Source organism: Pseudarthrobacter sp. MDT3-1 (assembly GCF_054510755.1).
The window spans coordinates 1-57,671 of the sequence record NZ_JBTNDX010000022.1; the positions used below are offsets into that span (position 1 = coordinate 1).

General features: G+C 65.3%; 49 protein-coding genes. 10 read left to right on the forward strand and 39 right to left on the reverse strand.

Features of this window, described 5'->3' with window-relative positions:
- Window positions 1–243 precede the first annotated feature (243 nt).
- Complete coding sequence (locus ACX80X_RS15870) at window positions 244–666, forward strand: YybH family protein (RefSeq protein ID WP_252598876.1); 423 nt, start codon at window positions 244–246, stop codon at window positions 664–666.
- Between the two features lie 16 nt (window positions 667–682).
- On the opposite strand, the gene ACX80X_RS15875 is transcribed toward ACX80X_RS15870, so the two are convergent.
- Complete coding sequence (locus ACX80X_RS15875) at window positions 683–1,696, reverse strand: DegV family protein (protein WP_252598877.1); 1,014 nt, start codon at window positions 1,694–1,696, stop codon at window positions 683–685.
- Window positions 1,697–1,752: 56 nt separating this feature from the next.
- Window positions 1,753–4,278 carry a leucine--tRNA ligase gene (gene leuS / locus ACX80X_RS15880; protein ID WP_252607993.1) on the reverse strand — a complete coding sequence of 842 codons (2,526 nt, stop codon included), beginning with the start codon at window positions 4,276–4,278 and terminating at the stop codon, window positions 1,753–1,755.
- Between the two features lie 572 nt (window positions 4,279–4,850).
- On the opposite strand from leuS, the gene ACX80X_RS15885 reads away from it, so the two are divergent.
- Genes ACX80X_RS15885 through ACX80X_RS15900 form a run of 4 tightly spaced genes read left to right on the forward strand, consistent with a single transcriptional unit; the run spans window position 4,851 to window position 12,528 of the window.
- Window positions 4,851–7,997 (forward strand): efflux RND transporter permease subunit, encoded by a 3,147-nt coding sequence (locus ACX80X_RS15885; RefSeq protein ID WP_459312595.1) that lies wholly within the window; start codon window positions 4,851–4,853, stop codon window positions 7,995–7,997.
- The gene (locus ACX80X_RS15890) at window positions 7,994–8,449 is read left to right on the forward strand and encodes a hypothetical protein (RefSeq protein ID WP_459312597.1); all 456 of its coding nucleotides are present in this window, start codon (window positions 7,994–7,996) and stop codon (window positions 8,447–8,449) included. The genes ACX80X_RS15885 and ACX80X_RS15890 overlap by 4 nt, the downstream gene beginning before the upstream one ends.
- A gap of 1 nt (window position 8,450) precedes the next feature.
- Window positions 8,451–11,594, forward strand: coding sequence for an efflux RND transporter permease subunit (locus ACX80X_RS15895; RefSeq protein ID WP_459312599.1), 3,144 nt, complete (start codon window positions 8,451–8,453; stop codon window positions 11,592–11,594).
- 31 nt (window positions 11,595–11,625) lie between these two features.
- Complete coding sequence (locus ACX80X_RS15900) at window positions 11,626–12,528, forward strand: hypothetical protein (protein WP_104060712.1); 903 nt, start codon at window positions 11,626–11,628, stop codon at window positions 12,526–12,528.
- Between the two features lie 116 nt (window positions 12,529–12,644).
- On the opposite strand, the gene glpK is transcribed toward ACX80X_RS15900, so the two are convergent.
- The 3 genes from glpK to ACX80X_RS15915 form a co-directional block, all read right to left on the reverse strand.
- Window positions 12,645–14,159 carry a glycerol kinase GlpK gene (gene glpK, locus ACX80X_RS15905; RefSeq protein ID WP_459312601.1) on the reverse strand — a complete coding sequence of 505 codons (1,515 nt, stop codon included), beginning with the start codon at window positions 14,157–14,159 and terminating at the stop codon, window positions 12,645–12,647.
- A gap of 45 nt (window positions 14,160–14,204) precedes the next feature.
- Entirely contained in the window at window positions 14,205–14,957 is a 753-nt protein-coding gene (locus ACX80X_RS15910; RefSeq protein WP_252598929.1) for an MIP/aquaporin family protein, read from the reverse strand.
- A 94-nt stretch (window positions 14,958–15,051) separates the two neighbouring features.
- The gene (locus tag ACX80X_RS15915) at window positions 15,052–16,863 is read right to left on the reverse strand and encodes a glycerol-3-phosphate dehydrogenase/oxidase (protein WP_374209939.1); all 1,812 of its coding nucleotides are present in this window, start codon (window positions 16,861–16,863) and stop codon (window positions 15,052–15,054) included.
- A gap of 124 nt (window positions 16,864–16,987) precedes the next feature.
- Between ACX80X_RS15915 and ACX80X_RS15920 the strand changes: the two genes are divergently transcribed.
- Genes ACX80X_RS15920 through ACX80X_RS15935 form a run of 4 tightly spaced genes read left to right on the forward strand, consistent with a single transcriptional unit; the run spans window position 16,988 to window position 20,856 of the window.
- Entirely contained in the window at window positions 16,988–17,962 is a 975-nt protein-coding gene (locus ACX80X_RS15920; protein ID WP_252598883.1) for a sugar-binding transcriptional regulator, read from the forward strand.
- A gap of 10 nt (window positions 17,963–17,972) precedes the next feature.
- A complete protein-coding gene (locus tag ACX80X_RS15925) occupies window positions 17,973–18,842 on the forward strand; it encodes an aldo/keto reductase (RefSeq protein WP_252607994.1) in 870 nt (289 codons plus the stop codon).
- A gap of 11 nt (window positions 18,843–18,853) precedes the next feature.
- Window positions 18,854–19,783: an alpha/beta fold hydrolase gene (locus tag ACX80X_RS15930; protein ID WP_252607995.1), complete on the forward strand. Its 930-nt coding sequence runs from the start codon at window positions 18,854–18,856 to the stop codon at window positions 19,781–19,783.
- Window positions 19,780–20,856, forward strand: a complete 1,077-nt coding sequence (locus tag ACX80X_RS15935; protein ID WP_459312604.1) for a glycosyltransferase family 4 protein — start codon at window positions 19,780–19,782, stop codon at window positions 20,854–20,856. Before ACX80X_RS15930 ends, ACX80X_RS15935 begins: the two co-directional genes overlap by 4 nt.
- A 22-nt stretch (window positions 20,857–20,878) precedes the next feature.
- Here ACX80X_RS15935 and ACX80X_RS15940 read toward each other — a convergent pair whose 3' ends face one another.
- From ACX80X_RS15940 to pyrR, 13 genes are all read right to left on the reverse strand, one after another.
- The gene (locus ACX80X_RS15940; protein ID WP_459312606.1) at window positions 20,879–23,041 is read right to left on the reverse strand and encodes a primosomal protein N'; all 2,163 of its coding nucleotides are present in this window, start codon (window positions 23,039–23,041) and stop codon (window positions 20,879–20,881) included.
- Window positions 23,042–23,052: 11 nt separating this feature from the next.
- Window positions 23,053–24,288, reverse strand: coding sequence for a methionine adenosyltransferase (gene metK / locus ACX80X_RS15945; RefSeq protein WP_252598888.1), 1,236 nt, complete (start codon window positions 24,286–24,288; stop codon window positions 23,053–23,055).
- A gap of 78 nt (window positions 24,289–24,366) precedes the next feature.
- Window positions 24,367–25,617 carry a bifunctional phosphopantothenoylcysteine decarboxylase/phosphopantothenate--cysteine ligase CoaBC gene (gene coaBC, locus ACX80X_RS15950; RefSeq protein ID WP_252598889.1) on the reverse strand — a complete coding sequence of 417 codons (1,251 nt, stop codon included), beginning with the start codon at window positions 25,615–25,617 and terminating at the stop codon, window positions 24,367–24,369.
- Window positions 25,618–25,646: 29 nt separating this feature from the next.
- Window positions 25,647–25,907 (reverse strand): DNA-directed RNA polymerase subunit omega, encoded by a 261-nt coding sequence (gene rpoZ / locus ACX80X_RS15955; RefSeq protein ID WP_056340218.1) that lies wholly within the window; start codon window positions 25,905–25,907, stop codon window positions 25,647–25,649.
- Between the two features lie 39 nt (window positions 25,908–25,946).
- On the reverse strand, window positions 25,947–26,519 hold the full coding sequence (gene gmk / locus ACX80X_RS15960; protein WP_252614589.1) for a guanylate kinase: 573 nt from the start codon (window positions 26,517–26,519) through the stop codon (window positions 25,947–25,949).
- A 48-nt stretch (window positions 26,520–26,567) separates the two neighbouring features.
- Entirely contained in the window at window positions 26,568–26,885 is a 318-nt protein-coding gene (gene mihF / locus ACX80X_RS15965) for an integration host factor, actinobacterial type (RefSeq protein WP_168223552.1), read from the reverse strand.
- A 111-nt stretch (window positions 26,886–26,996) separates the two neighbouring features.
- Window positions 26,997–27,869, reverse strand: coding sequence for an orotidine-5'-phosphate decarboxylase (pyrF, locus tag ACX80X_RS15970; RefSeq protein WP_252598891.1), 873 nt, complete (start codon window positions 27,867–27,869; stop codon window positions 26,997–26,999).
- Window positions 27,862–31,206, reverse strand: coding sequence for a carbamoyl-phosphate synthase large subunit (gene carB, locus ACX80X_RS15975; RefSeq protein WP_252607997.1), 3,345 nt, complete (start codon window positions 31,204–31,206; stop codon window positions 27,862–27,864). The genes pyrF and carB overlap by 8 nt, the downstream gene beginning before the upstream one ends.
- A complete protein-coding gene (gene carA, locus ACX80X_RS15980) occupies window positions 31,206–32,480 on the reverse strand; it encodes a glutamine-hydrolyzing carbamoyl-phosphate synthase small subunit (protein ID WP_459312638.1) in 1,275 nt (424 codons plus the stop codon). Before carA ends, carB begins: the two co-directional genes overlap by 1 nt.
- Window positions 32,461–32,982 carry a PH-like domain-containing protein gene (locus ACX80X_RS15985; protein ID WP_252598893.1) on the reverse strand — a complete coding sequence of 174 codons (522 nt, stop codon included), beginning with the start codon at window positions 32,980–32,982 and terminating at the stop codon, window positions 32,461–32,463. Before ACX80X_RS15985 ends, carA begins: the two co-directional genes overlap by 20 nt.
- On the reverse strand, window positions 32,982–34,328 hold the full coding sequence (locus tag ACX80X_RS15990) for a dihydroorotase (RefSeq protein WP_252598894.1): 1,347 nt from the start codon (window positions 34,326–34,328) through the stop codon (window positions 32,982–32,984). The genes ACX80X_RS15985 and ACX80X_RS15990 overlap by 1 nt, the downstream gene beginning before the upstream one ends.
- The gene (locus ACX80X_RS15995; RefSeq protein ID WP_252598895.1) at window positions 34,328–35,347 is read right to left on the reverse strand and encodes an aspartate carbamoyltransferase catalytic subunit; all 1,020 of its coding nucleotides are present in this window, start codon (window positions 35,345–35,347) and stop codon (window positions 34,328–34,330) included. Before ACX80X_RS15995 ends, ACX80X_RS15990 begins: the two co-directional genes overlap by 1 nt.
- Window positions 35,344–35,931, reverse strand: a complete 588-nt coding sequence (pyrR, locus tag ACX80X_RS16000; protein WP_252598896.1) for a bifunctional pyr operon transcriptional regulator/uracil phosphoribosyltransferase PyrR — start codon at window positions 35,929–35,931, stop codon at window positions 35,344–35,346. Before pyrR ends, ACX80X_RS15995 begins: the two co-directional genes overlap by 4 nt.
- A gap of 100 nt (window positions 35,932–36,031) precedes the next feature.
- Between pyrR and ACX80X_RS16005 the strand changes: the two genes are divergently transcribed.
- Window positions 36,032–37,294 (forward strand): PrsW family intramembrane metalloprotease, encoded by a 1,263-nt coding sequence (locus tag ACX80X_RS16005; protein ID WP_459312610.1) that lies wholly within the window; start codon window positions 36,032–36,034, stop codon window positions 37,292–37,294.
- A 39-nt stretch (window positions 37,295–37,333) separates the two neighbouring features.
- Here ACX80X_RS16005 and ACX80X_RS16010 read toward each other — a convergent pair whose 3' ends face one another.
- The 21 genes from ACX80X_RS16010 to rpsD all read right to left on the reverse strand — a co-directional run bounded on the left by ACX80X_RS16010 (window position 37,334) and on the right by rpsD (window position 57,544).
- Complete coding sequence (locus tag ACX80X_RS16010) at window positions 37,334–38,179, reverse strand: triose-phosphate isomerase family protein (RefSeq protein WP_459312612.1); 846 nt, start codon at window positions 38,177–38,179, stop codon at window positions 37,334–37,336.
- Between the two features lie 9 nt (window positions 38,180–38,188).
- Window positions 38,189–39,547 carry an MFS transporter gene (locus ACX80X_RS16015; RefSeq protein ID WP_252598899.1) on the reverse strand — a complete coding sequence of 453 codons (1,359 nt, stop codon included), beginning with the start codon at window positions 39,545–39,547 and terminating at the stop codon, window positions 38,189–38,191.
- 156 nt (window positions 39,548–39,703) lie between these two features.
- A complete protein-coding gene (locus ACX80X_RS16020; RefSeq protein WP_252608002.1) occupies window positions 39,704–40,471 on the reverse strand; it encodes an SDR family NAD(P)-dependent oxidoreductase in 768 nt (255 codons plus the stop codon).
- A gap of 11 nt (window positions 40,472–40,482) precedes the next feature.
- Window positions 40,483–41,451 (reverse strand): 3-hydroxyacyl-CoA dehydrogenase family protein, encoded by a 969-nt coding sequence (locus tag ACX80X_RS16025; protein ID WP_252598901.1) that lies wholly within the window; start codon window positions 41,449–41,451, stop codon window positions 40,483–40,485.
- A 2-nt stretch (window positions 41,452–41,453) separates the two neighbouring features.
- Window positions 41,454–41,936 (reverse strand): ribose-5-phosphate isomerase, encoded by a 483-nt coding sequence (locus tag ACX80X_RS16030; RefSeq protein ID WP_252598902.1) that lies wholly within the window; start codon window positions 41,934–41,936, stop codon window positions 41,454–41,456.
- Window positions 41,933–43,723, reverse strand: a complete 1,791-nt coding sequence (locus tag ACX80X_RS16035) for a dihydroxyacetone kinase family protein (protein ID WP_459312615.1) — start codon at window positions 43,721–43,723, stop codon at window positions 41,933–41,935. Before ACX80X_RS16035 ends, ACX80X_RS16030 begins: the two co-directional genes overlap by 4 nt.
- 9 nt (window positions 43,724–43,732) lie before the next feature.
- A complete protein-coding gene (locus ACX80X_RS16040) occupies window positions 43,733–44,734 on the reverse strand; it encodes a sugar phosphate isomerase/epimerase family protein (protein ID WP_459312617.1) in 1,002 nt (333 codons plus the stop codon).
- A 97-nt stretch (window positions 44,735–44,831) separates the two neighbouring features.
- Window positions 44,832–45,566 carry a GntR family transcriptional regulator gene (locus ACX80X_RS16045; RefSeq protein WP_252598905.1) on the reverse strand — a complete coding sequence of 245 codons (735 nt, stop codon included), beginning with the start codon at window positions 45,564–45,566 and terminating at the stop codon, window positions 44,832–44,834.
- 127 nt (window positions 45,567–45,693) lie between these two features.
- On the reverse strand, window positions 45,694–46,104 hold the full coding sequence (gene nusB / locus ACX80X_RS16050) for a transcription antitermination factor NusB (protein WP_056340263.1): 411 nt from the start codon (window positions 46,102–46,104) through the stop codon (window positions 45,694–45,696).
- Window positions 46,104–46,667 (reverse strand): elongation factor P, encoded by a 564-nt coding sequence (efp, locus tag ACX80X_RS16055; RefSeq protein WP_056340266.1) that lies wholly within the window; start codon window positions 46,665–46,667, stop codon window positions 46,104–46,106. Before efp ends, nusB begins: the two co-directional genes overlap by 1 nt.
- 177 nt (window positions 46,668–46,844) lie before the next feature.
- A complete protein-coding gene (locus ACX80X_RS16060) occupies window positions 46,845–47,363 on the reverse strand; it encodes a tetratricopeptide repeat protein (RefSeq protein ID WP_252598906.1) in 519 nt (172 codons plus the stop codon).
- Window positions 47,363–48,454, reverse strand: coding sequence for a 3-dehydroquinate synthase (gene aroB / locus ACX80X_RS16065; RefSeq protein WP_252598907.1), 1,092 nt, complete (start codon window positions 48,452–48,454; stop codon window positions 47,363–47,365). Before aroB ends, ACX80X_RS16060 begins: the two co-directional genes overlap by 1 nt.
- Complete coding sequence (locus ACX80X_RS16070) at window positions 48,451–49,020, reverse strand: shikimate kinase (protein WP_459312620.1); 570 nt, start codon at window positions 49,018–49,020, stop codon at window positions 48,451–48,453. The genes aroB and ACX80X_RS16070 overlap by 4 nt, the downstream gene beginning before the upstream one ends.
- Window positions 49,020–50,219: a chorismate synthase gene (gene aroC, locus ACX80X_RS16075; RefSeq protein WP_058932358.1), complete on the reverse strand. Its 1,200-nt coding sequence runs from the start codon at window positions 50,217–50,219 to the stop codon at window positions 49,020–49,022. The genes ACX80X_RS16070 and aroC overlap by 1 nt, the downstream gene beginning before the upstream one ends.
- 26 nt (window positions 50,220–50,245) lie before the next feature.
- On the reverse strand, window positions 50,246–51,106 hold the full coding sequence (locus ACX80X_RS16080; protein WP_252598908.1) for a shikimate dehydrogenase: 861 nt from the start codon (window positions 51,104–51,106) through the stop codon (window positions 50,246–50,248).
- On the reverse strand, window positions 51,103–52,689 hold the full coding sequence (mltG, locus tag ACX80X_RS16085) for an endolytic transglycosylase MltG (protein WP_459312640.1): 1,587 nt from the start codon (window positions 52,687–52,689) through the stop codon (window positions 51,103–51,105). Before mltG ends, ACX80X_RS16080 begins: the two co-directional genes overlap by 4 nt.
- Before the next feature lie 43 nt (window positions 52,690–52,732).
- The gene (gene ruvX, locus ACX80X_RS16090; protein WP_252598910.1) at window positions 52,733–53,344 is read right to left on the reverse strand and encodes a Holliday junction resolvase RuvX; all 612 of its coding nucleotides are present in this window, start codon (window positions 53,342–53,344) and stop codon (window positions 52,733–52,735) included.
- Window positions 53,345–53,351: 7 nt separating this feature from the next.
- Window positions 53,352–56,030, reverse strand: a complete 2,679-nt coding sequence (gene alaS / locus ACX80X_RS16095) for an alanine--tRNA ligase (protein WP_459312624.1) — start codon at window positions 56,028–56,030, stop codon at window positions 53,352–53,354.
- Between the two features lie 119 nt (window positions 56,031–56,149).
- Window positions 56,150–56,380 carry a DUF6167 family protein gene (locus tag ACX80X_RS16100; protein WP_252608006.1) on the reverse strand — a complete coding sequence of 77 codons (231 nt, stop codon included), beginning with the start codon at window positions 56,378–56,380 and terminating at the stop codon, window positions 56,150–56,152.
- A 17-nt stretch (window positions 56,381–56,397) separates the two neighbouring features.
- Entirely contained in the window at window positions 56,398–56,772 is a 375-nt protein-coding gene (locus tag ACX80X_RS16105; protein WP_252598913.1) for a DUF948 domain-containing protein, read from the reverse strand.
- 145 nt (window positions 56,773–56,917) lie between these two features.
- Window positions 56,918–57,544, reverse strand: a complete 627-nt coding sequence (gene rpsD, locus ACX80X_RS16110; RefSeq protein ID WP_058932352.1) for a 30S ribosomal protein S4 — start codon at window positions 57,542–57,544, stop codon at window positions 56,918–56,920.
- Window positions 57,545–57,671: the final 127 nt, after the last annotated feature.

Genomic DNA, 57,671 nt, shown 5'->3' on the forward strand with positions numbered 1-57,671 from the left:
GAGAACTACAACCAGGACGCCAAACCATTCACCTGGACCAAATCAGCGGACTATCTCCTGGGCAAGATGAAACGCAAACAAACCATTAACACGGAACACTAGGTGTATAACCGCCGGGAAGGTCCAGCTTCGGGACTCGAGCCGCCGCCCCGCTGGAAGATTCAGGAGGCCAGTGACCGGCGGGGCATGAAGCCGCTAAGATTCGCTTACCGTAGAAGCCCTATGAGTTAGTTGGTGGGACCAATGCAGCTTGACGAGGTCATCGACCAGTTTCATCAGGCGCTAAATCAGTTTGCTAAAGGCAACCCGGAACCCGTCAAGGCCATTTTCTCCCACCGCAGAGATGTCTCCCTTGCTAATCCCTGGGGCCCTCCGGTGGTCGGCTGGGAGCGAGTATCAGGGGCCCTCGATTCGGCGGCGGCACGATTCAAATCTGGACGCGTCATGGCTTTTGATGCCCTCACCAAGCACGTCACAACCGATCTCGCCTGCTTCCTGGACATAGAACACTGGCAGGCCAAGGTGGGAGGAGCCGACAAAATATCAGCATTTGAGCTACGGGTTACGAGCATCTATCGCCTCGAAGGCGACACCTGGGCACTCGTGCACCGGCATGCAGACCCGATCACCACACCGCAGCCCCCGGACGCCGTCTTGAGAAAATGACAGCCGGGAAACGCACCTATAGCGAAACTGCGGGGAGTTCCGGCTCCGGGGCTGCCGGGCCGTCCTCGCCCACGATCACCGCGAGCACGCCGAGCCCGGCGTGGGCTGCCAGGACGGCGGGCAGGGAGCTGATCTGGGCCGGCGGACAGCTTGGCAAGGCGGCAGACAGCCTGGCTGCCAGCGCTTCTGCCTCGACCGGATTCCCGAAGTGGTGGACGGCGAGGCGGGCCTGGCCGTGGGGGCGCGATGCGGCGTCCGCGGCGGCCAGTTCCTCGAGGCGGGCAACAGCTTTGGCTGCTGATCTGACCTTTTCCAGCGGCACGATCTTGCCGTCGTCGACGGCCAGGATGGGTTTGATGGCGAACATGGTCCCCAGCAGCGAGGCGGCCGCGCCGATCCGCCCGCCCCGGCGGAGCTGTTCCAGGCTGGGCACGTAGAAATAGACCTTGGTCCGCGCGAACTGCGCCGCCGCCGCGGCGGCTACGGCTGCGGTGTCGCTGCCTGCCGCGGCTGCTGCCACCGCGGCCTGCACGCCCATGCCCAGTGCCATGCCCACGGTGCAAGAGTCGAGGACTTCCACGGGGATGGTCACCCGGGTGGCCGCGAGCCGCGCCGCGTCCGCCGTTCCGGACAAGCCGCCGGAAATGTGGATGGAGACCACGCCCTCGTAGCCCAGCCGTTCGGCGGCCAGGAAGGCTTGTTCAAACTGTCCCGGTGACGGGCGGGACGTCTTGACCGACGTGCCGCTGGCGAGTGCCAGCGCAATGGTTTCGGTGATGTCGTCTTCGCCCTCACCGTAAATTTCCGCGCCAACCATAACGGGCATCGCGATGACAGTCAGGCGCCCGTCCCCTGCACAGGCATGCACCCAGTCGGCCGGCAGTGCAGCGGCAGAATCCGTCACCACCGCGGTACGGACGACGACGGCGGGCGGGGTGGAGGGTACTGGCACACCGGCGCGCGGTGCGGGACGGAGGGCAGCCAGACGCTCCCGGAGCCAGAGCCACGCGGCGGCGTCACGGTCGGGCAAGAGCGCCTCCTGGTTTAGGGCCGGCCGCCGGTTGGCCCGGCGGCCGGTGTCCCGGACTAGGCCGGGACGATGTTGACCAGTTTAGGCGCTCGCACGATCACGGTGCGGATGCCGCGGCCGTCGAGCGCGCGCTGGACGTTTTCGCTGGCCAGCGCCAGTTCCCGCAGTTCGTCCTGGCCGATCCCGGGCGAGACTTCAAGGCGGTCACGGACCTTGCCCTGGACCTGGACCACCGCGGTGACGGTCTCCTGGACCAGCAGCGCTTCGTCGTACATCGGCCAGCCGGCGTTCGCCACGGACGCGGGGTGACCCAGGACGTTCCACATGTCTTCCGCGGTGTACGGCGCGAAGAGGCTCAGGATGACGGCAACGGCTTCCGCTGCCTCGCGGACGGCGGGATCGGCCCCGCCGGCGCCGGCATCTATAGCCTTGCGGGTCGCATTGACCAGCTCCATCAGCTTGGCCACCACCACGTTGAACTTGTTGGTGTCCAACAGCGCGGCGGCGTCGGCGATGGTGCGGTGCGTGACGGAACGCAACGCGCGGCCACCGGCGGTAACGTCGGCACCGGGCTCGCTGGTGACGTCCTGCGCCAGGCGCCAGGCACGGGCCAGGAACTTTGCGGAGCCCGACGGCGAAACGTCCGCCCAGTCGACGTCGTCCTCCGGCGGGGAGGCGAAGATCATGGTCAGGCGCACGGCGTCCACGCCGAACTTGTCCAGCTGCTCGCTGAGGTCAACGCCGTTGCCCAGCGACTTGCTCATGGCCTTGCCCCCGTTGAGGACCTGGCCCTGGTTCAGGAGCGCGCTGAAGGGCTCGTCGGCGTCGATCATGCCGAGGTCGTGGATGACCTTGGTGAAGAAGCGGGCGTACAGCAGGTGCAGGATGGCGTGCTCCACGCCGCCCACGTACTGGCCGACCGGCATCCACTCGTTGATCTTTGCCGGGTCGAATGGCCCCTCGGTGTACTGCGGGGAAACAAACCGCAGGAAGTACCAGGACGAATCCACGAAGGTGTCCATGGTGTCAGTATCGCGCTTTGCCGGCCCGTGGCAGTTGGGGCAGTCAACGTTGACCCAGGCCTCGGCGGCGGCCAGGGGGGACGTACCCTTCGGGGACAGGTCCTCGCCGCGCAGGTCCGCCGGCAGCCTGACAGGCAGCTGCTCGTCGGGAACCGGAACCTCGCCGCAGGCAGGGCAGTGGATGATTGGGATGGGCGTGCCCCAGAAACGCTGGCGGCTCAGCAGCCAGTCGCGCAGGCGGAAGTTGACGAATTTCTCCCCGGTGCCCTGCTGTTCCAGGATGTCGATGGCAGCCGGGATGGCTTCGGCCTTCGGCAGCCCATCGAGGACGCCCGAGTTGATCAGGGTGCCCTCGCCCGAAGTGGCCTTGCCGGACACAGTGGGATCCTCTTCACCGGTATCCAGCACGGCGCGGACAGGCAGGTCGAACGTCTTGGCGAAGTCGAGGTCGCGCTGGTCGTGTGCCGGGACGGCCATGATGGCGCCGGTGCCGTAGTCGGCCAGGACGTAGTCAGCGGCCCAGACCGGAAGTTTTTCGCCGTTCAGCGGGTTGACGGCGTAGCGGCCGGTGAAGACACCGGTCTTTTCGCGTTCGGTGGACTGGCGTTCGATCTCGGTGAGTGCCTTGACCTGTTCGCGGTAGGCGTCCAAGGCGGCGGCGTGCTCCTCGGTGACGAGTTCGACGGCGATCGGCGCGTCGGCTGCGACAACAAAGAACGTGGCGCCGTACAGCGTGTCCGGGCGGGTGGTGAAGACGGTGACGTCCTTGGCGGGCTTGCCGCCGACGGCCTCGATCACAAAGTTGACGTGGGCACCTTCGGAGCGGCCGATCCAGTTCTTCTGCATCGCCAGAACCCGCTCGGGCCAGTGGCCGCGCAGCTCGTCCATGTCATCGAGCAGCCGGTCAGCGTACTCGGTGATCTTGAAGTACCACTGGTTCAGGGACTTCTTGGTGACGGGGGTGCCGCAGCGTTCGCAGGCACCGTTGACCACCTGTTCGTTGGCCAGGACGGTCTGGTCCTTGGGGCACCAGTTGACCGGGGAGTCCTTGCGGTACGCCAGGCCCTTCTCGTAGAAGCGCTTGAACAGCCACTGGGTCCAGCGGTAGTACTCGGGGTCCGAGGTGTGGACCCGACGGGACCAGTCCGCGGAGATCGCGTAACGCTTGAAGGACGCCGCCTGGGTGTCGATGTTGGCGTAGGTCCACTCGCTCGGGTGGGCGTTGCGCTTGATGGCGGCGTTTTCCGCCGGCAGCCCGAAGGAGTCCCAGCCGATCGGGTGCAGGACGTCGAAGCCCTTTTGCCGCAGGTAGCGGGCCACAACATCACCCATGGCAAAGGCCTCGGCGTGGCCCATGTGCAGGTCACCCGAGGGGTACGGGAACATGTCCAGCACGTAGCGGCGTTCGCGGGAACCATCATCCACAGGCGTGAAAACCTTAAGGTCTTCCCACACCTGCGGCCATTTGGCCTCCATCGCCGCGAAGCTGTAGGCACCCTCTTCGGGTGTTTCCGCCGCCACTGCTGCTGTTCCGGTCTCTGTCTCCGGCTGAACGCTCACTGCTGCCCTCTTCTGTTCTGTTGTGGCATCGGTGCTGCCACAACGGTCTGATCCCCTCTGCTGCCGGCCCGGAAACATGCCCGGACACACAAAAGCCCCTCTCCATGGAGGGGCAGCCGCACGGCAATCCGGTTGTTTCCGGACACCGGGCGGCTAGCTAAGCAGAAGGATCGCACGCATAGGACTACTTTAGCCTACCCACTGCAGGTGGGCAGGCCTAGGTTAAGGGAAAGCCAGTCCGGGCCGGGCGCAGGGGCGCGTGGCCAGTGCCGGCACCGTCGAAGTGGACAGTGCCGCCGGGCCCTTTGGGTAACCCATATCTCTTCGCCAAAGAGAACCCTGTAGCGGGGTGGCTCAAGGGGGTAGGTTCTACCCTTGCCAACCCAGCGCAATCGGTCCACAGTATTGTCAAGTCTGTGGGGAAACTAGACGGTCTCAGGTCGAGGAGCCTGACATGTATTCTTGGCGTTTATGTCCCGCACAACGTTGTGATGGACTGAAAATTCCGTCCATCACCTCTGCGAAGAAGTAGCGAGGGGCTAGTCGTGTTTGGCTGGGTTACCCGGTTCAGCATGCAGTTCCGAATCTTGGTTCTCGCCCTCGCGGCGGGCCTTATTACTTTTGGCATCGTAAACGTTCCACATATGGCCGTGGACACCATGCCGGAGTTCGCCCCAGCACAGGTAGAGATCCAGACTGAGGCCCTAGGGCTCTCCGCGGTTGAAGTTGAGCAGCTTATTACCGCACCGATGGAAGCAGACCTCCTCAACGGCGTGGCCTGGCTGGACGAGATCCGCTCGAAATCCGTCCCGGGGCTGTCGTCCATCGAACTGGTCTTCGAGCCCGGCACGGACCTCCTGCGCGCACGCCAGTTGGTCGCGGAACGGATGACGCAGGCGCACGCGCTGCCTAACGTCTCATCGCCGCCGCTGATCATGCAGCCCATGTCCTCCACCAGCCGCGTGGTGATGGTCAGGATGAACTCCAAGGAGCTCTCCGGCATTGAGATGTCGGTCCTGGCCAGATGGAAAATCAAGCCGCGGCTGATCGGTATCCCGGGCGTGGCGAACGTGTCCATCTGGGGCCAGCGCGAACAGCAGCTGCAGGTTGAGGTCACTCCGACGCAGCTGCGCGACAAAGGCATTACCCTTGAGCAGCTAATTAAGACCACAGGCAACGCGGTCTGGGTTTCGCCGTTGAGCTTCCTGGAGGCTTCGACGCCCGGGACCGGCGGTTTCGTGGAGTCGCCCAACCAGCGCCTTGGCATCCAGCACGTCCTTCCCATCCGCACGCCGGCCGACCTGGCCAAGGTCAGCGTGGAGGACACGGACCCGCAGTTGCTTCTGGGCGACATTGCCCAGGTCAAGGAAGACCACCAGCCGCTGATCGGTGACGCCGTTGGGGCGGACGCCGGCCTGATGCTGGTGATCGAGAAGTTCCCCGGCGTCAGCGCCCTGGAGGTCACCCGTCGTGTTGAGGCGGCCCTCAAGGACATGGAGCCGGGCCTCACGGGCGTCCAGATCGATACTTCTGTCTTCAGGCCTGCGACCGGTGTTCAGGACTCCGTCAACAGCCTCGGCCTGGCGCTCCTGATCAGCCTGCTGATTGCGGTAGCACTGTTTTGGCTGCTGTTCCGGTCCTGGCGGGTCGCCGTGATCGCACTCGTGGCCATCGCCACTACCGTCACGACGGCGGCGGTGGTGCTGTTCGCCCAAAACGCAACACTTAACATCACCGTCCTGATAGGAGTTCTGCTCGGCACGTCCGTGATCGTGGGCGACATCGTGGAAGACGTTCAGGCCCACCGACGACAGCGCGCCGTCCGCGAGGCGACGGACGCCGAGGCTACCCCGAGGTCGCGCAGCAGCTACATCGTCCGCGGGGTCCGCACGCCGCTGTTCCACGCATCGCTGATGATGGTGGTCGTCCTCGTTCCGACCCTCTTCGTGACTGGAGTAGGCGGCTCGTTTCTTTCGCCGCTTTTCTGGTCGTTGGCGCTGACGCTGGCCGCCGCCCTGATCGTAGGCTTGTCCGTCACACCGGTACTGGCGTATTTCCTCCTCCCGTCCAAGACCGCGACCGACCGGGAACTTCCCGCCGTCGGACGGGGAAAGGCGTACTACGACCGCGCACTGGGCGGGGTCAACTCCCGGAAGCCCCTGGCGATTGTGGCCATCGTGGTCGTGGGGATCCTTGGCGTCGCTGCCGGCTCGCAACTGGCAGGAAACCGGCCGCTCGTTCCCACCATGCCCGACCGGACCCTGTTGGTGCAGTGGGACACCATGGCCGGGACGTCCAATGACGAAGTCCGGCGGATCGCTGCCCTGGCCTCCGATGAACTCAGGGCCCTCCCGGGGGTTTCGGGCGTCGGCGGTCACGTGGGACGCGCCATCTCTGCGGATCAGGTGGTTGGCAACAGCTCTGCTGAGCTGTGGGTGTCGATCGCACGGGACGCCAACTTCGGCGAAACGGAGCGGGCGGTACGGGACGTGGTCCAGGGCTACCCGGGCATCGCGCACAACGTGCTGAACTACTCCCAACAGACCGTCGGCGACATGCGCTCCAGCCTGGAGCCGGGATTCGCGGTCCGCGTCTACGGAACGGAAATGCCGGTGCTCCGTGAAAAGGCAGAAGAGGTCCGCCAGGCCCTCCAGAAGATTGACGGTGTGAACAACCCGACCATCGACGCTGCCGCCATGACCGCGATCGTAGAGGTCCAGGTCAATCTCGAGGCTGCCCAAAAGTTCGGCATCAAGCCCGGTGACGCGAGGCGCGCCGCTGCGACACTGATGCAGGGCATCGTCGTCGGGAACCTCTTTGAGGAGCAGAAGGTGTTCGAAGTGGTTGTTCGCGGCGCGGTTGGCGTCCGGGATGACCTGACCAGCATCCGTGAGCTGCTCCTTGACGCTCCTAATGGCGGCCACGTCCAACTGGGCCAGGTCGCCGACGTTCGCATGGTCCCCAGCGAAGTTGTTATCCAGCACGATGCCACCTCGCGGCGGATCGACGTCGTGGCTGACGTCAGCGGACGCCCGCTGGCAGATATCCAGCGGGACATCGAGGCGGCCATCCAACAAATCCAGTTCCCGCTCGAACACCACGCCGAGATCCCCACGAAATACAGCCAGCTGCAGGCCGCAGACACCCTGGTTCATGGACTCGGAATCGCGGCCATCCTGGCTGTGCTGCTTCTGCTTCAGACTGCACTGCGGAGCTGGAAGCTTGCCCTCGCCGTCTTCCTGACGCTTCCCGCCGCGATGGCGGGAGCAGCGGTCGCCGCATGGATCGGGGCGGAGTCCCTGTCCTGGCTGTCGCTGACGGCGTTTGCGGCCGTGGTGGCCATCGCTGCACGTAATGCGGCGCTCCTGTCCGCGCGTGTTGACGAACTCTGGCGGGAGTCCGAACAGATGTCACGCACTGACCTGGTCATGACGGCGGCCCGGGACCGGATATCGCCGATCCTGAAATCCGCCCTCATTACGTTCCTCGTGCTGATACCGCCCGCCATCCTCGGCGGCGCGGTAGGCCAGACCCTGATCGTGCCCATGCTGCTGATCCTAGCCGGCGGGCTCGTGACCACAACGCTCGTGGGGATCTTTGTGCTCCCGCTGCTCACACTCTGGTTCGGTCCCCGCACCGAGCCGGAAGAGTGGTCAGAGGTCTACGAATCGGAAGTTCCAGTCACCCCTGTTATGCCGGAAAAGGTGGAAGTATCATGACCAGCAAATGGACCCTGCGGCGCCTGCCAGTGGCGGCCGCTGCCTGCGCAGCACTGCTGTTTTCACTGCCCGCCTGTGCTCAACCCTCAGCCATGGCAGAAACCGCATCTGAAGCGGCTGCCAAGGTGGAAAAGAATGCCACCACCGGCATAGCACGCATCACCCTGAGCGAGCGGGCCATTGAACGGCTGGAGCTGCTCACCGACACGGTCAAGCCGGGTCCGGGGGGCGCAGGCGTCCTGTTCCCATACGCAGCGCTGCTGTACGACGCGGAGGGGAAGACCTGGGTCTACATCAACCCCGAGCCACGGGTGTACGAGCGCCAGCCCGTCACGGTGACCAAAATCGAAGCGGGCGCGGTCACAGCCAGTGTCGGCCCAGCTGTTGGAACGCCTGTGGTAACAGTAGCCGCGGCTGAGTTGTTCGGCGCAGAGTTCGTTACGGGCAAATGACATGCGCCGGATAGTCGCGGCAAGCCTAAGGTTCAGATCGATCATCATCGCGATGGCGGCGGCGCTGCTGATGGTAGGCGGCGCCCAGCTCAGCAGTGCCTCGGTGGACGTGTTCCCTGAATTCGCGCCGCCGAAAGTGGAGGTCCAGACAGCCTGCCTGGGACTTACCGCCGCTGAGGTGGAAGAACTCGTTTCGGTTCCCATGGAAGAAGCCTTCAACGGCATCGACGGCCTCCACCACATGCGGTCCAAGTCGGTACCGCAGCTGTCCTCGATTGTGATGGAATTCGAGAACGGCACGGATCTGCTCACTGCCCGACAGTTGGTGTCCGAGCGGATGGCGACGGTCATTCCGACGCTGCCCACCTGGGCGGCGCCGCCGATCATGCTGCAGCCCCTGTCCTCCACCAGCCGGGTCATGAAGATCGGGCTGTCCTCGGACACCCGGTCCCTGATCGAGATGTCAATGATTTCCTACTGGAACATCAGGGCCCATCTGCTCCGCGTTCCCGGCGTGGCAAACGTGGCAATCTGGGGCGAACGTCTCCAGATGCTTCAGGTCCAGGCTGACCCGGCCAAGCTGGCCGCAAACAAGGTCAGCCTGGAAACCGTCATGAGCACCACCGCCAATGCCCTCGACGCCGGCCTGCTCCAGTATTCCACCGGTGCCGTGATCGGCACCGGAGGTTCCCTGGACACACCCAGCCAGACAATTGGGGTCAGGCACGTCCAACCCATCACCACACCTGCGGACCTCGCGAAGGTGGCACTGGAGGATCGTGAGGGGCAGCCCCCGCTCCAGCTGGGCGACGTGGCCAATGTGGTGGAGGACCACCAGCAGCTGATCGGTGACGCCGTCATTAACGGCGGACCGGGTCTGATGCTGATCGTGGAAAAACTGCCTTGGGGCAACACCCTCGAAGTGACAAAGGGGGTGGAAGAGGCCATGAAACAACTCGAGCCCGGCCTGACCGGAATCGCTGTGGACACGGCCATCTTCCGGCCTGCAACCTTCATTGAGGAATCCCTCGACAACCTGGGCGTAGCCCTGCTGCTCGGATGCCTGCTGGTCATCCTGGTATTGAGTGTCTTCCTCTTCCAGTGGCGGACGGCATTGGTCAGCGTCCTGGCCATCCCGTTGTCACTGGTGGCGGCGGCCCTCGTGTTGTATTGGACCGGCGGCACGATCAATACCATGGTGCTTGCGGGGTTGGTGATTGCCGTCGGAGTGGTGGTGGACGATGCCATCATCGACGTCGAGAACATCGTCAGACGGCTCCGGCACCACCGGGCCAGTGGCGCCACCGGAAGCACCGCTAGGGTGGTGGTCAACGCCTCGCTTGAGGTCCGCGGACCGATTGTGTACGCCACGCTGATCATCGTCGCCGCCACGGTTCCGATCTTCTTCCTGGACGGGCTGACAGGGGCGTTTTTCCGGCCGCTGGCCACCTCCTACACGCTCGCGGTGATCGCGTCCATGGTCGTGGCGCTGACCGTCACGCCGGCAATGGCGTACATCGTCCTGCGAAATGCCAAACTGGAGGACCGGGATCCGCCCGTGGTCAGGGTCCTGAAGCGCTGGTACGCCAACGCGCTCCGGCCCATTGTCCGCCGTCCTGTCCCCGGCTACCTGACACTGGCCGCCGTCGGGATGGTCGGCATTGTGGCGGCGCCGCTGCTGGGCCAATCGTTGCTCCCGGAATTCAAGGAGCGTGATTTCCTGATGCACTGGCTCACGCAGCCGGGCACGTCAAACGCCGAGGAAGTCCGCGTCAGTGAGCTGGCCTGCAGGGAACTCATGACGATCCCCGGCGTGAACAACTGTGGGGCCCACACCGGACAGGCATTCAATGCCGATGAGGTGGTGGGCGTCTACTTCGGTGAGAACTGGATCAGCGTCGACCCCGGGGTGGATTATGACCAAACCCTGGCAGCAGTGGCGGCGGTCGTGGACGGCTATCCCGGAATCCAACGGGACGTGCAGACGTACCTCAAGGAACGCATTCGCGAGGTACTCACCGGAACCGGTTACGCCGTCGTCGTCCGTGTGTACGGGGACGACCTTGCGACGCTGCGCCAGGAGGCTGACAAGATCAAAACCATTCTGGGCGGCATTGACGGAGCCATCGGCGCGAAGGTTGCCCTCCAGGCCAACATTCCGCAGATCGATGTGGAAGTGAACCTGGAAGTGGCGAACCGCTACGGGCTGAAGCCGGGCGATGTGCGGCGTGCCGCGGCGACCTTCGTTGCCGGTGAAGAGGTAGGCGACATTTACCGGGACGGGAAGGCCTACGACGTCCAGGTGTGGAGCCCGCCGGAGGCCCGGACGAGTGTCACGAACATTGAGAACCTTCCCCTCGATACGCCGAGCGGGGTCAAGATCCGGATGGCTGATGTCGCCACGATTTCGGTCAAGCCCACGCCCAACGTCATTGAGCGTTCGGAGGGATCCAGGCGCATCGACGTCAGTGCCAACGTCAAGGAAGGTGATCTGGCGAAGGTCGTGGAGAAGCTCAATTCCGATATGGAATCTGTTCAGTTCCCGGTGGGCTACAGCGCGGTTGTCCTCGGCGAATACGCCGAACGCCAGGCCGCATCCCAACGTCTGCTGCTCTACTCCATTGGCGCGGTCATCGTCGTCTTCCTTCTACTGCAGGCTGCTTTCAAGAGTTGGCGGCTGGCCACCCTGGCCATCCTGACCCTGCCGGTGGCTCTCGTGGGCGGAGTGATCGCCGCACACCTCAGCGGCGGAATCCTGTCCCTCGGTTCGCTGGTTGGCTTCCTGACGCTCATGGGGCTCGCGGCACGCAATGGCATCCTGCTCATCAACCACTGCCAGCATCTGGAGCAGTTCGAGGGCATGGCCTTCGGACCCGCGCTGGTGCTTCGGGGGGCTGCAGAGCGGTTGTCGCCGATCCTTATGACCACGCTGGCCACTGCCCTGGCCTTGGTTCCGCTCGTGGTAATGGGTAACATCCCGGGCCACGAGATCGAACATCCCATGGCGGTGGTGATCCTAGGCGGGCTGGTCACGTCGACGACGGTCAACCTGTTCATCGTCCCGTCGCTGTACCTGCGTTTCGCCAAAGGCGTCCGCGGCCGCCGGCACGGGGCACACGAGCTGGAACCCGCGCCTGCGGTCTAGCAGATCCCCACGAGTATGAAAGGCACGTGAGATGGCTTTTCGAGCACATCGGTTCACGGCATACGGGTCCGCATTGCTGCTGGCCTTCGGATCGCTGACAGTGGTGTCGGCACCCACAGCGGGTGCCGCGCCGCCGGCCCCGGAACTCTGCGGGCCCGGCTCCGCGATCAACTTTGACCGTTCGGATTTCCAGGCTTCCCCGCGGATCGATAACAAATGGTTCCCGCTCAAGCCTGGCATGCAGTACACGACGACGGGGACCGTGACCTCTGCCGAAGGGACCAGCACACGCACTGTCGTCCATACAGTCACCGGGCTGACCAAGGTAATTGACGGCGTCAAGACCCGTGTCCTGTGGGACCGCGACTACTCGGACGGCGAACTGGTGGAATCCGAACTGGCCTTCTTTGCGCAGACTGGAAAGGGAACGGTCTGGCTATTCGGCGAATATCCGGAGGAATACGAAAACGGCGAGTTCGTTGGTGCGCCCAGCACTTTCATCAGCGGGCTTGCCAAGGCCCAGGCCGGCATCGCCATGCAGGCCAGGCCCCGGACCGGCACGCCGGACTATGTCCAGGCCTATGCACCCAAGGTTGACTTCCTTGACTGCGGGACAGTTTTCAAGAAGCACCAGCGCGTCTGCGTCCCGACTGGCTGCTACGACGATGTACTGGTGATCGATGAATACAACCCGCTGGAACCGCCTGAGGCAGGCCACCAGCGGAAGTTCTACTCAGCCGGAACAGGGCTAGTGAAAGTCACCGCCGTCGGCGGTCCCGACCAGGAATTCATGGACCTCGTGAAAGTGAAGAAGCTGGGCGCCGCGCAGTTCGCGGCCGTCAACACCCAAGCGCTGGAACTGGATGAGCGGGCATACTCAGTCAGCAGAAGCGTCTATGCGAAGACACCGCCGGCTGAACTCGACGGACCCTGACCACCGTGCTGGCGAGGGTTGGTGACCGGGGGTCCTGACCCGCACAAGACCAGGGAGGGCGGCACTCCTCGGGCCGCCCTCCCTGTTCGTTGCTGTCCGGAGACGGTTCGGAGTGCCTAGCGGACGTCCTCGTCGACCCAATCCATGGACTTCGTCACGGCCTTCCTCCACAGGCGCAACTGCCGGTCCTGCTCGGCCTGGTCCAGTTTCGGTTCCCACCTCTTGTCCTCGGACCAGTTGGACGAGAGTTCGCCGAGGTCCTTCCAGAAGCCGACGGCGAGGCCGGCTGCGTAGGCGGCGCCCAGTGCGGTGGTTTCCACTACCTTCGGCCGGATCACCGGAACGCCCAGGATGTCCGCCTGGAACTGCATCAGCGCGTCGTTGGAGACCATGCCGCCGTCGACCTTCAGTTCAGTGAGCGGAACGCCGGAATCCGCGTTGACCGCGTCCAGCACCTCGCGGGTCTGGAAGGCTGTGGCCTCCAGCGCCGCCCGGGCGATGTGGTTCTTGTTGACGAACCGGGTCAGGCCCACGATGGCGCCGCGGGCATCCGAACGCCAGTACGGGGCGAAGAGCCCCGAGAAGGCCGGAACGATGTAGACGCCGCCGTTGTCCTCAACGGCCGCCGCCAGCGTTTCCACCTCCGGCGCGCTGCTGATCATGCCCAAATTGTCCCGGAGCCACTGAATCAGGGAACCGGTGACCGCGATGGAGCCTTCCAGCGCATAGTGCGTTGGGGCATCGCCGAGCTTGTACCCGACCGTGGTGAGCAGACCGTTCTTCGAGTGAACAATCTCCTCGCCGGTATTGAAGATCAGGAAGCAGCCGGTGCCGTACGTGTTCTTGGCTTCACCAGCCTCGAACGCCGCCTGCCCGAACGTGGCGGCCTGCTGGTCACCCAGGATGCCTGAAACCGGAACTTCGCGCAGCAGCTGAGAGGTGTGCACGGTGCCGTAGACCTCCGAGGAGGACTTGATGGCCGGCATCATGCTCAGCGGCACTCCGAAGATGCCCAGGATCTCCTCGTCCCAGGTCAGGGTCTCCAGGTCCATGAACAACGTGCGGGAGGCGTTGGTGACGTCCGTGACGTGCACGCCGCCGTCCACCCCGCCCGTCAGGTTCCAGAGGACCCAGGCGTCGGTGTTGCCGAAGACGAGGTCGCCGGCTTCCGCTTTGGCCCGGGCGCCGTCAACGTTGTCCAGGATCCACTTGATCTTTGTCCCTGAGAAATACGTGGCCAGCGGCAGCCCCACCTTCTGCTTGAACCGCTCCGGGCCGCCGTCCTTGGCCAGCTCATCCACGATGTCCTGGGTCCGTGTGTCCTGCCAGACAATCGCGTTATAGACGGCCTCGCCGGTGGTCTTGTCCCAGACAACCGCTGTCTCGCGCTGGTTGGTAATTCCGACGGCGGCAATATCGTGCCGGGTCAGGTTCGCCTTGGAGAGGGCGGACGCGATCACTTCGCGGGTGTTGTTCCAGATCTCAGCAGGGTTGTGCTCCACCCAGCCCGCCTGCGGGAAGATCTGCTCGTGCTCCATCTGGCCCGAGGAAACGATGTTGCCGCTGTGGTCAAAGATGATGGCGCGGGAGCTGGTGGTGCCCTGGTCAATGGCGATGACGTATTGGTTCATGGTGACGTCCTTGTCTGTATTTTTGTGTGTGTTTGAAAATGGTTACTAGCCGGCGACGGCAGGCATGATCGCGGGAACCCAGAACGCCACCAGGCCGGCAAGGCTACCGCCGACCAATGGCCCTACGACGGGGATCCAGGAGTAGGCCCAGTCACTGGAACCCTTGCCCTTGATGGGCAGGATGGCGTGGGCGATGCGGGGCCCGAGGTCGCGGGCCGGATTAATGGCATAACCCGTGGGTCCACCCAGGGATACGCCGATGCCCACCACGAGCAGTGCCACCGCCAGCGGCCCCAGGCCCGAGGGCGTCCCGCCGAACGTCAGGATAACGAATACAAGGACAAACGTGCCGATGATCTCCGTGATCAGGTTCCAGGGCGTGGAGCGGATGGCCGGACCGGTGGAAAACGTCGCCAGCTTGTTGGCTTCCACGGGTTCGGCATCGAAGTGCTGCTTGTATGCGACCCAGCAAAGGACAGCACCCAGGAAGGCGCCGAGCAGTTCGCCACCGAAGTAGGTGAACGTGGACGCGACATCCACCGGGACGTCCGGAGCATACTCCTTGCCGCCCTTAACCAGTAGGCCCAGCGTGACGGCCGGATTGAGGTGGGCGCCGGATTTGGCGGCAACGAAAACACCCGCGAAGACGGCGATCCCCCACCCCCAGGTCACCATCAGGAACCCGCCGCTGTTGCCTTTTGTGCCCTTCAGGGCAACGTTGGCAACGACGCCGCAACCCAGCAGGGTGAGCATCGCCGTTCCGAAGACTTCGGAAAGAAAAACAATTCCAAGAGACATCATTGACTCCTCTATTTTCTATTGTGCGGTCCTTCGCGGGTTGAAGGACCGTTGAACCGGAGCGCTTTGACGCCCCGGCTGCAGCCTGGTCTGCCTAGGCGACCAGGCTGTGGATCTGTACGCGGTGGAATCGCTCCAGTACTTCCCGCGCATGCTTGATCTCGTCGGTCTTGGCTGTGGCATCCCAGCCCAGCGGGGCGGACAGGACGTCCGCAACCTCGACAAGAAGTTCTCCGGTGACAAGTCCACGGAAGGCGAGCGACGTACGCCTGATCAGGACATCGATGAGGTGCCCGATCTGCTCGTTCCGGGCCATAAACTCCAGCTCACGGACGCTGAGTTCACGGGTGGAACGGAGCAACCTGTCCGGGCCGGCATCAAGGTAGCGGATCACGTCGTCAGCCCTCGTGCCGTAGCGGGTCAGCAGGACGGCGGAGCGGTCCGCGTCCCGGCCGGCACCCATATGAGCCTTGATCCATTTCTGGACTCCGGCGTCATCCTCGGGGAAGCCGGCGCCGCCTCCGATGGCGAGTTTCGCCGTCGAGACCTTCCGTTCCATCCTCAGCTCGGCAAGCACATCATTTGCCATGTGCTCGGCCAGAGCCCGGAAAGTGGTCCACTTACCGCCCACCAGGCTGAGTACGACGGCGGTTCCTGCGCCGGGTGCCCCGGCAGCCGGGGTGCGCCGTTCAATCCGGTAGTCGCGCGAGACAAACCCCGGCTGGGTGGCGTCGTGGCGTGGCAGCGGGCGGACACCGGAGAACGTGTAGACGATCTGGTCACGCTGCACGGTGATGTCCGGGAAGACGTGGCCGATCAGGTTGAAGAAGTACTCGATCTCCTCATCCGTGCACACTGCGTCCTGCGTCATGTCGGCAAGGACGTCAGTGGTTCCCACCAGGACCCGGTCGCCCATGGGATAGATGAGGACGATCCGGCCGTCCGTGTGCTCAAAGAAGATCTCCCGGCCTTTGCAGGCCTCGAGCAGGACCGGGTGGTCCAGCACAATGTGCGATCCCTTCGTGCCGCCCATAAAGGCCGACGCCGCCCCCATGGCTTCGTTGGTCAGGTCCACCCAGGCGCCGGTGGTGTTGACGATGACGTCCGCGGTGAAATCAAACAGCTCGCCAGTCAGTTCGTCGCGGAGCTGGACCGTGGTGCCGGACTGTGCGGCAGCCCCGCCGAGCGAATGGAGTGCGAGGTAGTTGCTCGCCCGTGCTGTTGAGCTTTCCGGTCCGCCGCTGCCTTGCCCCGCTTTTTCGCCGTCCTGGAGCACATCGAGCGTAAGGCGCTCGGGGTTGTGGACCGAGGCGTCGAAATAGGTGGCTGCGTATTTGATGCCGGGATGCAGCTGCGGCAGCTCGGCGAGGGCACGCTTGCGTCCGCGGAACTGGTGGCGCTGCACGGAGCCGCCGTCCCGGGAGAACGAGTCGTACATACTCAGGCCCAGTTTGATCAGGAAGGCGCCGCGCTCTTTGGGCTTGCCCTGCTGCTTGTGCGTGAGGAACCGCAACGGTGCGGACAGGACGCCGGAAAAAGTGCTGAAGATCGGGATGGTGGTCTGGAGGGGCTTCACATAATGCGGCGCGATCCGCAGGAGGCGGTTGCGTTCCACCACGGATTCGCGGACGAGGCGGAATTCCCCGTTTTCCAGGTAACGGATGCCGCCGTGAATCATATGGGAGGACGCGCCGCTGGCACCCTGGCAGTAATCGCCACGCTCCACCAGGGCCACGTCCACTCCCTGCAGGGCGAGGTCCCGGAAGGTTCCCACGCCGTTGATGCCACCGCCGATGATCAACACCTTGGCGTGCGGACGATTCCGCAGACCCTGCACCGATACGCGCGGCACGGTGCTGTGGGCGGGCGTGGCTCCGCTGTGGCCGAATGTATGTTTGAGTCCCAACACTGCTCCTTGGGTTTATTGGCGTGCGGGCATCCGCCGGATGCACCGTCGTTCTTCAACTATTGTTTGGAGTAATGGAAAATGGAGTCAAGCACTATGCACAAACGTGCAGAATGGAGTCCGAATGACGCTCTCCCGGCACTCAGATGCGCTTCGGGCTGCACAGATGTATTACCTCCAGGACCTGACGATGGACGCGATCGCCCGGGAATTGCGGACATCCCGGTCCACTGTTTCGAGGCTTCTGTCGGCGGCCAGGGACACTGGACTGGTCCAGATCCAGATCCGCAACCCCCTTGATACGGGCCCCGAACTCGAAAGCATGATCCGGCGCGAGTACAACGTGGACGTGCACGTTGTTCCGGTGCTGGAGTCCTTGAACGAGGCGGAAACACTGGACCGCGTGGCCATGCAGGCTGCACGCACCATCGGCCCGCTGGTGGATTCCAATGCGATCATTGGCATCGCGTGGGGTTCCACGCTCAGCGCGGTCAGCAGGCACCTCACCCGCAAGATCACCCATGACACCGTTGTGGTGCAGCTGAACGGCGCCGGAAACATGCACACCACCGGTATCACCTACGCCAGTGACATCATGCGCCGCTTCGGAAGCGCCTACGGAGCCCGGGTGGAACAGTTCCCCGTTCCGGCGTTCTTTGACCACGCCGCCACCAAGACCGCCATGTGGAATGAGCGCAGCGTGCAGCGGATCCTGAACCTGCAGGCCAGGATGAGCATCGCAGTCTTCGGCGTCGGATCCGTGGACGCGGACTACCCCAGCCACGTCTACGCGGGTGGGTACCTGGACGAAAGCGACCTCAAGGTGCTGGCCCATTCAGATGTGGTGGGTGACGTCGCCACGGTGTTTTTCCGGCGTGACGGATCCTCTGACGGCATCGTCCTGAACGAACGCTCCACCGGTCCGGCGCTCTCCCAGCTGCGCCAGGTCCGGCGTCGAATCTGCGTGGTCTCCGGGGCATCGAAGATCAACGGTCTGCGCGGTGCCCTCTCCGCCGGCCTCGCCACCGACCTGATCTTGGATGAAGCCACCGCCCGCCGCCTGGTGGGCTTTGGCGGTGCCGCCCGGCCCAATGGGTAAAGTCAATGCTATGAAAACCTCACCCCGCCTCAGCCTCAACAACGGCGTGCTGATCGACCAGTTGGGATTCGGGCTGTACAAAGTTCCGGCAGCGGAAACATCCGGCCTGGTGGCCACGGCCCTCGGCACCGGATACCGCCACTTTGACACGGCAGCGATGTACGGCAACGAAACCGGCGTGGCGCGGGGGCTCGGCCCCGCCATGGATTCCGAAGGCAGAAGCGGCGGCTCCGGGGAATCCTCGCCCGGCCTGCGGCGCGAGGACGTATTCATCACCACGAAGGTCTGGAACGATGACCAGGGGTACGACTCAACCCTCCGTGCCTTCGATACCTCCATGGTCAACCTCGGCCTGGACTACGTGGACATGTACCTGATCCACTGGCCCTGCGCCAAGCGGGATCTGTTCACCGACACATACCGCGCCCTCGAAACGTTGTACCGCGAAGGCAAAGTCCGGGCCATCGGCGTCTGCAACTTCCAGCCCACGCACCTGGACCGGCTGCTCGAGAGCGCCGAAGTGGTGCCCGCCGTGAACCAGATTGAACTGCACCCGTGGCTCCAGCAGGCGGAGCTGAGGGACAAGCACCACGCCCTGGGCATCCGGACGCAAGCCTGGAGCCCCCTGGGGCGCGGGCACGTGCTGGCGGATCCCGTGGTGCTTGCCCTGGCCGCCGAACATGGCCGGACTCCTGCCCAGATCATCCTCCGGTGGCATGTCCAGCTGGGAAACATCGCCATCCCCAAGGCAAGCTCCGAGGCCCGGATCCGGGAAAACCTGGACGTCTTCGGCTTTGACCTGTCAGACCGCGACATGGCAGCCCTTGCCGAGCTTGACCGCGGTCAGCGCACCGGGTCCCACCCCGACAACGTCAACTAGGACCGAGGGTCATGAAAACCGCCGATCATCAGCCATCCCCTGTGCCCTCCTTCTTCAGCGCCGGGTTGGCCGCCCGCACCCAGGCCGCCGACATCGTGATTAACGGCAGCACCGTGGCGTACTGGACTTACGAACCGATCCAGGCCACACCGGACACCCGCACCATCCTGGTCATCCATGGTTTCCGCGGCGATCACCACGGCCTGCTCCGGGTTGCAGACCAGTTGCCGGAAATGCGCATCATCATGCCGGACCTGCCGGGGTTCGGCAGCTCCGCCGCGTTCGTGTCCGGGAAACATTCGGTGGAGCAGTACGGCACCTTTGTCACCGACTTTATGGCGGCGCTCGGCCTCGGCCCGGACACCGTGCTGTTGGGGCACTCCTTCGGCTCGATCGTCGCCGCCCATTTTGTCGCCACCCACCCGGGTACCGTCACACCGCTGATCCTGATCAACCCCATCGCCATGCCTGCCCTGGAAGGCCCCAAGGGCATCATGACCAAGCTGGCCGTCCTCTATTACCGGCTGGCGGCCCGTCTCCCCCGCCCGCTGGGACTGGCACTGCTGCGCAGTCCGCTGATCGTCAGGGTCATGAGCGAGGCCATGGCCAAGACCGGCAACAAGGACCTGCGCCGTTTCATCCACGGCCAGCACCACGCCTACTTCAGTGCGTTCGCCGACCGGGAAAGCCTCCTCGAATCGTTCACGGCGTCCGTGAGCGGCCACGTGGCAGAGGTTGCCGGGAAACTGACATTGCCGGTGCTCCTGGTCGCCGGCGAAAAGGACGAGATCGCCACCCTGCCGGACCAGCACCGCCTCGCCGCGCTCCTTCCGGACGGCGTCCTCAAAGTCATTCCCGGCGTCGGCCACCTCATCCACTACGAAACGCCCGGACCGGCCGCCGGCTTCATCCGCAGCTTCCTTAAGGACCACCCCGCGTGAAGATTGTTATCGATGCACGATTCACCCGGACCGACCACCACGACGGCATCAGCCGTTACGGGGCCAGCCTCATCGCCGCCACGGCGAAGGTGGCCGAGGTTTCCATGCTTATCAGCGACACGCGCCAACTGGCGCTGCTCCCGGATGTTCCGTACACGTTGATAAACAGTCCGCTGTCCCCGCTGGAGCTGTTCGTGGCCCGCAGGATCAACCCGCTGGGGGCAGACGTTGTGGTGTGCCCCATGCAGACCATGGGCAGTTGGGGGCGCAAGTACGGCCTGGTCCTGACCCTGCACGACCTCATCTACTACGAGCACCCCGCTCCCCCGGGATTCCTGCCGGCACCCGTCCGCGTGCTCTGGCGGCTCTACCACAAAGCGTTCTGGCCGCAGCGCGTCCTCCTCAACCGGGCGGACACTGTGGCCACCATCAGCCGGACCACGGAAGCGCTGATGGCCAAGTACCGGCTCACCAAAAGGCCGGTGCGGATCATCAGCAACGCCCCGCAGCCCGCGCAGGAACCGCGCGACCCTGCCACCGGGGCGGACCATTCGCTGGTGTACATGGGCTCGTTTATGCCCTACAAAAATGTTGAAACAATGGTGGCCGGCATGTCCGAGCTGCCTGATTTCACCCTGCACCTGCTGAGCAGGATCACCGCCGAGCGCCAGGCCGAGCTGGAGATCATGGTGCCGCCGGGTGCCACGGTGGTCTTCCACAACGGGGTCACCGATGACGAATATGCCGTCCTGCTCAAGCGCGCCACCGCACTGGTGAGCCTCTCCCGCGCCGAAGGCTACGGTCTTCCCCTGGTGGAGGCCATGGCCCTCGGCACGCCGGTCATCGCCAGCGACATCCCGATTTTCCGCGAGGTGGGCGGCGACGCGGCAACCTACGTTGATCCCGCATCCCCGGCAGAGTTCGCCGCGGCCGTGCAGAAACTGCGGGACGACGCCCTCTGGCAACAGGTGTCCCGGCGTTCCGTGGCACGTGCGCAAGGGTTCAGCTGGGACGAATCCGCGCAGCAGCTGGTGGACGTGGCCCACGACATCATGGCGCGGCGCAGCCGCTGACTGATGCCGGCAGAGGAAGCCGCTAGAGGACGTCCACGCCGTCCAGCCTGACCTGGACCGGTTCCGTGGTCCTCTTGGCGGCGGCCGCAGCCTTTGTTGCACGTAACACCCGGGTGACAGTGGCTGCCTGCCCGTATGCGAAGAACAGCAGGGTCCGGGCGTCCTCCCCGGCCCCCGCGGCACCTCCGGCACTCCCTGCTCCCCCGATGGCCGCTGGACCGGTGAGGACCAGCGGCGCCGGTCCCGCGGTCCGCAGCGTCACGCCGGCGGCGGCCAGCTCCTTCTCCACGGTCCCGGAAAAATGTACGACGGCGGCCCGGGGGCCGGTGACCGAGGCAATCCTGACCGCCGGCGGCAGCTGGAGTTCCATCCGGAGTTCCAGCTCGCGCCGGGCGTACCCGGCCGGGTCCCACCGCAGCAACGCGCCAACAGCAACACTTTCCGTCGCGGTGATTACCACCAATCCGCCGTCGGACGCCGGGCGCACCAAAGCCGCGGCGTTGAACCAGCGGCGGACCGTGTCTTCCCCGGCGCGGAGGTTCTCCCGGCGGAGCAGGGAGTCGCCGTCGAGGAGCAGCGCCGCTGCGTAACCGCCTTCCGCCACGGGCTCGGCCCCGACGGTGGCCACCACCAAGGCCTTGGCGCTGCCAACGCCGGCCTTGATGTTGCCGCCCGAGGACGTAATGACGGTTTTTCCGGGAAATGCCCTGCCCAGCTCTTCGGCTGTGCGCAGGACGCCCGTGGCGCCCTTACGGAGCTTGTGCCCCGCGCAATGGGCACACTGCCACTCCGGCGCCGGCGTGGAACACCAGCGGCATTGCGGGACCGCAGAACTGCCGGTGGCTCCGGCCAGGGCAAGGGGACCCTGGCAGGCCTGGCAGCGGGCGGGTGCGCGGCACGTCTCACAGACGAGCGACGGCGCGTAGCCGGCGCGGGCCACCTGCACAAGGACGGGCCCACGTTCCAGCCCGTCCTTGGCAGCCCGCCACGCGGCACCGGGAAGCCGCGCAACCAGGGCCAGGGGGTCGCGTTCCTGTTCGAAGCTGTCCGCCGTGTTCAGCACCCGGGGCACGGTCCGCCGTGCGAACGCCCGATCGGCCTCAACGGGCATGGCCCAGCCGGCCTCCACCAGCCGCTGGAGTTCCGTGCTCCTGGAATGACCGGCCATGAGGCAGGCTGTGCCTTCCAGGTCCGCGCGCAGCAGCAGCACGTCGCGGGCATGGGCGTACGGGGCGCGCTGTTCGATGTGGAGGTCATCGCCGTCGTCCCAGCAGGCAACAAGGCCCAGATCCCGGACCGGGGCAAACGCTGCTGAGCGCGTGCCGATGGCTACGCGCGCGGACCCGGCAAGGAGGCGCAGGAAGTTCCGGTAGCGGGGGGTGGGCCCGTCGTCGGATGTCAGGCGGGCGATATCGTCGGCGGGCAGCACCGCCAGGAGCGCCTTTTCCAGCTGGTCCAGGTCCCGGTAGTCCGGCACCACCACCACGGCGCCGCGGCCGGAGGCACGGACTGCTGCCACGGCCGTTGCAATCAGTTGCGGCCAAGCTGCCGGGCCGAATCCCTGAAGCGGGTTGAAGACCGCCCGTGGGGATCCGCCGTCCCTCAGGTGGCGGACAAATGCCGGGCCGTTGCGGTAACCGGCCCAGTCTGCTTCTATCCCGGCAGGGACGTCCTGGCCGGTCAAAGCCCCGGCATCGGTCGGCAGGTCCGGTGACGCCGGCTCTGCTGACGGCAACGAGAGGAAGTCCTTCTCGAGCCTCGCCATGCGCGGAGGCACCGCGACGCGAAGGACGTCACTGACCGTGCCCGCATACCGGGCCGCGACGGCGGACACCAGATCCCGGACAGCCGGCGTCAGGACGACGACGGGAGAGACCACCTTCTGCAGGGGCACCAGGGTGTGGCCGGCGTCGGATTCTTCAGTCCGTTCAATGATGAACCCGGACAGGTCCTGGCCGTTGAAGCTGACCTTTACCCGGACGCCGGCCTGTGCGGCCCCGTCCAGTTCGGCCGGCACGCTGTAGTCGAAAGGCCGGTCCAGATGCGGCAGCGGCGTCTCCACGAGGACCCTGGCCACCGGAAGGTGCGCGGCCAGCGGGGGCCCGGACGGCCTGGCCTTCGCCGGGAAGCCCTGCAGCAGCGACAACTGGACGGCGCCGGGAGGGACAGACTCATCAGAGGCCATGGCGGACTGGCCTACGCGTTGAAGAAGGCCTTCAGGTCCTCCACCCGGTCCAGGCGCTCCCAGGTGAAGTCGGGATCGTCACGGCCGAAGTGTCCGTGCGCGGCGGTCTTCGCGTAGATGGGACGCTTGAGGTCCAGGGCATCGATGATGGCACGCGGGCGGAGGTCGAATATCTCCGCGATGGCGGCGCTGATCCTGGCCGGGTCCACCGTCTCGGTGCCGAAGGTCTCGACGTACGTGCCCACGGGGCGGGCCTGGCCGATGGCGTAGGCAATCTGGATCTCGGCGCGCTTTGCCAGTCCGGCCGCCACGACGTTCTTGGCAACCCAGCGCATGGCGTAGGCAGCGGAACGGTCCACCTTGGAGGGGTCCTTGCCCGAGAAGGCGCCGCCGCCGTGGCGGGCCATGCCGCCGTAGGTGTCCACAATGATCTTGCGTCCGGTCAGGCCGGCGTCACCGACGGGCCCGCCGATGACAAACTCACCGGCCGGGTTCAGGATGTTGGCAGCCCGGGAAATGTCCAGGTTGGCTGCAGCCAAGACGGGCTCAATGACAAAGGCGGCGAGGTCCGCGCGCAGCCGGTCCAGGCTGGTGCCTGCGGCGTGCTGGCTGGAGATGACGACGGTTTCGACGGAGACCGGGACGTCCTTGTCGTAGCCGATGGTGACCTGGGTCTTGCCGTCGGGGCGGAGATAGGACAGTTCGCCGGACTTGCGTACCTCGGTGAGGCGTTCGGACAGGCGGTGCGCGATCCAGATCGGCACCGGCATGTAGGACGGGGTTTCGTCGCTCGCGTACCCGAACATCAGGCCCTGGTCGCCGGCGCCCTGGAGGTCGTAGTCGTCCTCCTGGCGGCCTTCGCGGGCTTCGAGGGAGTTGAAGACACCCCCGGCGATGTCGTTGGACTGCTGTCCGATGGAGACGGACACGCCGCAGCGGGCACCGTCAAAGCCGTTGGCCGAGGAATCGTAGCCGATGCCCAGGATGGTTTCCCGGACGATCTGCGGGATTTCGACGTAGGCGTCGGTAGTGACCTCACCGGCAACGTGAACCAGGCCGGTGGTGGCCATGGTCTCCACGGCGACGCGGGACTCGGGGTCCGCGGCGAGCAGTGCATCCAGGATGGCGTCACTGATCTGGTCGCAGATCTTGTCCGGGTGGCCTTCAGTGACCGACTCGGACGTGAAGAGCCGGAGGGCGGAGGGCGTGGCCCCGTGGGTGTGGGGAATGTGCAGCGGTAAAGTCACTCAACTACCTTACTGGTTGGGAATCGGACGTCCGGCGGCGTGTGTCCCCGTGCTAAGGAAACGGTGCGTGGCTTTCGGTCAGGCGCGTGGCGAAACGTGGTTCAGCTCATAGCCGACCCGCGTGATGACGGCGGCCGAGACCTCTGTTTTGGTTCCGGCGGCCAGTTGTGGTTCGGCGCCGGAGCGGGCAAGGATGACTACCGAGTTGCTGTCCTGGCCAAAAACCTTGTCCGATCCCACATGATTGACCACCAGGAGATCGCAGCCCTTGCGCTTGAGCTTTGCCTCCGCGTAGGTCAGGACGTCGCCCTGGCCGTCACCGGTCTCTGCCGCGAAGCCCACAATCAGCTGGCTCCGGCGGCTGGCATGGTTTTCGGGAGCGTGGTCCCGGACCTCGACCAGTTCCTGGAGGATGTCCGGGTTCCTGACCAGGGAAATGACGGGGTCCGCGGTGTCATCACGTTTCTTGATCTTGGTGCCGGAGATCTCCGCGGGGCGGAAGTCCGCCACGGCCGCAGCCATGATCACGACGTCGGAATCCGCCGCGGCTGCCAGCATGGCCTCGCGCAACTCCAGCGCGGTCTCAACGGTCACGACGTCGACCCCTGCTGGCGCCGGAACCTCCATATGGGCGGCAACCAGGCGGACCGTGGCACCCGCGTTGCGGGCGGCGACGGCCAGCGCCACGCCCTGCTTACCGGAGGACCGGTTGCCTAGGAAACGGACGGGGTCCAGCGGTTCCCGCGTTCCGCCTGCACAGACTGTGACGGTCCGCCCGGCCAGCGGAAGCTGGTAATCGGACTGGCCCTGGGCGAGTGCCATGGCGGCGTCGAAGATGGCTTCGGGCTCAGGCAGGCGGCCCGGACCGGAGTCGGTGCCGGTGAGCCGGCCGCTGGCCGGTTCCAGGACGGCCACTCCCCTGCTCCGCAGCGTTTCAACGTTGGCGCGGGTGGCGGCGTGCTGCCACATCTCCGTGTGCATGGCGGGGGCAAAGAGTACCGGGCCGCTGGCCATGAGCAGCGTGTTGGTGAGGAGGTCATTGGCTTGTCCGGTGGCCGCGCGAGCCAAAAGATCGGCCGTCGCGGGCGCCACCACAATGAGGTCGGCCTCATGGCCGAGCCTGACGTGGTTGACCTGGTGCACGTCGTCGAAGACGCTGTTGCTGACCGGGTTCCCGGACAGGGCCTCCCACGTGGCGACACCCACAAAGCGGGTGGCTGCCTCGGTGGGAATCACCGTGACATTGTGGCCGGCTTCAGTAAAAAGCCGGAGGAGCGATGCGACCTTGTAGGCCGCAATCCCTCCCCCGACTCCGAGGACTATGCGCACGTGACCTCCGTCAACAGGGCAGTCTGAACTTACTCTGCGGCTTCGATCGGCGTGGAAACGAGCTTGCCTTCGTTGATTTCGCGCAGGGCGATGGACAGCGACTTCTCGTTCAGCTTGGTGTCGACCAGGGGGCCGACGTACTCGAACAGGCCCTCGTGCAGCTGGGCGTAGTAAGCGTTGATCTGACGTGCACGCTTGGCACCGAAGATCACCAGGCCGTACTTGGAATCAGCTGCCTTAAGCAGTGAGTCGATCGGCGGGTTGATGATGCCTTCAAGGTTCGTGGACACGAATTCTCCAAATTCTAACGGGCTGGCTGCTACCGGCTACTAGTGCGGGTGCGGGGTCAGCCCCATGAGTGAAACAAGCTCGTCCGCTGCCCGGCGAACGTCATCATTGATGACGGTGTGGTTAAACTCCGGTTCAGCGGCAAGTTCCAGTTTAGCCGTTTCCAGCCGCTGCTGCTGCTCCTGCTCAGTTTCCGTGCCGCGACCCACCAGTCGGCGGACCATTTCGTCCCAGCTGGGCGGCGCCAGGAACACAAACTGGGCGTCAGGAACGGCCTGCTTGACCTGGCGTGCACCCTGCAGATCGATCTCCAGCAGGACGGACCTGCCGGCCGCGATGGCCTCGTCCACGGAACTCCGCAGCGTGCCGTAGGTGTTCTGGCCGTGGACTACGGCCCATTCCAGGAACTCGCCGGCCGCAACGAGCGACTCGAACTCTTCCATGGACTTGAAGAAGTAGTGGACGCCATCCTGCTCACCGGGCCGCGGAGCGCGGGTGGTGGCCGATACGGAAAGCCAGACTTCGGGGTAGTTATCCCGGATGTAGGTGGACACGGTGCCTTTGCCAACAGCCGTCGGACCAGCGAGGACTGTCAGTCCCGGTTTCTTGCTCACGTATTCCTTTGCGGCGGAGTTTGGGTTCGGGCGCCTCTAGGAAACGCCCTATTTCTCGTCTATAAAATCTACCAGCGCCTGGCGCTGGTGAATGCCCAGCCCGCGGAGACGGCGGGATGCCGCTATGCCCAACTGCTCCATAATGGCTGCAGCCCTGACTTTTCCGATGCCCGGCAGGGCCTCCAACAGCTCCACCACCCGCATCCGGGCCAGGGCGTCATCCGCGGCGGCGGCACCGATAAGGTCCGCTGCCGACGTCTTGCCGTTTTTGAGGCGCTCTTTGGCGGCCGCCCTGGCGGCCCGCGCGGCGGCCGCCTTGTTCAGGGCCGCCGCGCGTTCCGAAGGAGATAAGGGTCGCAGGCTCATGGAGGACACCCCCGGATTCATCGGCTGAGTCCAAGGCGACCGCCGTTGGACTTGTCCTGAAACCTACCCCTTGGTGGGCGGTGAATCAATGGATGCCAGCATTGAGGGCGCCTATTTGCCGATGAGCCCCTCAAGAGTGCGCAACGCAGCATCACGGAGACCCTGGGTCCCTGGACCGGCAGCCAGGATATCCCGGCTGGACGTCCCCAGGACCTGCGGGTACGCCGCCCCGAAGGTTCGGCGCAGGTCTGCCGGTGTGGCACCCTGGGCGCCCAGTCCCGGGGCCAGGATGGGTCCACGGACCGCCGGGAGGTCCAGGTGCAGGTCAGTCAACGCTGACCCCACAGTGGCGCCGACGACGAGTCCAACGGACCCCAGGCCGCCGGCATAACGGCTGTTCTCTGCCGCTGCCGCCTCGACGATCCGCCGGGCCACGGAGTCGGCTCCGCCCACATGCTGCACGGAAGCCCCCTCCGGGTTGGAGGTCAACGCCAGGACAAATACGCCCCGGCCGTAGTCCGCTGCCAGGTCAAGCGCCGGGCGGAGCGACTCAAACCCCAGGTACGGGCTAAGGGTCACGGAGTCGGCAGCCAGGGACGAGCCGTCCCGCAGCCAGGCGTCTGCGTAGGCAGCCATCGTGGAGCCGATATCGCCCCGCTTGGCGTCAGCAATGGTGAGGACCTGCGCCTGCGTTGCCGCGGCCAGGACCTCTTCCAGGACTGCCATCCCGGCCGAACCGTGGCGCTCGTAGAGCGCCACCTGCGGCTTCACCGCGGCAGCGAGCGAACCGATGGCTTCCAAGACCGTCAGCGAAAACCGCCTCAGCCCTGCGGCGTCGTCGGCGAGTCCCCAGTCCTTCAGGAGTGCCGGGTGCGGGTCAATGCCCACGCACAGCGGGCCGCGGGCCGCCATGGCCGCCCCGAGCCGGGAGCCAAAGGACTCCCGGCCGGCGGGGCTTGATGCGGCGGAACCGGCCTCAGGCATTCTGCGAAACCGCAGACTCGGCCGCCGCGTTCTCCGCAGCTGCCTTCTGGGACGCCACCAGGGCGGCGGCGTGCTCCTGCAGGCTGGTCACTGACCACTCGTAGGTACGCATCGCCTCGATGGCCTGCACCGCCGCGTTGAACTCGGCCACCGTGGTGATGCAGGGGATGCCGATGGAGGTCGCGGCGGCACGCAGGGCGTAGCCGTCGCTGCGGGCCTCGCCGCCGGAGGGGGTGTTGAAGACCATGTCGATCTCGCCGGCGATTACGAGGTCTGCGATGGTGCCCTCACCTTCGGCACTGCTGCCCTCGGCGACCTTGCGGACCGTGCTGGCCTGGATGCCGTTGCGGCGCAGGACGTCGGCGGTGCCGCCGGTGGAGACAATCTCAAAGCCGAGGTCCGAGAGGCGCTTGACGGCCATGATGACCGCCCGCTTGTCCCGGTTTGCCACGGAGACGAAGATCTTGCCTTCAGTGGGCAGGGCGTTGTTGGCTGCTGCCTGGCTCTTGGCGAAGGCGGTGTCGAAGTGCTTGTCGATGCCCATGACTTCGCCGGTGGACCGCATCTCCGGGCCGAGCAGCGAGTCCACTACCTTGCCTTCCGGAGTACGGAAGCGGCTGAACGGAAGCACTGCTTCCTTGACCGAGACCGGCGCGTCGAGCGGCAGCGTGGAGCCGTCGCCGGTTTCCGGAAGCATCTTGTAGGCGGTCCGGAGCTGGTGGATGGTGACGCCCGTGCCGATCAGCGCGGCGGCCTTGGCCATCTGGACGCCCGTCGCTTTGGAGACGAACGGCACGGTGCGGGAGGCACGCGGGTTCGCTTCGAGCACGTAGAGAACGTCTGAGGCCAGCGCGAACTGGATGTTGATGAGGCCGCGCACGCCCACGCCCTCGGCGATGGCGCGGGTTGCCGTGCGGACACGCTCGATCACGTTGTTGCCCAGGGTGATGGGAGGGAGGACACACGCGGAGTCGCCGGAGTGGATGCCGGCTTCCTCGATGTGCTCCATGATGCCGCCCAGGTACATGTCGGTGCCGTCAAAGAGGGCGTCGACGTCGATTTCGACGGCGTCCTCCAGGAAGCGGTCGATCAGCACCGGGTGGTCCGGGGTGATTTCGGTGGCGTTGGCGATGTACCGGGAGAGGTTCGGCTCGTCGTAGACGATTTCCATGCCGCGGCCGCCGAGCACGTAGGACGGGCGGACCAGGACAGGGTAGCCAATCTCGTCGGCGATCTTCTTGGCGTCGTCGAAGGAAACAGCGGTGCCATTCTTCGGGGCGATCAGCCCGGCATTGTCGAGTACGCGGGAGAACTCGCCGCGGTGCTCGGCGAGGTCGATCGCTTCCGGGGACGTGCCCAGGATGGGGACGCCGGCGTCGGCCAGCTGCTGTGCCAGCTTCAGCGGCGTCTGGCCACCGAGCTGCACAAAGACGCCCATTACGCCGCCTGTGCGTTCCTCGGCGGCGATGACCTCGAGGACGTCCTCAAGGGTCAGCGGCTCGAAGTACAAGCGGGTGGAGACGTCGTAGTCGGTGGAGACGGTCTCCGGGTTGCAGTTGACCATAACGGTCTCATAGCCGGCCTTACGCAGCGCCATGGAGGCGTGGACGCAGGAGTAATCGAATTCGATGCCCTGGCCGATGCGGTTGGGGCCGGAACCGAGGATCAGGATGGACGGCTTGGAGTGCAGCGCAATCTCGTCCTCCTCGTCGTATGACGAGTAGTGGTACGGGGTGTAGGCGGCGAACTCGGCGGCGCAGGTATCCACCGTCTTGTAGACCGGACGGATCCCGAGGGCCTGCCGGACACCGCGGACCACGGCTTCGGGGTTGTGCGTGAGGGCGCCGATCTGCTCGTCCGAGAAGCCGTGGCGCTTGGCGCGCTTGAGCATCTCCACGGTCAGGGATCCGGCCTTCCGGATCTCGTGGGAGATCTCGTTGAGCAACTGGAGCTGGTCCAGGTACCAGGGGTCGATCTTGGTGGCTTCGAACAGCTGTTCCACGGTGGCGCCGCCGAGCAGGGCACGCTGGACCTGGTGCAGGCGTTCCGTGGTGGGCCGCTTGGCCTTCTCGATCAGCTCCGGGACTTCCCATTCGGGGACGGAGGTGAAGTCCAGCTGCGAGCCCTTCTGTTCCAGGGAGCGGAGCGCCTTCTGCAGCGCTTCGGTGAAGTTGCGGCCCATGGCCATGGCTTCGCCCACGGACTTCATGGTGGTGGTGAGGGTGTCATCTGCGGCCGGGAACTTCTCGAAAGCGAAGCGCGGAACCTTGACCACCACGTAGTCCAGGGTGGGTTCGAAGGACGCCGGGGTCTTCTGCGTGATGTCGTTCGGGATCTCGTCCAGTGTGTAGCCGAGGGACAGTTTGGTGGCGATCTTGGCGATGGCGAAGCCCGTGGCCTTGGACGCCAGGGCGGAGGACCGGGACACGCGCGGGTTCATCTCGATGACCACTACCCGGCCGGTGTCCGGCTCGATGGCGAACTGGATGTTGCAGCCGCCGGTGTCCACGCCCACCTCACGGATGACGGCGATGGAGATATCGCGCAGCCGCTGGTATTCACGGTCCGTCAGCGTCAGTGCAGGTGCCACGGTGATGGAGTCGCCGGTGTGCACGCCCACGGGGTCGAAGTTCTCGATGGAGCAGACCACCACGACGTTGTCGTTTTTGTCGCGCATCATCTCAAGCTCGTATTCCTTCCAGCCGAGGATGCTCTCTTCAAGCAGCACTTCGCTGGTTGGGCTGTACTGCAGGCCCTGGCCGACGATGCGGCGGAGGTCATTTTCGTTGTAGGCCAGGCCGGAGCCGAGGCCGCCCATGGTGAATGAGGGCCGGACCACCATCGGGTAGCCGAGGTCCTCGGCCGCGGTGAAGGCCTCGTCCAGGGTGTGGATGATGTGGCTGCGGGCCGATTCGGCCCCGCAGCGTTCCACTACGCCCTTGAACTTTTCGCGGTCCTCGCCGAGCTCGATGGCGGCGATGTTCGCGCCGATGAGCTCTACGTTGTACTTTGCCAGCACGCCGTTCTTGTCCAGCGCGATGGCCGTGTTCAGCGCAGTCTGCCCGCCCAGGGTGGGCAGGATGGCGTCAGGGCGCTCCTTGGCGATGATCTTCGCCACCACCTCGGGGGTGATGGGCTCGATGTAGGTGGCATCGGCGAACTCGGGGTCCGTCATGATGGTGGCCGGGTTCGAGTTCACCAGGATGACCCGCAGGCCTTCCTCCTTGAGGACACGCAGTGCCTGGGTGCCGGAGTAGTCGAACTCAGCGGCCTGGCCGATGACGATCGGGCCGGAACCGATGACCAGGACGCTCTTAAGGTCAGTTCTCTTAGGCATTACTTCTTGTCCTCAGTCTTGGAATCGGTGGTGTTCTTGGTGCCGGCTGCTTTTGTGTCCGCCATCAGGTCGATGAAACGGTCAAACAGGTAGGCGGCGTCGTGCGGGCCGGCCGCGGCTTCCGGGTGGTACTGCACCGAGAAGGCGGGTATGTCCAGGCACGCGAGGCCTTCGACGACGTCGTCGTTAAGGCTGATGTGGCTGACCTCAACGCGGCCGTATCGCTCCTCGGGAGCCTGCGTGGCGCCGTCGAGCGGTGCGTCCACGGCGAAGCCGTGGTTCTGCGAGGTGATCTCCACTTTGCCGGTGCGGCGGTCCAGGACGGGCTGGTTGATGCCGCGGTGGCCGTAGCGGAGCTTGTACGTCCCAAAGCCCAGGGCGCGTCCCAGGATCTGGTTGCCGAAGCAGATGCCGAAGTACGGCAGTTTTTCGTCCAGGACGGAACGCAGCAGCTTGACCTGGGCATCGGCCGTGGCGGGGTCGCCGGGGCCGTTGGACATAAAGAAGCCGTCCGGGTTGACGGCCTTGACGTCCTCGAGGGTGGAGGTTGCCGGCAGGACATGGACGCGGACGCCGCGCTCGGCGAAGCGGATGGGGGTCATGGCCTTGATGCCGAGGTCGATCGCGGCAATGCTGAAGCGCGGCTCGCCGTCCCAGCCGTGGTCCTTGGGGTCCACCACGTAGGCTTCGCTGACGCTGACTTCCTCGGCCAGGCGGGCGCCTTCCATCGGGGCGCTGGCCAGGACCGCGTCAACGAGTTCCTTGTCCGTGGCCTTGGCGGCCGCACCCGAGAAGATGCCGGCGCGCATGGTCTTGTGCTCACGCAGGTGGCGGGTGATGGCACGGGTGTCCACGCCCTGGATGCCGACGATTCCCTGCTCGATGAGTTCCTCGTCCAGGGAGCGTTCGGAGCGCCAGTTGGAAGGGCGGCGGGCGGCGTCGCGGACGATGTAGCCGGCCACCCAGATGCGGCGGGACTCGGCGTCCTCGCTGTTCACACCAGTGTTGCCGATGTGCGGCGCGGTCTGCACCACCAGCTGGCGGGCGTAGGAAGGATCGGTGATGGTTTCCTGGTAGCCGGTCATGCCGGTGGCGAACACTGCCTCGCCCAGGGCAGTGCCCTGCGCGCCGTAGCTGGTGCCGCGGAACATGCGGCCGTCCTCCAGGACGAATACCGCCGGTGTGGGAACCGTGGTGGAAAGGGCTGCTGGTGCCGCAGTCTCTGCTTTTGTTGTCGCTGTTTCTGTCACTGTCTTACTTTCCACTCTGGGGATCCGCCTGGGGGGCTGCGGCGATCAATTGCTGAAGGGAGTCATAGAGGGCGTCCTTGTCGGCGGCCCGGCGGGTCCGGAAGCCCGTGTCGAGTTCGTGCGTTCCAAGGTCCCAGGTGAGGACCAGGAGGCCGTCCTTCTCCACGAATTTGCCGGCCATTCCGCTTTCCTGCCGGACGGCGGTGAGGCTTCCGGCCGGGATGTAGAGCGCCGGGGCACCGGTTCTGTCGAAGAGGACGCCGTGCGGGTACACGCTAAGGACGGCATTGGTCCGGATGCCAAGCCGGTGTACCGCGATGCGGTCCAGCCAGTCTCCGGCGGTGGTGGACGCAACGTACTGGCCGTCGGCCCCGGCGAGCGGCACCCCGGGCGCCTGTGGCACGTCGGGCAACCGGCCGACGTCGGCCTGCCGCCTGAGTCGGTTGCGCCAGCCTACCCAGATCATCAGCAGGACGACGGCGATGAGCGCGGCCGTGATGAGGCCGGTGAGTAGTTTGGTGTCCATCAGGAGGCGCCTGCCGCGGACGGTTCGCGGTACGGCGTGTTGAGCTGGCCGTCCAGGACGGTGGGGTGGCCCTTGTAGAACGTGGCCACCACCTTGCCCGGCAGCTCCAGGCCGGCGAACGGGGAATTGCGGCCCATGGTTGCCATCTTGGCTGGGTCAACGGTCCACCGGGCAGCCGGGTCCACCAAAACAATGTTGGCGGGTTCGCCGGCGTCCAGTGGACGGCCCTGGTCCGCCACTCGGCCGATCAGGGCCGCCGCGGTGGAAGTCACGCGGGCGAAATCGGCCCAGGTCATGAGGCCGGTTTCGATCATGGTGTGCTGGACCACGGACAGCGCGGTTTCCAGCCCGGTCATGCCCATCGCGGCCTGCGCCCACTCGCATTCCTTGTGCTCGCTCGGGTGCGGGGCGTGGTCGGTGCCCACCACGTCAATGGTGCCGTCCGCCAGGCCGGCGCGCAGTGCCTGCACATCTGCATCCGTCCGCAGCGGCGGGTTGACCTTGTACACAGGGTTGTAGCTGCGGACCAAGTCGTCGGTGAGCAGGAGGTGGTGCGGGGTGACTTCGGCGGTGACGTTGATGCCGCGTTCCTTGGCCCAGCGGATGATCTCCACGGAGCCGGCGGTGGAGACGTGGCAGACGTGCAGGCGGGAGTCCACGTGCTGCGCCAGCAGGACGTCACGGGCGATGATGCTCTCCTCGGCCACCGCCGGCCAGCCGGTGAGTCCCAGGACGGCGGAGACGGCGCCCTCGTTCATCTGGGCCCCGGCGGTAAGGCGGGGTTCCTGCGCGTGCTGGGCCACCACGCCGTCGAACGCTTTGACGTACTCCAAGGCGCGGCGCATCAGCACCGGATCATGGACGCAGATGCCGTCGTCGGAGAACATGCGGACCTGGGCACGGGAATCTGCCATGGCACCGAGTTCGGCGAGCTGTTCGCCGGCCAGGCCGACGGTCACGGCGCCGACGGGACGCACGTCCACCCAGCCGGCCGCGCGGCCCAGGCTGTGGACCTGTTCCACCACACCGGCTGTGTCCGCCACCGGGTTGCTGTTGGCCATGGCGTGGACCGCGGTGAAACCGCCCAGGGCGGCGGCGCGGGTGCCGGTCTCCACGGTTTCGGCATCTTCGCGGCCGGGTTCGCGCAGGTGCGTGTGCACGTCCACCATGCCGGGCAGTGCCACCAGGCCGGCGGCTTCGATGACGGCGGCGCCGTCCACGTCTGGGTGGGTGGCAGCGGCTGCGCCCCGGGCGGCGATGACGCCGTCACTGATGAGCAGGTCCTCGGCCCCGGCGCCCAGGATTGATGCACCGCGGATCAGGTAGGTTCCGTTGTTCTCTGCCATCAGTTGCTCTCCTTGGTGGAATGGTTGCGGGTCGCGCCCGCTGTGGCGGCTGGTTCGCGGGTATCCCCGGAGAGCAGCAGATAGAGGGTGGCCATCCGGACCGAGACGCCGTTGCGGACCTGTGCAAGCACAGTGGAACGGGGCGAGTCGGCGGCGGCGGAGGAAATCTCCAGGCCACGGTTCATGGGTCCGGGATGCATGATGATGGTGTCCTTCAGTCCCAGGCTGTCCAGCGCCCGGAGCCGGTTGTCATCGAAGCCCCAGCGGCGCGAGTATTCGCGGGTGGACGGGAAGAACGAGGCGTTCATCCGCTCGCCCTGCACGCGCAGCATCATCACGGCGTCCACACCCTGCGCCAGGGTGTCATCCATGTCGTAGCTGACCTTGCACGGCCAGTGTTCGACGCCGATGGGCAGCAGGGTGGGTGGCGCCACAAGGGTGATTTCGGCGCCGAGCGTGCGGAGCAGCCAGACGTTGGAGCGGGCCACGCGGGAGTGCAGGACGTCCCCGGCGATGGCTACGCGCATGCCTTTGAGGTCCGCCCCGGTCGAGGCAGAGCCGGCCAGCTGTGACCAGTGCCGGCGCATGGTGAAGGCATCCAGGAGGGCCTGCGTGGGGTGTTCGTGGGTGCCGTCGCCGGCGTTGATGACGGCGGCGTCGATCCAGTCCGTCGCGGCGAGCCGGTGCGGCGCGCCCGAGGCCCAGTGGCGGATCACGACGGCGTCCGCGCCCATGGCTGCCAGCGTTTGGGCCGTGTCCTTGAGGGATTCGCCCTTGGAGACGGAGGAGCCCTTTGCGGCGAAGTTGATGACATCGGCGGACAGCCTCTTGGCGGCCGCTTCGAAGGAGATCCGCGTGCGGGTTGAGTCTTCGAAGAAGAGGTTCACCACGGTGCGGCCGCGGAGGGCCGGGAGCTTCTTGACTTCGCGGTCCCCGACGGCAGCCATTTCCTCGGCGGTGTCGAGGATGCGGATGGCGTTGGCCAGGCTGAGGTCTTCAGTGGAGAGGAGGTGTTTCACGCGCCGCCCTCGATAACCACTTCGTTGACTACGGAACCGTCGGCTGCGGTGTCGGTTTCCTCCAGGCGGACCCGGACCTTCTCGGCGGACGAGGTGGGCAGGTTCTTGCCCACGTGGTCGGCGCGGATGGGCAACTCACGGTGGCCGCGGTCGATCAGCACAGCGAGCCGGACGATCCGGGGACGGCCGAGGTCGATGATGGCGTCAAGGGCGGCACGGATAGTGCGGCCGGAGTACAGGACATCATCGATGAGCACCACAACCTTGTTATCGATTCCCGTTCGCGGGAGCTGTGTGGGGTACGGCGGCCTGGTGGGCTGGTGGGAAAGGTCATCGCGGAACATGGTGACGTCCAGCTGCCCGACAATGGCGGTGGCGTCCACGGTGGCGTCCGCGGCCGCAATCTTGTGTGCGAGGCGGACGGCCAGCGGGTAGCCGCGGCGCGGAATGCCCAGCAGAACCAGGTCCTTGGACCCTTTGTTGGCCTCAAGGATCTCGTGGGCGATTCGAGTGAGTGCACGGTCGATGTCCGCCTGGTTGAGGACAACCCTGGCTGGAACCGGTGCGTTTGTGACAGAAGTCAAACTCTCGTCTCCCCTTTCCCCGCCTCACGGGACGGAATTAAAAAAGGATCATTTGCGTCTCAAAATTACCACATCGGCAGGGGCATCATAGGCTTCCAGTATGTCCATGCACCCTCATCAGCCGGGTTCCGGCCAGGCCGGCGGGCCGGCCGGCCCACCGGATCCTTTCCCCACGCAGGCGAACCCCAGCTGGATGGGCCGGGTTGAACCGGAGTACTACCGGCCCGCGCCCGGAACCAACGCGGCCAGGCTGCCGCCGCTGGGGCCTCCGCAGGCAACCCTGGCTGGCCGCCGGCCCGCAGGCCTTCTGGCACTCACGGTGGGCGGCGCCGCCCTTGTTTTCCTGAGCCTGTTCCTGGTGGTGCCGTTCTTAGTGGCCAACATCGGCGTGGGCGGGTTCCTGGCAGGGTTTGTGCTGTCACTGATCCCGCTGTCCGCGGTGCTCCTTGCGGTTTATCTGATCGACCGGTGGGAACCGGAACCCAAGCGGCTCCTGGTCTTCGCGTTCACCTGGGGCGCTGCGGTGTCCATCGCGGTCACGCTGCTCATCCAGCCGTTCTTCGCCCTGACTTTCCAGTTCAGCGAGGTGGCTGACTTCCAGACGTTTATGGCCACCGTCCAGGCGCCTGTAGTGGAAGAGTTTGCGAAGTCCCTGGGCCTGCTGATGATCCTGCTGCTGGCGCGCAAACACTTCGACGGTCCGGTGGACGGCATAGTCTTCGCCTTCACCATCGCCGGCGGCTTCGCGTTCACCGAAAACATCCTCTACTTTGGCCGGGCCATCGCTGAATCCGCCAAACCGGGAACGGATCTGGCCCAGGTCTTCCTCCTCCGCGGCGTGATGTCACCCTTCGCCCATGCCATCTTCACGGGGTCCACCGGCCTCATCATGGGTTTCGCCGCCCGCCGCTGGCACTCCGGAGCCTCGGTGCTGGCCTTTGTCATCGGGCTGATCCCCGCGATGCTGCTGCATAACCGGTGGAACAGCATGGGCGCGGGGTTCCTGGCGGAATACATCCTGGTCCAGGTGCCCATCTTTGTGCTGGCCGTTGTGGGCATCGTCCTCCTCCGCGTCGCTGAAAACCGACTCACCCGCCAACGGCTGATGGAATACTCCGCGGCTGGCTGGTTCAGCCCCGCCGAGGTGGAACTGCTGGCCACCCCGCGCGGCCGGCGGACCGCCCTGCAGTGGGCGGCCGGCTACCACCGCCGCCCGCAGATGAAGGCGTTCCTCCACGCTGCCACCCAGCTCGCCTTCATCCGGCAGCGCATCCTCAGCGGCCGCGACGTCCGGCTGCACCAGATGGAGGAGCAGCAGCAGCTGCAGCGGATTCTGTCCCTGCGCGCCGCCGTCGCGGGCTGACTCGGGCGCCGTTCGGTTCCTCCTGTTCGGTTCCTCCGGCTAGGTTCCCCGGAGAGCCTCCTGCAAAGCCGTCATTGACAGTGCCTCATCAAGGACTTTGCCGAAGTTCGCCGCATCGTGGGCGAACCGGCCCAGGAAGAGCCCGGAGACGCCGTCGAGCGCGGGCAGCAGCCCTGGCCTGGCCGACCCGCCATAGATAACCGGCGGGTCCCCCAACGCGTCACCTGCCTCGTGCGAATGGGCAGACAGCAGCGTCCGCAGTGAACGCACCACGGCGGCGACGTAACCTGCATCGGCGGGCTCCGTTGCGCCAATGGCCCAGACCGGTTCGTAGGCGATCATGAGCCGGGATGCCAGGGCCCAGTCACCGCCGACCGCCTCGTCGATCTGCTGATGGACAAATGCAGCCGCTCCGCTGGCTCCGGTCCCGCTTTTTTCATTGCGTGTTTCCTCGCCCACGCATAGCAGCGGGGTGATGCCGGCGTCGTCGGCTGCCTTGACTTTCCGGGCGATCATGGTGTTCTCCTCGCCGAAGTGCCGCCGCCGTTCGGCGTGGCCGATCTCCACGAGGCTCACCCCAAGCTCGGCCAGAAGCGACGGCGACACCTCACCTGTCCACGGGCCGTCCGCCCAGCCGCAGTTCTGGGCCCCCAGCAGAAGCGGTGATCCTGAGATGACGCCACTGGCGGCCGGAAGGACCGGGAAGGAAGGGATCACAAACGGGACCACCCGCCCGGCCGCAAGGGCCGGACGGGAGTCCACTTCATGCTGTATGCGGGCGAGCCAGTCCAGGCAGTCCCGGTATCCCATGTACATCTTGGTGCTGACGCCGATGTAGAGGATCTCCGGGGTGCCGCTTCGGTCAACGCTGCTGCATTCAGTCATGGTGTCCGGTCACTTGTTATCGAGCAGATCGTCGGCCTTGTTGCGGAACCTCTTGGTGGCGTACATCATGATGGCCGCCAAGAACGGAAGGACACCCAGGGCGTACACGCCCATGGTGCCGGTGTCCGATGCGGTGACCTGGTTGACCGTGGTCCGCAGGATGGGGGCCACGAAACCGCCCAGGTTACCCAGCGAGTTGATCAGGCCGATGCCCGCAGCGGCCGCCGTTCCGGTGAGGAACGCCGTCGGGTAGGACCACGCGATGGGACCGATCGAGAGGAAGCTGCACACCGCGAGCGTGATGAAGATGATGCCCAGCGCCGGGAGGTGGTTGGAGCCCGCCCAGGCGGAGCCGAAGATGCACAGGCCGGTGGAGATAAACAGCCCGGTGCCCCAGACACGGCGGCGGACGATGGTGTTGGCCGCCTTGCCGATGAAGTAGCACGCGAAGATGCCGAAGAACCAGGGGATGGCGGCCAGCAGGCCCACTTCGATGCCCACCTTCTGGCCGGTGAGCTGTGCCACCTGCTGCGGCAGGTAGAACGTCACGCCGTAGACGGCGATCTGGAGGCAGAAGTAGATGGCGGTGAAGTACCAGACCTTGCGGTTCTTCATGGCGGCGAGGACACCGCGGGGGCCGTCCTTTTCCTTGACCCCGTCCTCGAGGGCCATAACGTCCAGCAGCGCCTTCTTCTCGTCCTTGTCCAGGAATTTCGCGTCTTGCGGGGTGTTGATGAGGAAGAAGTAGGCGGCAATACCGGCGAGTACTGCCAGCATGCCTTCAACGAAGAACATGACCTGCCAGCCGGCAACGCCGGGAACCTGGTCGCCGATGTTGATGAGCCACCCCGACAGCGGGGCGCCCATCATCTGGGAGAACGGCTGGGCCAGGTAGAAGATGGCGAACATCTTGACGCGGACCTTGTTGGGGAACCAGGCGGCCAGGAACATGATGACGCCCGGGAACAGGCCGGCCTCGGTCACGCCGAGCAGGAAGCGCAGGATGATGAAGGAGGTCTCGCCCTGGACGAAGGCGAAGCAGGCCGAGACGATGCCCCACGTGATGGCGATGCGGGCCAGCCACACCTTGGCGCCGAACTTGGTCAGCAGCAGGTTGGAAGGGATCTCGAACAAGGCGTAGCCGATGAAGAAGATACCGGCACCCAGGGCATATGCGCCGGCGGTGATGCCCCTGTCCACTTCAAGTGCTGCCTCGGCGAAGCCCACGTTGGTGCGGTCCAGGAAGGCCACGACGTACAGGATGACGAGCATCGGCATCAGCCGGAAGGAGGCTTTGGAGATCGCCGATTTGAGGACCGGTGAATCCAGTAACTCCTTGGTGGCATTTGTTCCAGTGGTGACAGTCATTCAAACTCCTCGTTGAGTAAGCAGGTGAGCAAATCAGTGGAAGGTGGAGCGGTTAGAGCGAGAATGCGATGAGTATTGCGCCGATCAGGCAGGCGAACACGCCCACGGCCAGGTAGATTCTGCGTTCCTTGGTCCAGGTGCCCATGGTGGTCCTTCCTAGTGCATGTAGAGTCCGCCATCCACGTTCAGTGTCTGGCCGGAGATGTATCCGGCGTCCTCGCTGATGAGGAAGGCGATGGCTGCTGCGATGTCGCGGGTGGATCCGACGCGGTTGACCACGAGGTCCTTGGTGAGTTCGTCTTTGCGTTCCTGGCTGAGGGTGCCGCCCATGATGTCCGTGTCGACGGGGCCGGGGGAAATGGCGTTCACCGTGATGTCGTACTCCCCCAACTCGCGGGCGGTGGCGCGGGTCAGGCCGATGACCCCTGCCTTGGCCGCGGAGTACGGCGTTTTGGAGAAGGTGCCGCCGCCGCGTTGGGCGGACACGGAAGAGATGTTCACGATGCGTCCGATCCGGTTCTTCGCCATGGATTCGGCGACGCGGCGGGTGGCGTAATGGACACCGTTGAGGTTGATGCTCATTACGCGGTCCCATTCAGCGGCGTCCAGTTCAAGATACGGAACAGGTGAGCTGACGCCGGCCACGTTGGCCAGTGCGACGACCTGCGGCAGCTCTGCTTCGATCGAGTCGATAGCTGCGCGGACGGAGGCTTCGTCGCCGACGTTGGCGCCGACGCCGTGGGCCTTCACGCCGTACTGGGCGGCGATTTCCTTGGCGGCGGCTTGGGACTGGGCGTCGTCCAGGTCGATGATGCCGATGTTCCAGCCCTGGGCGGCCAGGTAGCCGGCCGTGGCGCGGCCGATACCGCGTTCGGAGACGGCGCCCGTGATGATGGCGGTGCGTTCAGCAGGGAAAGTGGCCATGGAAATGCTCCTTAGTTGATGGGGGCCGGGCCGAGCTCGTCGATGAGCTTCTGCATGGCCACGTAGGCCCGGTTGCGGTAGGCGATGAGTTCCGGGGTGCGTTCGGCCGGGACGTTGAGGAAGCCCGCGCCGGACTTGGTGCCGAGTTTGCCCGCTTCCACCAGGTCACTCAGGATCTTGGGCGTGGCGAAGCGTTCCGGGAATTCGGTCTGCAGTGACTTGTAGCAGAAGTTGTACACGTCCAGGCCGGCCATGTCTGCGATGGCGAACGGACCGAAGAACGGCAGGCGGAAGCCGAAGGTGGTGCGGACCAGGGTGTCCACGTCCTCAGCGGTCGCGATTCCCTGCTCCACGAGCTGCGCGGCCTCGTGGAACAGGGCATACTGCAGGCGGTTCAGGACAAATCCGGTGACGTCTTTGACCACCGCGGTCTGCTTGTTGGCGGCATGGACCAGATCCCGGACGGCGCCGATGGTGGCGGCCGAAGTGCCTGCATGCGGGATGATCTCCACGCCAGGGATAAACGGGGACGGGTTCGAGAAGTGCACGCCCAGGAAGCGCTCCGGGTTGGCGACCGGCTCGGACAGCTCCGCGATGGAGATGGTTGACGTGTTGGAGCCGATGACGGCATCGGCCCGGGCAGCGGCGCTGATCCGTGCCAGTGTCTGGTGCTTGATGGCGATGACTTCGGGTACGGCTTCTTCGATGAAGTCGGCACCCGCCACGGCTTCCTCGATGTCCTTGGCGACCCAGAGGTTCTGCTTGAGGATGGCGGTGGAACCCTCGGGGAACAGACCGTCGGCGACGAACTGGTCGGATTCGGCCAGCAGCCGGTCATAGTTCTTCTGCGCCACCTCGGCGGAGACGTCGGCCAGGGCGACGCGGGCTCCGCCCAGTGCCAGGACCTGGGCAATGCCGCCGCCCATGTAGCCCGATCCGACGACGGCGATCTTGCGTGAGCTGTTAGGTGTTGTGGTCATGATCAGACTGCCTTCGTGTATGCGGGCTCATAGGAGCAGATGGCGTCGACCTTGCCGGCGGACGCTGAACTTTCATCAAAGCGGTACTCGAGCCACTCGCCCACGAGCTTCTTGGCGAGCTCCAGGCCGATGACCCGCTGGCCCAGCGTGAGGACCTGTGCATTGTTGCTGAGGACGGAGCGCTCCACGGAATAGCTGTCGTGGGCCGTCACCGCACGGATTCCGGGTACCTTGTTGGCCGCGATGGCAACTCCCAGTCCCGTTCCGCAGATGAGGAGTGCGCGGTCCGCTTCGCCTTCCGCCACTTTACGGGCGGCATTAACCGCGACGTGCGGATAGGCGGTGGCATCGTTGGCCCCAACGCCGATGTCCAGCACGGCGGCAACGCGGCTGTCTGCCGTGAGCAGCGCCTTCAGTGCTTCCTTGTACTCGACGCCGGCCTCATCGTTGCCGATGACGATGCGCCAACCTGCGTGGGTGTTCATGCTGTTGCTCCTTTTCCGGCCGCGTAAGCCAGTTCAGACTGAACCAACCCTGGCTCCGTGAAGTTTGGCTCCGCCAGGCCAGAGTGGATGTATGCGGCAATCCGTTCGGCGATCAGTCCAAAGGAGACCGCGCCGGGGTCGGGGTGCCCGAGGCTCTTTTCGGCCAGCGGACGGGCGCGGCCCTTGAGCGGGCGCAGTTCCGCCGTTTTGGCAGCCGCCGCCCGGGCAGCGACTGCGGCTGCGGTGAGAGACCCTGCGAGGGAGTTGCCGCCGTCGGACTCCCGGAGGAACGCCTCCCGGAAGGGCAAGAGTGCGTCCACCATGGTCTTGTCGCCCGGCTCGGCCTTGCCGAGCTCGGTAATGGCGCCCACCAATGCGGTCACGGCGGCGATCGCGTCCTCAATGGTGTAGCTTTCCCGGTTGCCCAGGGCAAGTCCAGACGCGATGATTGCAGATCCCCACAGTGCGCCTGAGGTGCCGCCCGCGCGTTCGCTCCAGGCTTCTCCGGCTGCTTCAAGCACGCGTCCCACCGACGCGCCGGACTCCGCGGCCTGTGCCGCGGCGTCGGTTGCTGCCTCCACGCCGCGGCGCATGCCGATGCCGTGGTCGCCGTCGCCGGCTATGGCGTCCAGGTTGCCCAGTTCCTCTTCGTGTTCGACGACGACTTCCCGCACTTGGGCGAGCACGGCGGCTGCCAGCCGGCCCAGGTCCGCTGCTGCCGCCGTCGTTTCTTCCACTTCGCCGGCGACGGCGTCTTCCGGTCCGGTCAGCTGGCGGCGGGCACGCGGAGCCAGGTTGCCCTTGCGGTAGGCCGGTGAGTCTGCTGGCGCGGCCCAGTAGCGTTCGAGTTCCTCATCCAGCCAGAACAGCGTGAGGGATAGCCCGGACATGTCCAGGCTCGTGACCAACTCGCCGCATTCCGGTTCCACCACGGTCAGTCCGGCGTTGACGAGGAGTCTCTCGATCTTGCCGAACAGGAGGAAAAGTTCGTCGTACTTGACGGTACCGAGGCCGTTGACGATGGCCACCACGCGGCTTCCGCGGTGATCCGGAGTGTCCGCGAGGAGGCGCGAGACCAGCAGTTCGGCGAGTTCGGACGCCGTGGGCATGGGATGTTCCGAGATGCCCGGTTCCCCGTGGATGCCCAGGCCCAGGGACATCTGGCCTGCCGGGACGTGGAAGAGCGGTTCGCTGGCGCCGGGCAGGGTGCAGCCGTCGAAGGCCACGCCGAGCGAACGCGTTCGGTGGTTGGTCTTGAGGGCCAAGCGCTCGACGTCGTCAAGGTTCAGTCCCGCTTCGGCGGCGGCACCGGCGATCTTGAACACCGTGAGGTCGCCGGCGATGCCGCGGCGCTTCCCGATCTGGTCGGTCGGTGCACTGGCGATGTCGTCCGTGACGGTGACCGTGCGGGTCTCGATGCCCTCTGCGTTCAGGCGCAGCTGCGCCTGACCGAAGTGAAGGACGTCGCCCGCATAGTTGCCGTAGCTCAGCAGCACTCCCCCGCCGGCATTTGCCTCTTTGGCCACCCGGTAAATCTGCCCGGCAGCCGGCGAAGCGAACATGTTGCCGCAGGCCGAGGCCGTCGCCAGCCCTGGACCCACGAGTCCGGCGAAAGCCGGGTAGTGACCGGAGCCGCCGCCTACCACCAGGGCAACCTGGCCGGCGGGGACTTCGGTTGACCGGACCACTCCGCCATCAACGCGTGCAACGTAACCGCGGTTGGCGGCGACGAAGCCGTCCAGTGCATCGTCCGCAAAGTCTGCGGGGTTGTCGAAGATTTGTGTCATGGCTTTTCCTTAGACGCCAGCGAATTCCGCGGCGGGCAGTTGCCGGCCCTGGGCAACCTGGCTCTGGCCCAGCGCATAGCCATCGGTCTTGGGCAGGATGTGGCGGCGTAGGTACTCCTGGTTGCTGGCCGTAACGCTGAGTCCGTCTCCGCCGTAGTGTTCGGTGCAGAGGATGCCCTGGAAGCCTACGGACAGTGCAACCTTGAAGGCTTCGCGGTAGTTGATGAGGCCGCTCTCCATCGGGGCGGGCACGGTGATGTAGCTGTCCCGCGCCACGTCCTCGTCCCGGATGTAGTTCTTCATGTGCCAGTAGTTCGAGTACGGCATGGTCTTGGCTACCATTTCGCGCCAGTCCTCGATGGGCCGGTGCAGCCGGATCAGGTTGCCGAGGTCCGGGTTGAGCCCAACATTGGCCAGGCCGATGTCCTGCACCAGCTGTATCGAGGAGTCCGCCGTGCCGAGGTAGGTATCCTCGTACATCTCCAGGGAGAGCAGGACACCGGCGTCTGCTGCGTGCTGGCCCAGCTCACGGATGCGGGAGACTGCCTTGCCCCACACTTCCTTGTCCCCCACCGGGTCCTTGTAGCCCTCAACGGTCCAGAACCACAGCTGCTTCTGCTGCTCCGGGGTAATGGCTTGGTGCAGTCCGAAGGAGACTACTTCGCAGCCGAGCTCGGCGGCTGCGTCGATGGTCCGGTGGCTGTAGGCGAGGTTGTCGGCCCAGTCCGTCTGGTGGATCACGCTGCGGCGGATGGCGGAAATGACCGGGATCCCGATGCCCACATTGTCTGCAGTCTGCTTGAACTCGGCGAGCCGCTCCTTGCTCAGATCGCCGGGACGGACCCAGCTGTCGGTCAGGTCAGCGTTGGCGAAGCCGGCTTCCTTGACCTCGGTCAGGACTTCCGCCCAACTGGACGCATCGGCGTCGTTGATCTGCATTCCCTTGCCGTCAGTTCCCGGAAACTGCAGCAGTGCTGCGGTGATGGGCCAATTCTCAGCTGTGTAAGCCACGATGCTTCACTCCCTCGTAATCCTCTTTCCTATAGGATCTACTATCAAAAAAGAGTTGTCAAGATCACATCCCTGAGTGGGCCCCGCCCAGCCGGGATTAGCTTTCCGGGGCGTCGGCAATGGCCCGGGAACGGACCTTGCGGATGTGGTCCGCCATGGCTGCGGCTGCTTTGTCGGGATCGCCCGTGGTAACGGCAGCCAGGACTGCCTCGTGTTCCGCGATGGCGTGCTCGGCATCCGTAATGCCCACGCCGCCGAAGAGCCGGAACCGTTGGACCTGTCCCCCGAGGGCTGAGTAGGCGGCCTCCATAAACTGGTTTCCGGTTTGCCGCGCAATCAGCTGGTGGAACCTCTCGTCCGCCTCGAGGTAGTCCTTGAACTCGGCAAACGAAGGTCCCCGAGGTGCGGATTTCAGGTCCTCGACGGCCTTCCCGAGCTCGGCCAGGCCATGCTGGTTGATGCGTTCACAGGCCAGCCGGGCGTTGACGGGCTCGATTGCCAACCGCGCCTCCATCAGCTCCGCAAAATCCTCCTGCGTAAAAACGGGAGCCACGCGGTAGCCTTTCAGCGCCACCCTCCGGACCATTCCGGTGTGCTCAAGCCGTGCAAGGGCCTCGCGGACCGGAGTGGGAGAAACGTCCAGTTCGCGGGCCGTCCCGTCAATGCTGACCACGGCTCCGGGCGCCAGCCGGCCATCCATAAGGGAGGCCAGGAGTTCCGCGTAAACGTGGTCCGCCAGCACCTCGCGGCTGACCGCGCGGCCGGTCCTGCGGGGGCCGGTCTGGTCATCTGTGCTGCTGCCGGCGCGTGGGCCTGTGGACGCGTTTTGCATAGTCAGATCCTATAGGAAGCGCCGGTCAGCGATCGTTTCCGGGTACGCAAAGAGCCCCGGCCAGGTGGACCTGGCCGGGGCTCTTCACGACGCCGTGCGCGGGCTCTTTACCCGCCGCCGTAGCAGCTCAGGCCAAGAGGGAGGGCTTCAGCTGCTGCAGCCGGCCCAGGAGGCCGTTGATGAACGACGGCGATTCATCCGTTGAGAGCGTCTTGGACAGTGCCACTGCCTCACTGACCGCGACACCGTCGGGAACGTCGTCGTTGTACAGCAGTTCCCAGGTGCCGATCCGCAGGATGATGCGGTCCACCGAAGGCATACGTTCCAGGGTCCAGCCCTGGGAATAGGTCTCGAGGAATTCGTCGATGGCGGTCTGCTGTGAGACGACGCCTTCCACGATTTCCAGGGTGTACGGGTTCACGATCTGGTCTGTCAGTTCGCGCCGGGACCTGAGTACATCGAAGGCGGAAACCGAGCGCTGCTCGGCCTCGAAGAGGACATCCAGTGCCCTGTTACGGGCCTTACCGCGTGCGCTCACTACTCGCTGACCCGGCCGAGGTAGCTGCCGTCGCGAGTATCAACCTTGACCTTGGTGTTGTTCTCGACGAACAACGGAACCTGGATCTCGTAGCCGGTTTCCAGCGTTGCGGGCTTGGTGCCAGCCGAGGAGCGGTCGCCCTGCAGGCCAGGCTCGGTGTAGGTGATCTCGAGGACAACGCTGGGCGGAAGTTCGATGTAGAGCGGGTTGCCTTCGTGGATGGCGATGTTGACCATCTGGTTCTCCAGCATGAAGTTGGTGGCGTCACCAACAGTGGCGCCGGAGACAGTGAGCTGGTCGAAGTCCGAGGTGTCCATAAACACGAAGTCGGCGCCGTCCTGGTACAGGTACTGGTAGTCCCGGCGGTCAACCGTGGCGGTTTCGATCTTAAGGCCGGCGTTGAACGTCTTGTCTACAACTTTGCCGGACATCACGTTCCGCATCTTGGTCCGCACAAACGCGCCACCTTTGCCGGGCTTGACGTGCTGGAATTCAATGATGTTCCAGAGCTGGCCCTCGAGCTTCAGGACCGTTCCGTTCTTGATGTCGTTAGTGGTTGCCACTGGTATCCTCTGGTTTCTATCTGTCTGGTCAGTTGTCAGACGTTCTATGCCGGCCAGGCAAGCCGAACGGCCCGCCAGCGCGTGTTTATCAAAAATCCAAGAACCATTCTACCGGTAAAACCCGGGCGGCTTGCGTCCGGGCCTCCCGGCCACCCACCTCAGAACCGGATAGGCGTGTCAGCAGGCGAGATCCAGGACGTCGCGGGCCCGCTGAAGGGCAACGGTGGACGAGTAGATCTGCGCGGCATCAGCCGATTGCGCAACCCGAAGATCCAGTGCCCGGGCAAAGGCTTCTACCGCGGCGGACGTGTGTCCGGCGGCGTACTGGGTCTTGCCCAGGTATTGCAGTACCAGTGCTTCACGGTCAGTCCCTTGGAACTCAGCGAGTAACTGCCTGAACAAATCAAGGGCGCGGTCGGTGCGGTGGGAGACACGCAGTACCTCGGCCTCGAACGTGCGGAGCCGGAAGGACTCAGGGTCCTTGAAGCGGGCCTCCGCGAGCAGTTCGGCCGCCTCCGCAGCATGCCCTTCCACGATCAGGACGAAAATCTGGTCTGACGGGTCCGCGGACGCCGCCAGGGCCGCGCGGCAGGCGTTCTCGTTGACGATCTCCGGCAGCAGGGAGACCGGGTTGATCCGGATTCCGGGGAAGCCAGCCTCGGGCCAGTCGCTGGTGCCCGCCACGTCGCCCTGCATCAGGAGGCGATTTCCTGGTAGGCCGCGAAGAGCAGGGACGTGTCCGGGACATCCAGGATGCCCGGCTTGGCGATGCCGTCCAGAACCACAAAGCGCAGGAGGTCCCCGCGTGATTTCTTGTCGCGCCGCATGCCGTCCAGCAGTCCCTGCCAGCGGTCTCGCCGGTATGTGACCGGGAGGCCCAGTGTTTCCAGGATGCTGCGGTGGCGGTCGGCGTCCACGTCGCTGAGCCGGCCAACGCTGCGGGCAAGTTCAGCGGCGAACATCATGCCCACCGATACTGCCGCGCCGTGCCGCCAGGAGTACCGCTCCACCAGTTCAATGGCGTGGGCCAAGGTGTGGCCGTAGTTAAGAATTTCGCGCAGCCCGGATTCCTTGAGGTCTTCCGAAACCACTTTGGCCTTGACCGCGATAGCGCGTTCGATAAGTTCGCGCAGGGCGTCCGATCCGGGGTCGGTGGCCGCCGCCGGGTCCTTTTCGATCAGGTCAAGGATGGCCGGATCTGCGATGAAGCCGCACTTGATGACTTCAGCCATCCCGGAAATGATTTCATTCCTGGGCAACGTGTAAAGGGTGTCCAGGTCCACCAGCACTCCGGCCGGGGGGTGGAAGGAGCCCACCAGGTTCTTGCCCTCAGCCGTGTTGATGCCGGTCTTTCCACCCACGGAAGCATCCACCATGCCCAGCAGGCTGGTGGGCATGTGGATGACCTTCACGCCGCGAAGCCAGGTAGCCGCCACAAAACCGGCCAGGTCGGTGACGGCCCCGCCGCCCACTGCCACGATGGCGTCCGAGCGCGTGAAATCGTTCTGGCCCAGGACCTGCCAACAGAAAGCGGCGACCTGGATGTGTTTGCCTTCTTCGGCGTCCGGGATTTCCGCGGTCAGCGAGGTGAAACCCGCTGCAGCCAGCTCATCGCGGACCGTGTCACCGGTGAGCCGCAACGCACGGGGATGGATGACCAGCACACGCCGGACCCGCTCCCCCAGCAACGCCGGAAGGTTCCCCAGCAGACCGCGGCCAACTACGACGTCGTAATTCTGCCCAGCGGATTCGCCGGTGACCTTGATGACTGTTGAATCGACGCTCAATTTTCAACTTCCTGTTTGGCGGCCGCGTAGTCACGCAGCGCAACTTCGAGCCGGTGTCCCAGCTCGCTGACCGAGCCCTGGCGGACATCCACCACAAGGTTGGCCAGCCGTTCGTAAACGGGTTTCCTGGTAATAAACAGAGCGGACCATCGGGCCATGGCATCGCCGGCGAGTAGCGGCCGACCCGAGTTCCGGGCGATGCGGCTGGCCACGGTTTCCTCATCACATTCGAGGTACACCACAGTGCAGCGGCCCAGGAGCTGCTGCGTGCCGGAATCCAGCACGGCGCCGCCACCCAAGGAAATCACGCTGGCCGCGCTTTCTGCATGCTCCACCGCGCTGGCAACGGTCCGGGCCTCGATCTCCCGGAACGCGTGCTCGCCGCGGCCGGCAAAAATGGAGGCGATGCTGCCATGGGCTTCCTCGATCAGGTTGTCCGTATCGACGAAGGGCACGTCCAGCAGCTTGGCCAGCTCGTGGCCGATCGCGGACTTTCCCACCGCCATGGGTCCGATGAGGACAATGGGCCGGTCGCCAGGCACACCGGCCTTACGGCTCCTTGGCACTAGTGGCCGATCGAGTCCAGGGATGCCGGAATGTTGTCCAGGTAACCCTTGATGTTGCGGGCGGTCTCCGCCACGGAGTCACCGCCGAACTTTTCGGTGACGGCTTCCGCCAGAACCAGCGCAACCATCGCCTCGGCCACCACGCCGGCAGCCGGCACGGCACAGACGTCGGAGCGCTGGTGGTGCGCCTTGGCAGGCTCCCCCGTGCTGACGTCAACCGTGCGAAGGGCGCGGGGCACCGTGGCGATGGGCTTCATGGCCGCTCGCACGCGCAGGACGTCGCCGATGCTCATGCCGCCTTCAATGCCGCCGGCCCGGTTGCTGGTCCGGATGATCTTGCCGTCCGCGTCCTTGACGATTTCATCGTGGGCAGCGGAGCCGCGGCGCGCAGCTGTCAGGAAACCGTCGCCAACTTCCACGCCCTTGATGGCCTGGATGCCCATCAGGGCGGCGGCGAGGCGCGAATCAAGCCTGCGGTCCCAGTGGACATAGCTGCCCAGTCCCGGCGGCAGTCCGTACGCGAGGACCTCCACCACACCGCCCAGGGTTTCGCCTTCCTTGTGGGCGGCGTCAACCTCGGCCACCATGGCGTCTGAGGTCTCGCGGTCAAAACAGCGCAAAGGATCGGCGTCGAGCGCAATCACGTTGGCTGGAACGGGCAGCGGACGGCCCTCGGGCACGGTCACACTGGCGATGGAGACGGTGTGGCTGACCAGTTCGATGCCGAGCGCCTTGAGGAACTGGGACGCCACAGTGCCCATGGCGACCCGCGTGGCGGTCTCCCGGGCGCTAGCGCGTTCCAGGACGGGCCGGGCCTCGGTGAACCCGTACTTCTGCATCCCGGTGAAGTCTGCGTGGCCCGGACGGGGCCGGGTCAGCGGTGCGTTGCGGGCCTGGTCCGCCAGGATTTCCGGATCCACCGGATCGGCAGCCATGATCTGCTCCCACTTGGGCCATTCGGTGTTGGCGACCTGGACGGCCACCGGGCCGCCCTGGGTCAGGCCGTGGCGGACGCCGCCGAGAATGGTCACGACGTCCTGCTCGAACTTCATCCGGGCGCCCCGGCCGTAGCCAAGGCGGCGGCGTGCCAATGAATCGGCGATCTGCCCGCTGGTGAGTTCAACACCGGCGGGGACGCCTTCAATAATTCCCATCAGGGCCGGACCATGGGATTCACCGGCAGTCAACCAACGCAACATAATTTCCATCCTGCCACGTATGGCGGTCAGAACGCCCGTCGGGGAAGGCCGACTGAGTCGCACATCACATCTATGACAGACGCATTAACGTCGTCACCGCGGCCGGTGAACAGGCGAACCTGTTCCACCGCCTGGTACAACAACATTTCGAGCCCGGGCACCACCGCACCGCCGCCGGACTGCCACGCCGACGCAATCTGGCTGGGCCACGGATCATAGGCCACGTCCAGGAGGACACCGGGTGTTCCGGTTCCCAACGCGGCGATCTCCGCCGCCAGCCCGTCCGCTGCGCGCGGCGGGAGCGTGGAAATTACGACGTCGGCACTTGCGGTCGGAACGGCGGCTTCGGTCAGCGGCCGGACGGCTATGGAAAGGCCTACTCCGGCCGCGGCGGCGCGTGCTTCGTCGGCCCGGGACGTATCCCGGACGAACACCTGGGCGTGCTGCGTGCCCAGATCCTTCAGCGCGGCCACTGCGGCTGCGGCTGTACCGCCGCCGCCCAGCACCACCGCGGCGGGGCTGGCCGCCACTCCGGCGTTAAGGACAGCGTTGACGATGCCGGCGACGTCGGTGTTGTAGCCGATGCGCCTGACGGAACCCAGGTCTTCCTCGAAGGCGACGGTGTTGACCACGCCCAGCGTCCGTGCCACGCCGCGGACTTCGTCCACCTCGGCAAACATGCCTGATTTCAGGGGCATGGTGACTGAGAGTCCACGCCAGCCCTGCTGCGTCCTGACCTGTTCCATAAAGGCGGGCAGAGCCTGCTCGGTCAGGTCCAGGGCCGTGTAGGCGATGTCCATCCCGAGTTTGCCGTAGGCCGCCAGGTGCAGGGCCGGGGACTTGGAGTGGCTGATCGGATGGCCCAGGACGGCGGCCCGGAGACTCATGTGCAGCGGCCCACGTTGGCCTGGCACCAGGTGTTGTACTGGTTGACGTAGACGTTGTGTTCGTCGAGCGTCTTGGAGAACTTTGTCTCCTTCGTGTCCAGGTTGATGGTTACCCAGTACAGGTAGTCGTTGGTTTTGGGCTTCGCCGCCGCATCGATGGCGGTCTTGCCCGGGGAGCCGATGGGGCCCGGCGGCAGGCCCGGGTTGGCGTAGGTGTTGTACAGGTTGGATTTGTCCCGGCGCTCTTCATCGGTGAAGTTGAAGCTCTTGGTGCCCAGCCCGTACGTCACGGCAGAATCCACCTGCAAATATCCGGAGGTCTGGTCATTCGGCTTGAGGCGGTTGTAGATGGCCCCGGCAACGTCGCCGTACTCAGCCTGTCCGCCCTCAGCCTGGACAATGCTCGCCACGATCACAGCTTCATACTGCTTCGCCGGATCGGAGATGCCCTGTGCCACCAGTTCGTCCGTGGTTACTTTCACCAGCGACTGGAGGATGTCCTTGGCCGGTGTGCCAAGCGGGAAGCGATACTCCCCCGGAGCGAGGAAACCCTCAAGGTTTTTGGCGTTGGCTGGGAGCCCAAACTGCGCGGGAGCGTTGCTGAGCTCCTTCAGTTGCTGCAGCGACACACCGGAGCCTTCTGAGATGGCCTGAAGCGACTCGCCGACCCTGAGACCGGCACTCAAAGCGAAGTAGATGACCTTGCTCTTGTCGGTGCCGAGCAGGACGCTGACGGCGTCGGAGTTTTTCATTTCCATCTTGAACGCGTAGTCCCCCGGCGACAGCGTTCCGCCGGAAGAAGCAAATGCCTGCATGAAAGTGTCAGCATTTGCCACAACTTTCCCGCTTTCCAGTCTGGTGGCCACGGAGCGCGTACCTTCACCTGGCTGGACCGAAACTATGACTTCGCCCGTGCCGGGGCCGGGGTAGTCGGCCGCTTTATCGTTTCCCAGCAGGGGCTTCAGGAACTGCGCGCCCACGGCGATCGCTGCCACGAAGACCACAAGTGTCAGGAACAGGGCCAGGAGGCGGCGCCGGCGCCGCACCTTCTTGGAGGGCTTCGCCACTACGGGAAGCGCGACTGCGCCAGCGAACAGGCCGGTGTCGGGGTGGTGATCATCAAGGTAGTGGTCATCGGCATGGTGATCATCGTGGTGGCCTGCATCGTGGTGTTCTTCGTCCGGATAGTGGTGCCCGGCGTCATGGAGCGCTTCGTCAGGGTGGTGGTGCCCGGCGTCGTGCGCTTCATGAAAGTGCTGGTCTTCGGGGTGGTATTCCTGAACCTGGGCTTCGTCCGGCTGGTGGTCTGCGGCCGGACCGGCGTCCTGGATGGAAGGCGGCGTTTCCGGGACTGTGGGGACGGCCGGCTGCGGCTCCGGATCCGGTTCAGGCGCCTGAACCGGTTCGGCCGCCTGGACCGGAACGGGGGCAGGCGCAGGAGCGGGGGCAGGAGCGGGGGCAGCTTCGGGAACAGGAGCCGTGACAGGTGGGGGCGCATCCTGCCCCGTTTCGTAGGCCTGCTCGGGAACCACATCGCTGCCTCCCGTGTGCTTCTCCAGGGCGCGGAGCTCTTTTCGGGTCAGCGGCCTGGCGCCATCGTTGCTCGTGGCGCCTGAGGCGTCGTCGTTACTGGACGGGCTCACTGTAGCCTTCCGTGTTCTGAGATCGGGTCGTGCCTTCCGGGGCCGCATGCTCGGGCTGGACTGCCGAACCTGCTCCGGATGGCCGAGTACGGGGCGGCGCAGTCACGCGGCTGCCAACGTCCGTTCCCCTGGCTTTTTGCATGTCGATGGCGTGCTGGAGGATGCCTGCCGCCGCGACCTGATCCACCACTTTACGGTGGTTCCGGCTGCTCATGCCAGCTTCGTGCAGGTTACGGTGCGCCGTAACACTGCTCAGGCGCTCGTCGACCAGGTTGACCGGAACATCCATTCCCCGGGCAACGAACTCCGCGACCAGCAGTTCGGCGTAGTCGGTGGCCATCCTGGCAGAGGCGTGTTCCTCGCCCTTCATGGTGCGTGGCAGCCCCACGAAGACCTGGACGGCGCCCAGTTCCCCAGCGAGGGACGCGATGACACGCACGTCGGAATTCTTCTTGGCGTTGCGGTCCAGGGTCTTGTGCGGAGTGGCCAGGATTTCGTCCCGGTCGCAGAGGGCCACGCCCACGCGGACGGTGCCGACGTCTACCCCCAGTTTGATGCCCTGGGGGTAGCCGGCGGCGCCAGCGGATTCTGTCACGGGTTCCCTAGCGCCGGGAGATGGCGTCCACAACGGCGGCCAGCGCCGGTGCGACCTTGGCGGCGTCCGTGCCGCCACCTTGGGCGACGTCGTCCTTGCCGCCGCCGCCGCCGCCGAGGATTCCGGCCGCGAGCCGGACCAGGGCCCCGGCCTTCACGCCGGCTTCCCGGGCTGCCTCGTTGGTGGCCACCAGGATCATGGGCCGGTCATTGCTGACACCGGCCACTGCCACGGTGGATGCTGCCGAACCGAGGCGGTTGCGCAGGTCGAGGGCAAGGTTGCGGATGTCGTCAGCGCCGCCGATCTGGCCGGCGTCGTGTGCGATGACCTGGACGCCGGCTGCGTCCCGGGCTGTGCCCACGAGGTTTCCGGCCGCCGCGGCGATCTGTTCCTTGCGCAGGCGGTCGAGTTCCTTCTCCGTGGCCTTGAGCTTGTTCAGCGTGCTGGCGATTCTGTCGGCGAGCTGACCGGAAGGCACTTTGAGCATCTCGGTCAGTTCAGTCACCAGGGCGCGCTCGGCGGCCAGGTGGCGGAAAGCATCCATGCCCACGAACGCCTCCACACGGCGGTTTCCTGAACCGACTGACTGCTCGCCGAGGAGCGACAGGCTGCCGATCAGGGACGTGTTGGCTACGTGCGTGCCGCCGCAGAGTTCCCGGGACCACGCGCCGTCGATCTCCACAACACGGACTTCGCTGCCGTAGTTTTCGCCGAAGAGCGCCATGGCGCCCAGCGCCTTGGCCTCGGCCAGGCCCATGACCTTCGTGTCCACGCGGAAGTTGTTGCGGATGGCGAGGTTGGAGACTTCCTCGATTTCCGAACGCGTTGCGGTGCTGAGGCCTTCGCCCCAGGCGAAGTCGAAGCGCAGGTAGCCGGCCTTGTTGTAGGAACCGCGCTGGGTGGCCTCGGGGCCGAGGATCTGGTGCAGGGCGGCATGGACGATGTGCGTGCCGGTGTGGGCCTGCTCGGCGGCGTGGCGCCGCTCGCGGTCCACGGCTGCGCGGACCAGTGAGTCGGAGCCGATCTCGCCTTCGCGGACGATTGCCTTGTGGACGCTCAGTCCCTTGATGGGGCGTTGGACGTCCAGGACCTCGACCACGAATCCGTCACCGGTGATGAGGCCGGTGTCAGCCGACTGGCCGCCCGCCTCAGCGTAGAACGGGGTCTCCGCCAGGACGAGTTCAATCTCGTCGCCGGTGGCAGCATGCCCCACGTTCTGTCCGCGGCTGAGGATGCCCCGGACCCGGGACTCGCCATCCAGGTCGGTGTATCCGGTGAAGACGGTCTCGCCCTGGGCCAGCAGCTCCTGGAAGGCGCTGAGATCGGCGTGGCCGCCCTTCTTGCCCTTGGCGTCCGCCTGGGCACGCTGGCGCTGTTCGAGCATCAGGCGGCGGAATTCCGGCTCGTCGACCTTGAGTCCGGCTTCTTCCGCCATCTCCAGGGTGAGGTCGATCGGGAAGCCGTATGTGTCGTGCAGGGCGAAGGCATCTGCACCGGACAGCGACGTGCCGGCGGCCTTGGACTCCGTGACGGCGTCTTCGAGGCGGGCGGTACCTGAAGCGATGGTGCGCAGGAAGGCCCGCTCTTCGGCATAGGCGATCCGGCTGATGCGGTCAAAGTCCGTCGCCACGATGGGGTAGACGCCCTTCATGGCATCGCGTGAGGCGGGGAGCAGGTCCGGCAGGCAGGCCTTTTCGACGCCGAGCAGGCGCATGGAACGCACGGCGCGGCGGATCAGGCGGCGCAGGACGTAGCCGCGGCCCTCGTTGGACGGGGTCACGCCGTCGGCGATCAGCATCAGGGCCGAACGGATGTGGTCACCGACAACGCGCATGCGGACGTCGTCCGTGTGGTGCGGATCCTCAGGTGTTTCGGCCGAGGTGTACTCCCGGCCCGACAGCTCGGCAGCCTTGTCGATCACAGGCCGGACCTGGTCGGTCTCGTACATGTTCTCGACGCCCTGCAGGATCATCGCGAGACGCTCCATGCCGAGGCCGGTATCGATGTTCTTTTTGGGCAGCTCGCCGACGACGTCGAAGTCGTCCTTGGAGCGGACGTTGTCGATCTGATACTGCATAAACACCAGGTTCCAGATTTCAACGTAGCGGTTTTCGTCGGCGATGGGACCGCCCTCGACGCCGTAGGCAGGGCCCCGGTCGTAGTAGATCTCCGAGCAGGGGCCTGCCGGGCCCGGCTGGCCGGTGTGCCAGTAGTTGTCGGCCTTGCCCATACGCTGGATGCGCTCGGACGGGACGCCGGTGTTCGTCAGCCACAGCTCCTTGGCTTCGTCGTCCTCTTCGTAGACCGTCACCCACAGCAGTTCCGGCGGAAGGCCGTAGCCGCCGTCGTCCAAGCTCTTGGTGAGCAGCTCCCAGGCGTACTTGATGGCGTCTTCCTTGAAGTAATCACCGAAGGAGAAGTTGCCGCACATCTGGAAGAACGTGCCGTGGCGGGCGGTCTTGCCCACTTCCTCGATGTCGCCGGTCCGGATGCACTTCTGGACGCTGGTGGCCCGGGCGAAAGGGGCCTCTTCGCGGGCAGTCAGGTAAGGGATGAACGGGACCATGCCGGCCACGGTGAACAGGAGGGAGGGGTCGCTGGAGACCAGCGAGGCGGAGGGAACCGCGGTGTGTCCTTTGCTGACAAAAAAGTCCACCCAGCGCTTTGTGATCTCCTGCGACTTCATGAGCTGATTACATACCCTTCTCGGTTCACGCGTTGTGCCACGCATGACTTATTGATTCAGACGGCAGTGCCGGCAAGCGGCGGCTGCTGGTTTAATTCCCGCGCGTTTTTCCCGCGCGTTCAGCGGCGGGCTGCATCCTGGGAGTCGATCCCGAGAGCGCCCCGAAGGTCCGTCTCGCGCTCACTCATTCCGGCACGCACGGCATCGGCGAAGTCGTACACGCCGTCAGCCAGCCGGCCCACCGCGCGGTTCAGGCCTTCCGGCCCCAGGTTGGACTGGGCTTCGCTGATCTTGCGGAACGCAATGACTCCGATGGCCACGCCGATTCCCATCCAGACAAATCGTTTCATTTCAGTTCTCCGGTGGCTTAGCGGCTGCGGCGGCCGGGTGCGGGCTTCTTGCGGTTGGCGAGGGCGGAACGCACGCCGTAGCTGAAGGCTGCCACCTTGATCAGCGGTGAACCGACTGTCGCTGCAACGAGTGAGGACAGTGCGGAAAGGTTTGCCGACGCATCCGAAACGTTGGAGGCGATGCCATCCACTTTCTTCAGCTGCTGGTTGGTGGTGTAGACGGTCGCGGTGACTTCGTCCATCAGCGGCGTGGCGCCGTCGCTGAGGGAGCGGATGGAGGTCCGAACTTCCTCCAGCACACTGCCGAGCTTCAGGATGGGCACGGCGAGCAGCAGCACCAGGAGCGCGAACACCCCGGCTGCGATCAGGCCGGCAATATCGCCACCAGACATAGACGTTCATCTCCTTGAAACTGACGTGGATCTTTTACGTCCGCGCACGCTGCCTTGATGCGTTCCGCAGATGTCCCCCAAGTACCTTACATACAAAGAAGCCCGTGGCGCTTGCCACGGGCTTCTTTGGATACGCTGCTGGGATTTAGCGTGCGTAGAATTCGACGACGAGCTGCTCTTCGCAGGTTACGGGAACCTCGGAGCGCTTCGGGCGACGGACCAGGCGGGCCTGCAGGGCGTCAAGCTTGACGTCCAGGTAGGCCGGAACCTGGGGCAGGACGTCGCGGTGTGCGCCTGCTGCTGCAACCTGGAGCGGAACCATGGTTTCGCTGCGGGTGTGGACGTGGACAAGCTGGCCTTCGCTGACGCGGAAGGACGGGCGGTCAACGCGGATGCCGTCAACCATGATGTGGCGGTGCACAACGAGCTGGCGGGCCTGGGCGATGGTGCGGGCGAAGCCGGCACGCAGCACGAGGGCGTCGAGACGCATTTCGAGCAGTTCGATCAGGTTTTCACCGGTCAGGCCCTTGGTGCGGCGGGCTTCTTCGAAGGCGCGGGTCATCTGGGCTTCGCGGATGCCGTACTGGGCGCGCAGACGCTGCTTTTCGCGCAGACGGACGGCGTAGTCGGAGTCCTGCTTCTTGCGGGCACGGCCATGCTCACCGGGGCCGTACGGGCGGCGCTCCATGTACTTGGCGGCCTTGGGGGTCAGAGCAATGCCGAGTGCACGCGAGAGGCGTGCTGTACGGCGAGCACGAGTGTTGTTAGCCACTTGTGTCCTTCCAATATCTGCGGTGTGTCAGTGTTACTGGCCTCCATAATGGAGAGCATCGGCCAACCGCTGCCTTTTGCTACTGGGCACAGGGCTACCCCACGAAACAGCAGAAATACTGAAGGAT

Bases quoted from the DNA above. Each gene is read 5' to 3' on its own strand.
- ACX80X_RS15870 (WP_252598876.1), top strand. From the start codon at position 244: ATGCAGCTTGACGAGGTCATCGACCAGTTTCATCAGGCGCTAAATCAG.
- ACX80X_RS15885 (WP_459312595.1), top strand. From the start codon at position 4,851: ATGCAGTTCCGAATCTTGGTTCTCGCCCTCGCGGCGGGCCTTATTACT.
- ACX80X_RS15890 (WP_459312597.1), top strand. From the start codon at position 7,994: ATGACCAGCAAATGGACCCTGCGGCGCCTGCCAGTGGCGGCCGCTGCC.
- ACX80X_RS15895 (WP_459312599.1), top strand. From the start codon at position 8,451: ATGCGCCGGATAGTCGCGGCAAGCCTAAGGTTCAGATCGATCATCATC.
- ACX80X_RS15900 (WP_104060712.1), top strand. From the start codon at position 11,626: ATGGCTTTTCGAGCACATCGGTTCACGGCATACGGGTCCGCATTGCTG.
- glpK (WP_459312601.1), bottom strand. From the start codon at position 14,159: ATGAACCAATACGTCATCGCCATTGACCAGGGCACCACCAGCTCCCGC.
- ACX80X_RS15910 (WP_252598929.1), bottom strand. From the start codon at position 14,957: ATGTCTCTTGGAATTGTTTTTCTTTCCGAAGTCTTCGGAACGGCGATG.
- ACX80X_RS15920 (WP_252598883.1), top strand. From the start codon at position 16,988: ATGACGCTCTCCCGGCACTCAGATGCGCTTCGGGCTGCACAGATGTAT.
- ACX80X_RS15925 (WP_252607994.1), top strand. From the start codon at position 17,973: ATGAAAACCTCACCCCGCCTCAGCCTCAACAACGGCGTGCTGATCGAC.
- ACX80X_RS15930 (WP_252607995.1), top strand. From the start codon at position 18,854: ATGAAAACCGCCGATCATCAGCCATCCCCTGTGCCCTCCTTCTTCAGC.
- ACX80X_RS15940 (WP_459312606.1), bottom strand. From the start codon at position 23,041: ATGGCCTCTGATGAGTCTGTCCCTCCCGGCGCCGTCCAGTTGTCGCTG.
- mihF (WP_168223552.1), bottom strand. From the start codon at position 26,885: ATGAGCCTGCGACCCTTATCTCCTTCGGAACGCGCGGCGGCCCTGAAC.
- pyrF (WP_252598891.1), bottom strand. From the start codon at position 27,869: ATGCCTGAGGCCGGTTCCGCCGCATCAAGCCCCGCCGGCCGGGAGTCC.
- carB (WP_252607997.1), bottom strand. From the start codon at position 31,206: ATGCCTAAGAGAACTGACCTTAAGAGCGTCCTGGTCATCGGTTCCGGC.
- ACX80X_RS15985 (WP_252598893.1), bottom strand. From the start codon at position 32,982: ATGGACACCAAACTACTCACCGGCCTCATCACGGCCGCGCTCATCGCC.
- ACX80X_RS15990 (WP_252598894.1), bottom strand. From the start codon at position 34,328: ATGGCAGAGAACAACGGAACCTACCTGATCCGCGGTGCATCAATCCTG.
- ACX80X_RS16005 (WP_459312610.1), top strand. From the start codon at position 36,032: ATGTCCATGCACCCTCATCAGCCGGGTTCCGGCCAGGCCGGCGGGCCG.
- ACX80X_RS16010 (WP_459312612.1), bottom strand. From the start codon at position 38,179: ATGACTGAATGCAGCAGCGTTGACCGAAGCGGCACCCCGGAGATCCTC.
- ACX80X_RS16015 (WP_252598899.1), bottom strand. From the start codon at position 39,547: ATGACTGTCACCACTGGAACAAATGCCACCAAGGAGTTACTGGATTCA.
- ACX80X_RS16020 (WP_252608002.1), bottom strand. From the start codon at position 40,471: ATGGCCACTTTCCCTGCTGAACGCACCGCCATCATCACGGGCGCCGTC.
- ACX80X_RS16025 (WP_252598901.1), bottom strand. From the start codon at position 41,451: ATGACCACAACACCTAACAGCTCACGCAAGATCGCCGTCGTCGGATCG.
- ACX80X_RS16030 (WP_252598902.1), bottom strand. From the start codon at position 41,936: ATGAACACCCACGCAGGTTGGCGCATCGTCATCGGCAACGATGAGGCC.
- ACX80X_RS16035 (WP_459312615.1), bottom strand. From the start codon at position 43,723: ATGACACAAATCTTCGACAACCCCGCAGACTTTGCGGACGATGCACTG.
- ACX80X_RS16045 (WP_252598905.1), bottom strand. From the start codon at position 45,566: ATGCAAAACGCGTCCACAGGCCCACGCGCCGGCAGCAGCACAGATGAC.
- ACX80X_RS16060 (WP_252598906.1), bottom strand. From the start codon at position 47,363: ATGCAGGGCGACGTGGCGGGCACCAGCGACTGGCCCGAGGCTGGCTTC.
- aroC (WP_058932358.1), bottom strand. From the start codon at position 50,219: ATGTTGCGTTGGTTGACTGCCGGTGAATCCCATGGTCCGGCCCTGATG.
- ACX80X_RS16080 (WP_252598908.1), bottom strand. From the start codon at position 51,106: ATGAGTCTCCGGGCCGCCGTCCTGGGCCATCCGATCAGCCACTCCAAG.
- alaS (WP_459312624.1), bottom strand. From the start codon at position 56,030: ATGAAGTCGCAGGAGATCACAAAGCGCTGGGTGGACTTTTTTGTCAGC.
- ACX80X_RS16100 (WP_252608006.1), bottom strand. From the start codon at position 56,380: ATGAAACGATTTGTCTGGATGGGAATCGGCGTGGCCATCGGAGTCATT.
- ACX80X_RS16105 (WP_252598913.1), bottom strand. From the start codon at position 56,772: ATGTCTGGTGGCGATATTGCCGGCCTGATCGCAGCCGGGGTGTTCGCG.